This is a genomic window from Streptomyces sp. NPDC001406, assembly GCF_042895285.1.
Taxonomy (GTDB): Bacteria; Actinomycetota; Actinomycetes; order Streptomycetales; family Streptomycetaceae; genus Streptomyces.
In genome coordinates this window covers 151,445-208,878 of sequence record NZ_JBIAWG010000017.1, presented here as the reverse complement: position 1 = coordinate 208,878, position 57,434 = coordinate 151,445, and the positions used below count along the sequence as shown (strand labels likewise).

Annotated in this window: 49 protein-coding genes and 1 pseudogene (1 of these 50 cut by a window edge); 39 read left to right on the top strand and 11 right to left on the bottom strand. The window is 71.1% G+C overall.

The window, feature by feature from the left end; translation table 11 throughout:
* Nucleotides 1-631 carry the final stretch of a hypothetical protein gene (locus ACFY1J_RS35715; RefSeq protein ID WP_390732651.1) on the top strand. 821 nt of this gene lie to the left of the window's left edge, so only the last 631 of its 1,452 coding nucleotides appear in the window; its start codon lies beyond the left edge, outside the window; the stop codon is at nt 629-631.
* A 37-nt stretch (nt 632-668) separates the two neighbouring features.
* Here the strand turns inward: ACFY1J_RS35715 and ACFY1J_RS35710 are convergent, their stop codons facing one another.
* Both ACFY1J_RS35710 and ACFY1J_RS35705 read right to left on the bottom strand, forming a co-directional pair.
* Nucleotides 669-1,175, bottom strand: coding sequence for a hypothetical protein (locus ACFY1J_RS35710; RefSeq protein ID WP_390732650.1), 507 nt, complete (start codon nt 1,173-1,175; stop codon nt 669-671).
* Nucleotides 1,176-2,090: 915 nt separating this feature from the next.
* On the bottom strand, nt 2,091-3,182 hold the full coding sequence (locus ACFY1J_RS35705) for a hypothetical protein (RefSeq protein ID WP_390732649.1): 1,092 nt from the start codon (nt 3,180-3,182) through the stop codon (nt 2,091-2,093).
* Between the two features lie 748 nt (nt 3,183-3,930).
* On the opposite strand from ACFY1J_RS35705, the gene ACFY1J_RS35700 reads away from it, so the two are divergent.
* The 6 genes from ACFY1J_RS35700 (at nt 3,931) to ACFY1J_RS35675 (ending at nt 8,726) form a co-directional block, all read left to right on the top strand.
* Entirely contained in the window at nt 3,931-4,953 is a 1,023-nt protein-coding gene (locus ACFY1J_RS35700) for an IS110 family transposase (protein WP_390732648.1), read from the top strand.
* A gap of 44 nt (nt 4,954-4,997) precedes the next feature.
* Nucleotides 4,998-6,305, top strand: a complete 1,308-nt coding sequence (pcaC, locus tag ACFY1J_RS35695; protein ID WP_390732647.1) for a 4-carboxymuconolactone decarboxylase — start codon at nt 4,998-5,000, stop codon at nt 6,303-6,305.
* Between the two features lie 73 nt (nt 6,306-6,378).
* Nucleotides 6,379-7,014, top strand: coding sequence for an MBL fold metallo-hydrolase (locus ACFY1J_RS35690; protein WP_390732646.1), 636 nt, complete (start codon nt 6,379-6,381; stop codon nt 7,012-7,014).
* Between the two features lie 53 nt (nt 7,015-7,067).
* On the top strand, nt 7,068-7,847 hold the full coding sequence (locus ACFY1J_RS35685; RefSeq protein WP_390732645.1) for an exodeoxyribonuclease III: 780 nt from the start codon (nt 7,068-7,070) through the stop codon (nt 7,845-7,847).
* A gap of 60 nt (nt 7,848-7,907) precedes the next feature.
* Nucleotides 7,908-8,327: a DUF6278 family protein gene (locus tag ACFY1J_RS35680; RefSeq protein ID WP_390732644.1), complete on the top strand. Its 420-nt coding sequence runs from the start codon at nt 7,908-7,910 to the stop codon at nt 8,325-8,327.
* 198 nt (nt 8,328-8,525) lie between these two features.
* A complete protein-coding gene (locus tag ACFY1J_RS35675; protein WP_390732643.1) occupies nt 8,526-8,726 on the top strand; it encodes a hypothetical protein in 201 nt (66 codons plus the stop codon).
* Between the two features lie 229 nt (nt 8,727-8,955).
* On the opposite strand, the gene ACFY1J_RS35670 is transcribed toward ACFY1J_RS35675, so the two are convergent.
* Together ACFY1J_RS35670 and ACFY1J_RS35665 are read right to left on the bottom strand one after the other, a co-directional pair.
* Entirely contained in the window at nt 8,956-10,521 is a 1,566-nt protein-coding gene (locus ACFY1J_RS35670) for an alpha/beta fold hydrolase (RefSeq protein WP_390732642.1), read from the bottom strand.
* A gap of 117 nt (nt 10,522-10,638) precedes the next feature.
* Complete coding sequence (locus ACFY1J_RS35665) at nt 10,639-11,397, bottom strand: hypothetical protein (RefSeq protein ID WP_390707137.1); 759 nt, start codon at nt 11,395-11,397, stop codon at nt 10,639-10,641.
* Nucleotides 11,398-11,541: 144 nt separating this feature from the next.
* On the opposite strand from ACFY1J_RS35665, the gene ggt reads away from it, so the two are divergent.
* Entirely contained in the window at nt 11,542-13,341 is a 1,800-nt protein-coding gene (ggt, locus tag ACFY1J_RS35660; protein WP_390732641.1) for a gamma-glutamyltransferase, read from the top strand.
* A gap of 299 nt (nt 13,342-13,640) precedes the next feature.
* Here ggt and ACFY1J_RS35655 read toward each other — a convergent pair whose 3' ends face one another.
* Nucleotides 13,641-16,307 carry an ATP-dependent Clp protease ATP-binding subunit gene (locus tag ACFY1J_RS35655; protein ID WP_390732640.1) on the bottom strand — a complete coding sequence of 889 codons (2,667 nt, stop codon included), beginning with the start codon at nt 16,305-16,307 and terminating at the stop codon, nt 13,641-13,643.
* A 62-nt stretch (nt 16,308-16,369) separates the two neighbouring features.
* Complete coding sequence (gene map / locus ACFY1J_RS35650; protein ID WP_390707134.1) at nt 16,370-17,161, bottom strand: type I methionyl aminopeptidase; 792 nt, start codon at nt 17,159-17,161, stop codon at nt 16,370-16,372.
* Nucleotides 17,162-17,193: 32 nt separating this feature from the next.
* Here map and ACFY1J_RS35645 point away from each other — a divergent pair, with 32 nt between their 5' ends.
* The 9 genes from ACFY1J_RS35645 to ACFY1J_RS35605 all read left to right on the top strand — a co-directional run bounded on the left by ACFY1J_RS35645 (nt 17,194) and on the right by ACFY1J_RS35605 (nt 28,502).
* The gene (locus ACFY1J_RS35645; protein ID WP_390707133.1) at nt 17,194-17,445 is read left to right on the top strand and encodes a helix-turn-helix domain-containing protein; all 252 of its coding nucleotides are present in this window, start codon (nt 17,194-17,196) and stop codon (nt 17,443-17,445) included.
* Between the two features lie 387 nt (nt 17,446-17,832).
* Nucleotides 17,833-19,188 (top strand): hypothetical protein, encoded by a 1,356-nt coding sequence (locus tag ACFY1J_RS35640; RefSeq protein WP_390732639.1) that lies wholly within the window; start codon nt 17,833-17,835, stop codon nt 19,186-19,188.
* 158 nt (nt 19,189-19,346) lie between these two features.
* Nucleotides 19,347-20,189, top strand: coding sequence for a nitrilase-related carbon-nitrogen hydrolase (locus ACFY1J_RS35635; RefSeq protein ID WP_390707131.1), 843 nt, complete (start codon nt 19,347-19,349; stop codon nt 20,187-20,189).
* Nucleotides 20,186-21,469, top strand: a complete 1,284-nt coding sequence (locus ACFY1J_RS35630; RefSeq protein WP_390732638.1) for an aspartate aminotransferase family protein — start codon at nt 20,186-20,188, stop codon at nt 21,467-21,469. Before ACFY1J_RS35635 ends, ACFY1J_RS35630 begins: the two co-directional genes overlap by 4 nt.
* 174 nt (nt 21,470-21,643) lie before the next feature.
* A complete protein-coding gene (locus tag ACFY1J_RS35625; RefSeq protein WP_390732637.1) occupies nt 21,644-23,227 on the top strand; it encodes a PucR family transcriptional regulator in 1,584 nt (527 codons plus the stop codon).
* A 182-nt stretch (nt 23,228-23,409) separates the two neighbouring features.
* Nucleotides 23,410-24,252, top strand: coding sequence for a nitrilase-related carbon-nitrogen hydrolase (locus ACFY1J_RS35620; protein ID WP_390707128.1), 843 nt, complete (start codon nt 23,410-23,412; stop codon nt 24,250-24,252).
* A 139-nt stretch (nt 24,253-24,391) separates the two neighbouring features.
* The gene (gene hydA, locus ACFY1J_RS35615) at nt 24,392-25,795 is read left to right on the top strand and encodes a dihydropyrimidinase (protein ID WP_390732636.1); all 1,404 of its coding nucleotides are present in this window, start codon (nt 24,392-24,394) and stop codon (nt 25,793-25,795) included.
* Between the two features lie 11 nt (nt 25,796-25,806).
* Complete coding sequence (locus tag ACFY1J_RS35610) at nt 25,807-26,826, top strand: TIGR03842 family LLM class F420-dependent oxidoreductase (RefSeq protein ID WP_390732635.1); 1,020 nt, start codon at nt 25,807-25,809, stop codon at nt 26,824-26,826.
* A 143-nt stretch (nt 26,827-26,969) separates the two neighbouring features.
* Nucleotides 26,970-28,502 (top strand): NCS1 family nucleobase:cation symporter-1, encoded by a 1,533-nt coding sequence (locus ACFY1J_RS35605; RefSeq protein ID WP_390707125.1) that lies wholly within the window; start codon nt 26,970-26,972, stop codon nt 28,500-28,502.
* A gap of 27 nt (nt 28,503-28,529) precedes the next feature.
* On the opposite strand, the gene ACFY1J_RS35600 is transcribed toward ACFY1J_RS35605, so the two are convergent.
* Both ACFY1J_RS35600 and ACFY1J_RS35595 read right to left on the bottom strand, forming a co-directional pair.
* Entirely contained in the window at nt 28,530-29,198 is a 669-nt protein-coding gene (locus tag ACFY1J_RS35600) for a hypothetical protein (protein WP_390707124.1), read from the bottom strand.
* A gap of 160 nt (nt 29,199-29,358) precedes the next feature.
* Complete coding sequence (locus ACFY1J_RS35595; RefSeq protein WP_390732634.1) at nt 29,359-30,351, bottom strand: carboxymuconolactone decarboxylase family protein; 993 nt, start codon at nt 30,349-30,351, stop codon at nt 29,359-29,361.
* Nucleotides 30,352-30,518: 167 nt separating this feature from the next.
* On the opposite strand from ACFY1J_RS35595, the gene ACFY1J_RS35590 reads away from it, so the two are divergent.
* The 3 genes from ACFY1J_RS35590 (at nt 30,519) to ACFY1J_RS35580 (ending at nt 33,193) form a co-directional block, all read left to right on the top strand.
* Nucleotides 30,519-31,625 (top strand): sensor histidine kinase, encoded by a 1,107-nt coding sequence (locus ACFY1J_RS35590; protein WP_390732633.1) that lies wholly within the window; start codon nt 30,519-30,521, stop codon nt 31,623-31,625.
* The gene (locus ACFY1J_RS35585) at nt 31,622-32,296 is read left to right on the top strand and encodes a response regulator (RefSeq protein WP_390732632.1); all 675 of its coding nucleotides are present in this window, start codon (nt 31,622-31,624) and stop codon (nt 32,294-32,296) included. The genes ACFY1J_RS35590 and ACFY1J_RS35585 overlap by 4 nt, the downstream gene beginning before the upstream one ends.
* Nucleotides 32,297-32,386: 90 nt before the next feature.
* Complete coding sequence (locus tag ACFY1J_RS35580) at nt 32,387-33,193, top strand: SDR family NAD(P)-dependent oxidoreductase (RefSeq protein ID WP_390707120.1); 807 nt, start codon at nt 32,387-32,389, stop codon at nt 33,191-33,193.
* A gap of 203 nt (nt 33,194-33,396) precedes the next feature.
* On the opposite strand, the gene ACFY1J_RS35575 is transcribed toward ACFY1J_RS35580, so the two are convergent.
* The 3 genes from ACFY1J_RS35575 to ACFY1J_RS35565 form a co-directional block, all read right to left on the bottom strand.
* Nucleotides 33,397-34,539 (bottom strand): MAB_1171c family putative transporter, encoded by a 1,143-nt coding sequence (locus ACFY1J_RS35575; protein WP_390732631.1) that lies wholly within the window; start codon nt 34,537-34,539, stop codon nt 33,397-33,399.
* Entirely contained in the window at nt 34,526-34,981 is a 456-nt protein-coding gene (locus tag ACFY1J_RS35570; RefSeq protein ID WP_390707118.1) for a regulator component, read from the bottom strand. Before ACFY1J_RS35570 ends, ACFY1J_RS35575 begins: the two co-directional genes overlap by 14 nt.
* Nucleotides 34,982-35,097: 116 nt before the next feature.
* The gene (locus tag ACFY1J_RS35565; protein WP_363294644.1) at nt 35,098-35,550 is read right to left on the bottom strand and encodes a hypothetical protein; all 453 of its coding nucleotides are present in this window, start codon (nt 35,548-35,550) and stop codon (nt 35,098-35,100) included.
* 278 nt (nt 35,551-35,828) lie between these two features.
* Between ACFY1J_RS35565 and ACFY1J_RS35560 the strand changes: the two genes are divergently transcribed.
* The 19 genes and pseudogenes from ACFY1J_RS35560 to ACFY1J_RS35470 form a co-directional block, all read left to right on the top strand.
* Nucleotides 35,829-36,320: a GntR family transcriptional regulator gene (locus ACFY1J_RS35560; RefSeq protein WP_390732630.1), complete on the top strand. Its 492-nt coding sequence runs from the start codon at nt 35,829-35,831 to the stop codon at nt 36,318-36,320.
* A 297-nt stretch (nt 36,321-36,617) separates the two neighbouring features.
* On the top strand, nt 36,618-36,737 hold the full coding sequence (locus ACFY1J_RS35555) for a keywimysin-related RiPP (RefSeq protein WP_363294646.1): 120 nt from the start codon (nt 36,618-36,620) through the stop codon (nt 36,735-36,737).
* 90 nt (nt 36,738-36,827) lie between these two features.
* Nucleotides 36,828-38,558: an asparagine synthase-related protein gene (locus tag ACFY1J_RS35550; RefSeq protein WP_390732629.1), complete on the top strand. Its 1,731-nt coding sequence runs from the start codon at nt 36,828-36,830 to the stop codon at nt 38,556-38,558.
* A gap of 31 nt (nt 38,559-38,589) precedes the next feature.
* Nucleotides 38,590-38,841 (top strand): lasso peptide biosynthesis PqqD family chaperone, encoded by a 252-nt coding sequence (locus ACFY1J_RS35545; RefSeq protein ID WP_390707115.1) that lies wholly within the window; start codon nt 38,590-38,592, stop codon nt 38,839-38,841.
* Nucleotides 38,838-39,296: a lasso peptide biosynthesis B2 protein gene (locus ACFY1J_RS35540; RefSeq protein WP_390732628.1), complete on the top strand. Its 459-nt coding sequence runs from the start codon at nt 38,838-38,840 to the stop codon at nt 39,294-39,296. The genes ACFY1J_RS35545 and ACFY1J_RS35540 overlap by 4 nt, the downstream gene beginning before the upstream one ends.
* Nucleotides 39,274-41,061, top strand: a complete 1,788-nt coding sequence (locus ACFY1J_RS35535) for an ABC transporter ATP-binding protein (RefSeq protein ID WP_390707113.1) — start codon at nt 39,274-39,276, stop codon at nt 41,059-41,061. Before ACFY1J_RS35540 ends, ACFY1J_RS35535 begins: the two co-directional genes overlap by 23 nt.
* Nucleotides 41,058-41,366, top strand: coding sequence for a response regulator transcription factor (locus tag ACFY1J_RS35530; RefSeq protein WP_390707112.1), 309 nt, complete (start codon nt 41,058-41,060; stop codon nt 41,364-41,366). Before ACFY1J_RS35535 ends, ACFY1J_RS35530 begins: the two co-directional genes overlap by 4 nt.
* Before the next feature lie 69 nt (nt 41,367-41,435).
* Nucleotides 41,436-41,621 carry an FDLD family class I lanthipeptide gene (locus tag ACFY1J_RS35525; RefSeq protein ID WP_363294652.1) on the top strand — a complete coding sequence of 62 codons (186 nt, stop codon included), beginning with the start codon at nt 41,436-41,438 and terminating at the stop codon, nt 41,619-41,621.
* Nucleotides 41,622-41,756: 135 nt separating this feature from the next.
* Nucleotides 41,757-43,094, top strand: coding sequence for a lanthionine synthetase C family protein (locus ACFY1J_RS35520; RefSeq protein ID WP_390732627.1), 1,338 nt, complete (start codon nt 41,757-41,759; stop codon nt 43,092-43,094).
* A 5-nt stretch (nt 43,095-43,099) separates the two neighbouring features.
* Nucleotides 43,100-46,156, top strand: coding sequence for a lantibiotic dehydratase (locus ACFY1J_RS35515; protein WP_390732626.1), 3,057 nt, complete (start codon nt 43,100-43,102; stop codon nt 46,154-46,156).
* A complete protein-coding gene (locus ACFY1J_RS35510; protein ID WP_390732625.1) occupies nt 46,153-47,937 on the top strand; it encodes an ABC transporter ATP-binding protein in 1,785 nt (594 codons plus the stop codon). The genes ACFY1J_RS35515 and ACFY1J_RS35510 overlap by 4 nt, the downstream gene beginning before the upstream one ends.
* Before the next feature lie 37 nt (nt 47,938-47,974).
* Entirely contained in the window at nt 47,975-48,943 is a 969-nt protein-coding gene (locus ACFY1J_RS35505; RefSeq protein WP_390707108.1) for an LLM class flavin-dependent oxidoreductase, read from the top strand.
* Nucleotides 48,944-48,988: 45 nt separating this feature from the next.
* Complete coding sequence (locus ACFY1J_RS35500) at nt 48,989-50,239, top strand: erythromycin esterase family protein (protein ID WP_390732624.1); 1,251 nt, start codon at nt 48,989-48,991, stop codon at nt 50,237-50,239.
* 62 nt (nt 50,240-50,301) lie between these two features.
* On the top strand, nt 50,302-52,116 hold the full coding sequence (locus ACFY1J_RS35495) for a gamma-glutamyltransferase family protein (protein ID WP_390707106.1): 1,815 nt from the start codon (nt 50,302-50,304) through the stop codon (nt 52,114-52,116).
* Between the two features lie 87 nt (nt 52,117-52,203).
* Nucleotides 52,204-53,076, top strand: coding sequence for an inositol monophosphatase family protein (locus tag ACFY1J_RS35490; RefSeq protein WP_390707105.1), 873 nt, complete (start codon nt 52,204-52,206; stop codon nt 53,074-53,076).
* A 244-nt stretch (nt 53,077-53,320) separates the two neighbouring features.
* The gene (locus ACFY1J_RS35485) at nt 53,321-54,733 is read left to right on the top strand and encodes a phytoene desaturase family protein (RefSeq protein WP_390707104.1); all 1,413 of its coding nucleotides are present in this window, start codon (nt 53,321-53,323) and stop codon (nt 54,731-54,733) included.
* Nucleotides 54,734-54,798: 65 nt separating this feature from the next.
* Nucleotides 54,799-55,308: an O-acetyl-ADP-ribose deacetylase gene (locus ACFY1J_RS35480; RefSeq protein WP_390707103.1), complete on the top strand. Its 510-nt coding sequence runs from the start codon at nt 54,799-54,801 to the stop codon at nt 55,306-55,308.
* Between the two features lie 144 nt (nt 55,309-55,452).
* Entirely contained in the window at nt 55,453-56,322 is an 870-nt protein-coding gene (locus ACFY1J_RS35475; RefSeq protein ID WP_390732623.1) for a methylenetetrahydrofolate reductase, read from the top strand.
* Between the two features lie 244 nt (nt 56,323-56,566).
* A pseudogene (locus ACFY1J_RS35470) lies at nt 56,567-57,434 on the top strand (hypothetical protein); the annotation flags it as partial.

Genomic DNA, 57,434 nt, shown 5'->3' with positions numbered 1-57,434 from the left:
TCTCCAGCACCTCATGCGCGCCGCGCTGAGCACATGGAACGCCCGGGTATGCGGCGTAGCCCCCTCCTCCGTCGCCGCTCGCCGTGGCGCAGCCCCCCTGCACTGGACTACGGGCGAGGGAGTCCTGAGCTTCGACGCGCCCGGCTTCGTTCTCACGCTCGCACAGAAGGTCGACCACCTGACATCGTCGGCGGCACGAGCGGCGTACGAACTGCCGGCCCTCGACGAGGTCGGCAATCGTCTGCCGCTCCTAGGGTTGAGCCTCAAGGCCATCACACTGGTCAACGGTGGCGGAAAGGTGGCGTACGAAGGAGAGGTGGGCGCTTTGCATGGGGACCGGCTCCGCCACCTCAGCGAATCCCTCGGACCAGGAACCCTGGTCAAGAATCTCGAAGCCCTACCGCCAAGTGGCGTACCGGTGAGGTACAACTTCTCCGCCCGGACCGCCTCGGTGAAGCCGCCTCGCGGCAGTGTCCCACTGCTGGAGCTCGTGAACACGTCCATCCGACTCTTCACGGATCTATCCCGCGCGGAGGAGGAACGCCTCGTCGAGGTGATCCCATCGGGCGGCCGCACCCTGCATGCCGGAATCGAGCACGACATGCCGGAGGCAGAGTCACCCGCCGACTGACCCGCGGTGGGTCCACTCCAGAGGACCAGCCTCAGTCCTACTGGGATTCCTCGGAACCGTCTTCGCTCGCTCCAGCGATCTTGCCGCCGACGAATACCACGCCCAGCCCGAGGGCGGCTGCACCGGCGGCTGCCACCACCTTCATCCCCGCCCCCAGAAACTGCTTGCTCTCGCTGTCCTTCTCGCCTACCCGCTGTACGTTTTGGTCGAGGCGGTCGTGAAGGGCCTCCCGTTGCGCCCAGCTGAGGTCGTCCCGACCGAGGTCGGCCTGCAGAGCGTCCCGCTGGTCCTGCGAAGCCTTGTAGAAGTGGTTCTGACTGTTCTCGTTGGCTGCGAGAGTGGACTTGTGTGCCTCTGTGACCGCATCGATGTCGGCCTTGCCCAAGTCCTTGAAGCCGGGGAACTGCTCGATGAGCTTGAGCCGCACCTCGGTGGCCATCTCGGGCATCGCTGCCGCGAACTTGAGCACCTTGGCCTTGGACAGGCTCCGCCAGTTCGGGATACCCAACTTCCGCTTGAGCGCTGCTTCGTTCACGTAGCCCATTCCCTGACTCCGTCCGTCGTCCCGTGAGGCATCCTGGATAGTAGCGGTGCCCACCGACAAGCCCCTCTTCGACGTCCTCGGCCTGTTCGCCATGTCTCTGTGAGCCGTATTCGGGGGGCAGGTGCACCCACTGCGTCAGTCAACGGCACGACCTGACCGACGGTCGCATGGTCGGGACGGCACGACCGCAGGAATCAGCTCATCTCCGATGGCCGGTCAAGGTCGAGCACCGGGGCCGGCCCCAGGTCGAATCCGCAGATCTTCATCCCGGCGAACGAGGCATGATCCCCGTCCAAATGAAGCCACACGCGAGGCTCCTCGTCGTCGAGAATGACCTAGGCGGCGCCCGTTGCGCGGCCAGCTCCTCCATGACCGTCCACGGGACGGCGACGCCTTGCGCCCCGTTGCCTGGATGGTCTTGAGCAGGTCGACGCTGGCGTTGTCAGGGGAGACACCCCACAGCATGTTCGTGTCCAGGATGATCAAAATAGGCGGCTCCGTCCCCGGGCGGCGTGCAACAGGCGGGACAAGCCTCCCCGGTCCGGAGCGGCCCCGTCAGCGAATTTCGATCACACACTGCCCCTTCGACGGCGGGCCTCTCGTACGCACTGGGCGCGCCGACGCGACTCTAACGGCGTGAGGCTCCGTACCGGTGGAGTCGCTGCGTACTACGGGAAGCCGTGATGTGCCAGAGTTCCGGTACCGAACCGACGTAGGGCCGTGACGCTCATTTGACGCTCCGGGCGCCCGGCGGCCCTCATCCGGGACCCAAAATCATCTCTGACCTGCTGCTTTCCTGCCTGCGTCCAGGCCGACATCTTTCCGATGACCCACCAGGTCGGTGTGCCGCGATTGAACCGGTCGCGAAGAGCCCCTGAACTGCGGTTGTGGGCGCACAATGTGCGGTGCGGGCGTTCAGTAGGTGGGACCGTAAGGGCTCCAGTGCCCGAGGAAGGGTTTCAGGTCGTCGGCTTGTGGCTTGGGAATGTCGGGCAGCCGGGGCGGTGTGTTCAATGGGTCGAGGCGTTCAACGGTGGCCGCTGCCCAGCTGATCCATTCCTCGGCTTCGGTTCTGGCCTGGCCCGGAGGCATGTCCTCGACTCGCGTGCGTACGGTGCTCACGTATTGGGTCAGTCGGGTGGCGTGTCGCCATGCCGCTTCCTGGGCTTCGAGGTGCCGGACGCGGTACGCCTCTGCGTACCGGATGCGGGCTTGTTCCATGGCGGCTTCCCAGCGGATGCGCTTCTGGCGTGCCGCTTCGGCCTCGTCCTGACGTCTGCGTTCGGCGGCTTGGCCGCGCAGCGTGACCTCCTCCTGTGCGATCTCGGCGAGCTGCTGTTCGAGGGCGCGGCCGGGAGCGTCGGCCCATTCGCTCGCTCGGTGTGGCTGGCCGCCGCTGAGGATGATGCGGAGGCGTTCGGATGGGGTGTAGTCGAAGCGGGGGATTCTGACCCAGGAGTGCTTCTTGGCGTCGGCGAGTTCCTTCTCGGTGGCGACGTGCTCGGCCCGGTCCTGCTCCTGGAGGACGACAAACCCCACTGTCTGGCCCTGTGCGGTGATGGTGAAGTGGGGATTTGCCCTGCGGCGGCGATGAGGTGGGGGTGCGAAGCCGGTCTGCCCGGCCGAGCAGGTGTGTCCGTCGGCCTCGGCGGCGGTGATCAGTGCCTGGATGAGCCGGAGAGCGCGTCCTTGGACGGGCTTGGTCAGGCCCAGCGGCTGGCGTTCGTTCTGCATGGCCCGCACCACGGTGTGCGGCCGAGTGAGCCGCGAGGGCACGGGGACGGGGTCGAGGACGGCAAGGCGCCAGGCGGGGATGTCGACGAGCTTGATCTCGTACCCGTCGCGGCACCAGTTTCCGTACAGCTCCTTCGTCTCCGGAACCCTTCCGGACCTGCGTGCGGCGGCGACGCGGGACGGCCACTTCTCCAAGCCGGGACCGCTGCCGCTCTTGACGATCTTGCCGCCGGCCTCCGCGAGCTCCTGTAACAGCTGCTCCGTGAGCGTCACACGAGGATGTGAGGGAGGGCTTGGCTTCCGCTCGGTGGCCGGAGTTTCCTGCGCTCTGGTGGACTTAGGTCGTGGACCGGCGGCCTGGGTCTTCCGCGGGCGTGATCCGCGGGGAGGGTACGTGCCGTGCGCCAGGTAGTGCCGACCGGCGCTTGTCAGGGCGACGCTCCACTGCCCGGCCTTCTGGGAGACCGTCACCAGGCCACGGTTGTGGAGTGCCTGGCAGGTGGTCTTGTAGGAGCTTGTGTTCCATACGCCTGCAGGGCACCCGGCTCCCACCCACTGCAACACCGACAGCTGCCGCTCATTGACCCGCCGTTCCAATGGTCCGCCTTCGACTCGAGGTGCCGCACGACGGCGGCATGGTGCCAGTTCCGGTGGTAGGCGACCGGTGCTTCGAGTCAATTCGCTCGAACGAGCGGGCTGACGTGGCTGGAAGCCGGTTGGCCGAGAACCGTAGGTGGGTGCCTGTCCTACGGCGAGGTTTGACTCCTGAGATCTCTGACCGAGGTGTCCTGATCACACTGTGTCGACCGCCGGCCAGGGGACTGCGCACTGTTGGTCTCGGGCTGATGGACGTGTCTCGATAGGGGCTTGCCGGAAAGGCGTCATCACGATTCTGACCGTCCGCACGGCCCGCTACCGGCTACGCGATAAGCCGTCGGCCTGAAAGGGAACGAGCATGACCGGCACGTCCACCGCTTCGCGTCCTCGTCGGCGTCGGCCGGCGAGGGAGGTGGTCCTGGGAGTGGACACGCACCGGGATGCCCATGTGGCCGCCGTGCTCTCCCTGGTGGGGGAAGTGATCGGCACCCAGGAGTTCCCGGCCAGCGCGGCCGGCTACCGCAACCTGCTGGGGTGGGCCAGGGCGTCGGGTACGGTGCGGCGGGCCGGAGTGGAAGGGACCGGTTCCTTCGGGGCGGCCCTGTCCCGCTACCTGCTGGCCCAGGGCGTGGACGTCTTCGATGTGAACCGGTTCGACCGGGCCGACCGACGACGGCGAGGCAAGTCCGACCCACTCGATGCTGAGAACGCGGCCCGGGCGGTGCTGAGCGGGCGGGCGCGCGCCCAGGCCAAGACGGGCGACGGGCCGGTGGAGATCGCCCGGATGTACAAGCTGGCCAAGGACTCGGCGGTCAAGGCCCGCACCCAGGCGATCAACCAGCTCAAAGCCGTCCTCATCCGTGCCGATCCCCAGCTGAGAGAGCAACTGGCCGGGCTGGGCAATGCAGAGCTTTTCCGCACGTGCGCAGGGCTCGTCGACGACAGCCTGAACCATGAGGCCGGCGAGGGATCGGTGCTCCACGCCACCCACGTGACCCTGGGACTTCTGGCCCGGCGCATCGGGCAGCTCAGCGAAGATGTCCGGGAACTGGAAGGCCGCCTGACCCGGCTGGTGGAGCGCCACGCTCCGCAGCTGCTCGAGGTGGTGGGCATCGGTCCGGACACAGCCGTCACTTTGCTGATCACGGTGGGGGACAACCCGGAACGCCTGGGCAGTGAGGCGTCCTTCGCGGGGCTGTGCGGGGTCAGCCCGGTCGAGCGTTCTTCGGGCAGCCGGCAGTACCGTCGCCTCAACCGCGGCGGCGACCGGCAAGCGAACGCGGCCCTGCACCGGATCGTGCATACCCGCCTGCGCGTCGACCCACGTACCCAGGAGTACTACGAACGTCGCAGCAAGGAGGGCAAGACGCGGCGCGAGATAGTCCGAACCCTCAAGCGCTACGCGGCCCGGGAGGTCTTCCACCTGGTCAGACCTGTGCAGTCCTAACCCTCGTTATAGGGGCAGTCGTGATACGTGAGAGGGTCTGAGGCGTGAGTGAGACACCGTCGAACACCCTGCAATACCGCTTTGACGGGCCAGAAGAGGCTCCCGTCCTGATCTTGGGTCCCTCCCTGGGTACCACATGGCACATGTGGGACCGGCAGATCCCGGAACTGACCAAGCAGTGGCGGGTCTTCCGGTTCGATCTGCCGGGGCACGGCGGCGCCCTCGCGTACCCGGCCGGCTCGGTGACCGAGCTGGCCGCCAGGCTGCTCGTCACGCTCGACGGGCTCGGTGTACAGCGGTTCGGCTACGCGGGCTGTGCGTTCGGCGGAGCGCTCGGCATCGAGCTGGCCCTGCGCCGCCCCGAGCGGGTCGCCTCGCTCGCGCTGGTCGCCACCTCCCCGCGGTTCGGGACCGCGGACGAGTTCCGGCAGCGCGGGGTGATCGTGCGCACGAACGGGCTCGACCCGATCGCCCGGACCGCGCCGGACCGCTGGTTCACCGACGGATTCGCGTCCGCGCAGCCCGCGATCACCGAGTGGGCCGTGCAGATGGTGCGCACCACCGACCCCGGCTGCTACATCGCCGCCTGTGAGGCGCTGGCCGGGTTCGACGTACGGGGCGAGCTGGCTCGCGTGGGTGTGCCGACCCTCGTGCTGGTCGGCTCGGAGGACCAGGTCACCGGCCCGGCCGAGGCCCGCACCCTGGTCGCCGGCATCCCGGACGCCCGGCTCGCGGTCGTGCCCGGTGCCTCCCACCTCGTGCCGGTCGAGCAGCCCGCCGCCGTCACCGAGCTGCTGGTCCGGCACTTCTCCACCGCCTGGCAGCCCGGCTTCGACTCGTCCACCGGCCAGATGGCCATCGTGGCGGCACCGGCGAAGCCGGTCCTGGCCGCGGCGCCGCTCGTCGCTCCGCAGGCCGCGCCCATCGCCGAGATCGCCCCCGCCGTCGTACCGCCGCAGCCCCCGGGGTGGCCGGACCAGTACGACGCCGGGCTCAAGATCCGCCGGGAGGTGCTCGGCGACGCGCACGTCGACCGGGCGCTCACCGAGGCCGACGACTTCTCCGGGGAGTTCCAGGAGTTCATCACGCGGTACGCGTGGGGCGAGATCTGGAGCCGGCCGGGCCTCGACCGGCGCTCGCGCAGCTGTGTCACCCTCACCGCGCTGGTCGCGGGCGGCCACCTGGAGGAGCTCGCCTTCCACACCCGGGCCGCGCTGCGCAATGGGCTGACCCCGGACGAGATCAAGGAAGTGCTGCTCCAGGCGGCCGTGTACTGCGGGATGCCCGCGGCGAACAGCGCGTTCCGGGTGGCTCAGCAGGTCATCCGCGAGGAGACCACGCTCGCGGAGTGAGCGACGGAGAGCGGCGAAAGCGACCGAGTGCGGCGAAGAGCGACCGAGTGCGGCGGGGGAGAGGATGGGAGCCATGAAGCTCACGAAGAAGTCGCATGCCTGTGTCCGGCTGGAGAAGGACGGGCGGACGCTCGTCCTCGACCCCGGAGGGTTCAGTGAGCAGGACGCCGCGGTCGGCGCGAACGCGATCCTGGTCACCCACGAGCACCCGGACCACTTCGACGAGGGGCGGCTGCGGGCGGCTCTGGAGGCCGATCCGGCCGCCGAGATCTGGACGCTGAAGTCGGTTGCCGAGCAGCTCACGGCCGCCTTCCCGGGCCGCGTGCACACCGTCGGCCATGGCGACACCTTCACCGCGGCGGGCTTCGACGTCCAGGTCCACGGCGAACTGCACGCGGTCATCCACCCGGACATCCCGCGCATCACCAACGTCGGCTATCTGATCGACGGCGGCCGCGTCTTCCACCCGGGCGACGCCCTCACCGTCCCTGACCAGCCGGTCGAGACGCTGATGCTCCCGGTGATGGCCCCCTGGAACAAGATCGCCGAGGTCATCGACTACGTCCGCGAGGTCAAGCCGCAGCGCGCCTACGACATCCACGACGCCCTCCTCACCGACCTCGCCCGCCCGATCTACGACCGCCAGATCGGCGCTCTGGGCGGCTCGGAGCACCTGCGGCTGGCGCCGGGGGACTCCGCCGACGTCTGAGGCCGGAACCGGGCGGGGCGGCGTTGTCGGTCCCGCCCGGTAGGTTGTGAGGCATGCGCATCGCGACCTGGAACGTGAACTCGATCACCGCCCGCCTGCCGAGGCTGCTCGCCTGGCTGGAGAGCAGCGGCACGGACGTGCTGTGCCTGCAGGAGGCCAAGCTCGCCGAGGAGCAGTTCCCGTTCGACCAGCTGCGCGAGCTGGGCTACGAGGCGGCGGTGAACGCCACGGGCCGGTGGAACGGCGTGGCGGTGCTCTCCCGCGTCGGCCTGGCGGATGTCGTCAAGGGCCTGCCCGGCGGCCCCGGCTACGAGGGCCTGGAGGAGCCCCGCGCGATCTCCGCGACCTGCGGCCCGGTCCGCGTCTGGTCGGTGTACGTGCCGAACGGGCGCGAGGTGGACCACCCGCACTACGCCTACAAGCTCCAGTGGTTCGAGGCCCTGAAGGCCGCCGTCGCCGGCGACGCGACCGGCTCCCGCCCCTTCGCGGTCCTGGGCGACTACAACGTGGCACCGACGGACGACGACGTCTACGACGTGGCCGTCTTCGAGGGCCTCACCCATGTCACCCCCGCCGAGCGCGCGGCCCTCGCCTCCCTGCGCGAGGCGGGCCTGTCCGACGTCGTCCCGCGCCCGCTGAAGTACGACCACCCCTTCACGTACTGGGACTACCGCCAGCTCTGCTTCCCGAAGAACCGCGGCATGCGCATCGACCTGGTGTACGGCAACGAGCCGTTCGCCAAGGCGGTCAAGGATGCCTATGTCGACCGCGAGGAGCGCAAGGGCAAGGGCGCCTCGGACCACGCGCCGGTGGTCGTCGATCTGGACGTGTAGGGCGCGACACCCGTGCCCGGGCTGTGGTGCGCACGGTGGTGCGAATGTCACGCTGGGCGTATGAACATCCCGTTCCTGGGCAGTCGGCACAAGAAACGCGATGAGGCGGTGCTCGCCCTCGACCCCGAGGGCGTCGCGGAGCTCCTCTCCGAGTGTGAGCTGTTGCGCGCGCAGGCGTCCCAGGAGGGCGTCCTGCTCGACGACTCCGCGGCCTCGCTGGAGGCGCTCGACCAGCTGCTGCCGCGCTGGCGCGACGACGAGGAGAGCCTGTCCTGGCTGGGCAACGACGCGGGGCTGTACCTGGGCACGGTCATCGTGCGCACCGTGCAGGGCGCGCGCTGGGACCTCAGACCCGGCGGGCAGGCCGTCGTACGGCTGGCGTCGGGCCGTGAGTTCGACGTCGTCGAGACGGGCCAGGAGTGGGCCGCGAGCGGTGTGCCCGAGTTGTCGCAGCTCTATGCCGAGGTCGCCGAGACCTAAAGGCGGTGTAAATACGGCTTATGCCCGATAAGTGCGTGTCGTGTGTCGAGTCACCTGCCGTCTGGATAGTTTGCGGCAACCATGACACAGCAGAGAGTGAGTAGGGCTGCGGATGGCCGTCGATCCTTTGATCGAACTGCGTGACGTCGACAAGTGCGGCCGCGTCATCGAGACCGCTTACTGAGCGGGGGCGCGACCATGATCCGTACCACACGTGTGTCCATCGCCCCGGCGGCGCTCGCCATCGCGCTCGTCGCGGCCGCCTGCGGCAGACACGGCGGCCCGCCCGCCGAGGGCCCGGCGCCCGACGGACTTCCCAACCACCGGGTGGCACAGGGCATCCGGCCGCCGGCCTCCCCGAATTCCCTTGAGGCGACGCTCGGCCGGGCCGGCTCATGAACGTCGACTACGATGGGCCGTTCATCCCGCATCGGGATGAGTGCGCTGCTTTCGTGGTTCACCGGCCGGGTGTCCCACCGTGAGCAACGCAGTCCCGAGACCCGGGCCGTGGCGGTCGCCGCGGCCGAACCAGGGGCGCTGCTGCCGGGTGGGAACCCCCCTCACGGCCCCGAGACCATAAGGGGGGCGGCAGTTCACAGGGCCAGGCCCGGCCGGCGGCAGCCGGAGATCACTGCTCGCGCAGCGGAACGGACACGTATGACGGGTCGTCCGCCGGCGAGGAGAAGGTCAGCTGCGCGCCGGACGGGTTGTGCTCGATGTAGAGCGGGTCGACCGTGTCGACGACCAGGGCGAGCCGGTGTCCGGCCGGGACGTCGTAGGCCGTCGAGAAGAGGTCCAGGTCGACGTCGAACGGCCGGCCGGGCGTGCGGTCGTACCAGGTGTACGGCGCGTTCGTGACCAGCTTGCCGAAGCCGAGCGGGCCCACGTCGTAGAGGTAGGCGACGAGCGTGCCGCTCTCCCTGGTCGGGGTGAGGGTGGTGTGCAACTTCGCGGTGCCGCGCACCTGCTGGGCGGTGCCGTACTTCTCCGACTGCCAGACCGCGGCCCAGCGGCGGGGCAGCAGCGGGATCGAGGCGATCGGCGGGATCCGGGCGACCTGGTCGAGGATGCTGGAGAGGAAGACGATCCCGCCGTCGGCGCCCGAGTCCACGTTCGCGTGGATCGTGGTGGCGTCGGCGAGGGCGAGCTTCCTGCGGGTGGCGCCGACCGACTTCCAGTCCGGGTAGGCCTCGTAGCCGTCGGAGCTACGGGACTTGAGCTGTACGGGCTGCTCGTGGTCGATGCCGTTGTCCGCGCCCTTGAGGTAGTGGTCGAACCAGCGCTCGGTGTCGGTCCACACGTCGTTGGGCAGCCCGAACAGGCCGGTCAGTTCGGCGGTCCCGTGGTCGCCGGGGCGGAACTCCAGCCGCTTCGGGACGCTGAGCTTCTCGTAGAAGTCGGCGTACTGGTTGGCGGGGAAGATCGTGTCGCCCCAGGCGTTGGCCATCATCACGGCCGGGGCGTTCTTGTTGAGCTGGTCGACATAGGTCGCGACCGAACGTTTCTTCCCCCAGTCGATCATCTCCTGTTCCTTGGTGAGGTTGGAGGCGTAGAAGTCGTCGAAGATCTGCCGTACTTCGGGGCTCTCGCGGCCCGTGACGACGCCCGCGCCGTCCAGCAGGGCGGCCGCCTGGACGTGCTGGGTGCGGCCGGAATAGATGGAGCTGATCAGGTCCGCCCAGCCGCTGAGCGCGGCGACCGCCTTGATCCGCTTGTCGTGGGCGGCGGCGAGCAGGCTGATCCCGGCGCCGTAGGAGACGCCCGCCATGCCGATGTGCCGGGGGTCGGCGGGGGTGTTGGCGAGGGCCCAGTCGATCACTTTGGAGGCGTCCGCTATATCGGGCGGACCGGCCACTTCTATCTGTCCGCCGGACTGCCAGAAGCCGCGCACGTTGTAAGTGAGCACGATGTACCCGGAGTTCGCGAGCTTCTGGGCCTGGGCCAGATACTCGGCCTGGGGCAGGCCCCAGCTCGTGGGCAGCACGATGAGCGGGTAGCTGTGCGAGGCGTCGGCGTCCGCCGGGGCGACGACGTTCGCCTTGAGCGTCGTGCCGCCGTCGCCGGTGATGTCGACGAAGCGGATGGCGGCGGCGGCCTGCGCGGCCGGGGCCAGGCCCACGACGCTGCCGGCGATCAGCGCCGCGCAGACGGCTCCGACGGCGGAGGTGCGCAAGGTATTGCGACCGTGTCCCATGGGGTCACTCCTCACTCGTGTCAGTGCAAAGTGACCCGACGGTAACCGTGACGCCTTACCGTAAGTAACCCGTCGGTAAGTTACGTGCGGGTAAAGTTATTTGGAGTGTGCTGTTCCCTAGGAGGCCCGGTGTGAGGCGCGTGGAGCCTCCAGCTTCGGCAGCGGCGCCTGCGCGGTCCGCGTCACGTCCGCGACGACCTCGACCACGTCGGGGCCGTACGCCTGCGAATTGACCACCTTCAGCAGGAGGACGAAGGTGTTGTCACCGTGCTTGCGGGCCAGCCGCTCGTGGTTGCGGGCGAGATAGCGGGTCGCGGCCTGGTTGGTGATGGCGCGCTGGCCGCAGAAGAGGAACACCGGGCGCGCGTCGCGTCCCTGGCCCGCGGTGAGCCGGGCGAGCAGCACGTACTCGCTCTTGCCGGGCTCCAGCCGGTAGCGCTCGCTGCCGATCTGGAAGGCGCCGCGGTCCGGGCCGGGCTCCGCGTCCACGTTGACGCGCACGCCGGGCAGCAAGGAGGCGAGGTGTGCGGTCATACGGCGGTTGGAGGCGGGTCCGCCCACACAGAACTCGGTGCGCTCGCCGAAGCCCTGCTGTGCCGCGTCGTGGGCGACGACCTGCGCGTTGGCATTGCAGTCCTTGATGAGGGCGGCGAGCTCCAGGAGCGCGAACACGTCGTGCCGCATCACCGTCAGCTCGGGCCCGCCCGCCTCGCGGTTCACCACGAGCAGCGACTCGGAGTTGTCGGGCAGGCCGAAGAATGCCTGCTTCCGCCGAAGCTTCCGCTTCCACAGGTAGGTGCGGGCCAGCCAGCCGAGACCGGCGCTGACACCGGCGGCTATCAGGCCCAGGACGATGTTGCGGACGTCGTCATTCATGGGCGCGCATGGTAGCGGTCCCGGGTAGCCGGAGCGTACCCGTGTTCGATGTGTGATGTTCGCGTGACAATTGCCTTGAATGAGCCTGTCGAGGCGGGGTCCATGTGGCTACGCTGCGCGGACTGTCCTGGACTGGAGGTACGGATGCGTCGCTCTGCCGCGCGGAAACTGACGGTTCTGGCGGTTTCGGCCGCCGTGGTGTCGGTGGGGGCGGCGGCGCCACCGGCCCCGGCGGCCGGGACGGCGGCGAAGGTTCCGGTGGCCGTCGGCTACGGCGGCGCGGTCGCCAGCGTCGACGCGGACGCCTCCGCCGCGGGCATCGAGGTCCTGAAGAAGGGCGGCAACGCCGTGGACGCGGCCGTCGCCACGGCCGCCGCGCTCGGCGTCACCGAGCCCTACTCCTCCGGCATCGGCGGAGGCGGCTACTTCGTCTACTACGACGCCAAGTCCCGCACGGTCCACACCATCGACGGCCGGGAGACCGCGCCGCTGACCGCCGGCTCCGACCTCTTCCTGGAGAACGGCAAGCCCCTCGCCTTCGCCGACGCCGTCAGCAGCGGCCTGAGCGTCGGCACCCCGGGCACGCCCGCCACCTGGCAGACGGCCCTGGACGAATGGGGCAGCAGACAACTCGGTACGGTCCTCAAGCCCGCCGAGCGCATCGCCCGCGACGGCTTCACCGTGGACGACACCTTCCGCAGTCAGACCGCGTCCAACGAGACCCGCTTCCGCTACTTTCCGGCCACCGCGCAGCTGTTCCTGCCCGGCGGCCGGCTCCCCGTCGTCGGCTCGACCTTCAAGAACCCCGATCTCGCCCGCACCTACGAGGAGCTGGCCAGAAAGGGAGTCGGCGCGATCTACGACGGCGCGCTCGGCGAGGACATCGTCCACACCGTGAACAACCCCCCGGTGGACCCGGGTTCCGGCTGGAACGCCCGCCCCGGCAAGCTCTCCGCCACGGACCTGGCCGCCTACCGCGCCAGGTCGCAGGCGCCCACGAAGACGTCGTACCGCGGACTGAAGGTCTACTCGATCGCGCCCTCCTCCTCGGGCGGCACCACGGTCGGCGAAGCCCTCAACATCCTTGAGAAGACCGACCTTTCGAAGGCCTCCGAGACGCAGTACCTGCACCACTTCATCGAGGCGAGCCGGATCGCCTTCGCGGACCGCGGGCGCTGGGTCGGCGACCCGGCCTTCGAGGACGTACCGACGAAGGAACTGCTCTCGCAGAAGTACGCCGACTCGCGCGCCTGCCTGATCAAGGACGATGCCGTCCTCACCAGCCCGCTCGCGCCCGGCGACCCGCGCGACCCGGCGGCCTGCTCCACCGCGGGCACGGCGTCGCCGACGACCTACGAGGGCGAGAACACCACCCATCTCACGGTCGCCGACAAGTGGGGCAACGTCGTCTCCTACACGCTCACCATCGAGCAGACCGGCGGCAGCGCGATCACCGTCCCCGGCCGTGGCTTCCTGCTCAACAACGAGCTGACGGACTTCTCCTTCGCCCCGGCCAACCCGGCCGTGCACGACCCGAACCTGCCCGGTCCCGGCAAGCGGCCGCGCTCCTCGATCTCCCCGACGATCGTGCTCGACCGGCACGACCGGCCCGTCGTGGCCCTGGGCTCACCGGGTGGCGCGACCATCATCACCACCGTGCTGCAGACCCTCACGGAGTTCCTCGACCGCCGGCTGCCGCTGGTCGACGCGATCGCCGCGCCGCGCGCCAGCCAGCGCAACGCCGCCCAGACCGAACTCGAACCCGCCCTCTACGACAGTGACCTGAGGACCCGGTTGGAGGCCATCGGCCACAGCTTCAAGCCGAACCCCGAAATCGGCGCGGCCACCGGCGTCCAGCGCCTCCCGGACGGCAGGTGGCTGGCCGCGGCGGAGAAGGTACGCCGGGGCGGCGGCTCGGCGATGGTGGTACGACCGGCGGGGTAGGGGCCGGGGCCCGGGAAGTACGGGCGGCTCCGGGGTACGTTCCGCCTGCGCGTCCGCCGCGGACACCCCGGCTCACGCGTCGGGTGCATATGTCCTGGCTCGCGCCGGGCGCAAGCCGCTTGGGGGGTACCCGGCGCCCGCGGCTCGGCTGGGGGTCCGGCGTGTGCGGCACGGCTTGCGTGCCTGGCGTCTCCCCGGCCGGCCCTGCCACCCGGAGGCCGGGGCCGGCTCGGGTGTGCGATGGCCCCGGGCGGCTCACGAGTCCGGTGCTTCCCCCGGGGCGCCTGCGCCCTGCGCGGTCACCGGCCGTCCTGGTCCCCAGGCGTAGGTGAGTCGGCCTCCGTGTCTGCCGCCGCGGGTCCGGTCGGCGCTTCGGGTGATTCCCGGGTTGTCTGCACATCCGGGGCTGCCCCGCCCGGCTCCGCGGCCGGTGTCGGTGGTGGCTGTTCGGTCGGCCGGGCGTGGAACGTCAGGCGGCTGTCCGCCACGTCCACCGTCACCCGGCTGCCCTCGGTGATCGTGCCGTCGAGCAGGAGGCGGGAGAGCTGGTTGTCGACCTCGCGCTGGATGGTGCGGCGCAGCGGCCGGGCGCCGTACTCCGGCTGGTGGCCGCGCTCCGCGAGCCAGCCGACGGACGCGTCGGTGAACGCGACCGTGATGCCCTGGGCGTGCAGCAGCCGACGGGTGCGCTCCAGGAGCAGGTCGGTGATCTGCCGCAGCTGCTCGGCGGTGAGCTGGTGGAAGACGACGATCTCGTCGATGCGGTTGAGGAACTCCGGCCGGAAGTGCTCGCGCAGCGGCCGCAGGATCCGTTCGCGCCGCGCCTCCTCGTCGGCCTGCTCCCCGGTGCTCCCGAACCCGATGCCGGCACCCCGCCCGGTGATCGCCTCGGAGCCGAGATTGCTGGTCATCACGATGACCGTGTTGGTGAAGTCCACCGTGCGGCCCTGGGAGTCGGTGAGCCGGCCGTCGTCCAGGACCTGCAGCAGGATGTTGAAGACGTCGGGGTGCGCCTTCTCCACCTCGTCGAGCAGCAGCAGCGAGTACGGGTGCCTGCGCACCACCTCGGTGAGCTGGCCGGCCTCCTCGTGCCCGACGTACCCGGGCGGGGCGCCCACCAGCCGGGAGACCGTGTGCCGCTCCTGGTACTCGCTCATGTCGAGGCGCACCATGCGGTCCTCGCTGCCGAACAGCGCCTCGGCCAGCGCGCGGGCCAGCTCGGTCTTGCCGACGCCGGTCGGACCGAGGAACAGGAAGCTGCCGATCGGCCGGTCCGGACTGGCCAGCCCGGCCCGGGAGCGCAGGACCGCCTCGGACACCGCGGCGACCGCCTCGTCCTGCCCGATCACCCGCTGGTGCAGATGCTGCTCGAGGCCGAGCAGCCGCTCCTTCTCCTCCTGGGTGAGACGGCTGACCGGGATGTGGGTCAGCCGGGACACCACTTCGGCGATGGCCTCGGCCGTCACCTCCAGGTTCTGCCCCTCGTCGGCCTCCTCGTCGCCGCTGGACTCGGAGATCCGCTCCTTCAGCCCGGCGATGCGGTCGCGCAGCTGGGTGGCCTGCTCGTACTGCTCGTCGGCGACCGCCTGGTCCTTGTCCCGGACGAGCTGCTCGACCTCGCGCTCCATCGCGCGCACATCCGTGCCCTTGGTCCGGGCACCCAGGCGCACCCGCGCCCCCGCCTGGTCGATCAGGTCGATGGCCTTGTCCGGCAGACGGCGGTCGGTGAGATACCGGTCGGACAGCTCCACGGCGGCCACCAGGGCCTCGTCGGTGTAGCGGACCTGGTGATGGGCCTCGTAGCGGTCGCGCAGCCCGCGCAGGATCTCGATCGTGTCCTCGACCGTCGGCTCGGGCACCAGGATCGGCTGGAAGCGGCGGGCCAGCGCCGCGTCCTTCTCGATCCGGCGGAACTCCTCCAGCGTGGTCGCGCCCACGACGTGCAGTTCGCCGCGGGCCAGGGCGGGCTTGAGGATGTTGCCCGCGTCCATCGCCCCGCTCTCGCCGCCCGTCCCGGCGCCGACCACGGTGTGCAGCTCGTCGATGAAGACGATCAGCTGGCCGGAGTGGGCGCGGATCTCGCCCACGATGTTGTTCAGCCGCTCCTCGAAGTCCCCGCGGAACCGGGTCCCGGCGACCACACCGGTCAGGTCCAGGGAGACCACACGGCGGCCGATGAGTATGTCGGGCACGTCCCCGTCGGCGATCCGCTGGGCGAGCCCCTCCACGATCGCGGTCTTGCCGACGCCCGCGTCGCCGATCAGCACCGGGTTGTTCTTGCCGCGCCGGGAGAGCACCTCGATGGTCTGCTCGATCTCCTCGCCCCGCCCGATGACCGGGTCGATGCGGTCCTGCGCGGCCAGCTCGGTCAGGTCGCGGCCGTACTTGTCGAGGGTCGGCGTCGACGCGGGCCGCTGCCGGTCGGTTCCGGTGCGTGTCCGGTCGGTCTCGGGCGCGTCGGCCGGCATGCCCGTGGACGCGAAGCGGGCGCTGCCCAGGATGTGCCCGGCGGCCGAGTCCGGGTTCGCGGCGAGCGCGCTGAGCACGTGCTCCGGGCCGATGTACCCGGCACCGCTCGCCCGCGCCAGGTCGTGGGCGTCGAGCAGGGCGCGTTTGACGGCCGGGGTGAGCGAGAGCGAGGTGGGCGGCGGGACCTCGCCCGGTGGGTGCTGCACCGGGCCGGAGCGCTGGTCGATCTCCGTCGCGAGGCCGTCCGGGTCCGCGCCCGCGCGGCTCAGCAGACTCCGGGTGGGCTCGGTGGAGAGGGCCGCGCGCAGCAGGTGCTGGGTGTCCAGGTCCCGGCTGCCGTGCTCGGCGGCATACAGGGCCGCGCCACGCACGAGTTCCCTGGCCGGCTGGCTCAGCAGCCGGCCTATGTCGATGTGGCGGGGGCCCTGGGGGCCGCCTCCGCCGAAGAACCGGGACAGGAACTCACCGAAGGGGTCGGGAGGGTAGCCGTCGGTCATGACGTTCCGTTCCTTTGGTGCTCGTTCATAACACCTTGGCACGAATGGGGACGGAGGGCACCTTACGGGCGGGCCCTTCCGCCGGCCCGCCGCTCGGTGAGAATCCGGGGGCCTGTCCGGGTGATCGCCACCGTGTGTTCCACGTGTGCCGCGCGCGAGCCGTCGTTCGTGCGCAGCGTCCAGCCGTCCGATGCCTCGAAGTAGGCGTCCCGGCCGCTCGCGATCAGCATGGGCTCGATCGCCAGGACCATGCCGTGCCGCAGCGGCAGGCCCCGGCCGGGCCGGCCCTCGTTCGGCACCTCGGGGTCCTCGTGCATACGGCGGCCCACGCCGTGGCCCCCGAAGCCCTGCGGCACGCCGTATCCCGCCGCCCGGCACACCGAGCCGACGGCATGGGCGATGTCGCCGATGCGGTTGCCGACGACGGCCGCCGCGATACCCGCGGCCAGCGCCCGCTCGGCGGTGTCGATCAGTCGTACGTCCGCCGGGCGCGGCCTGCCCACGACGAAGCTGATCGCCGAGTCGCCGGCCCAGCCGTCCAGTTCCGCGCCGCAGTCGATGGAGACGAGGTCGCCGTCGCGCAGCCGGTAGCGGCCCGGGATGCCGTGGACGATCGCGTCGTTGACGGAGGCGCAGATCACGGCGGGGAAGGGGGTGGGGGCGAAGGAGGGACGGTAGCCGAGGAACGGCGAGGAGGCACCGGCCTCGCGCAGCACCTCGTGCGCCACGTCGTCCAGCTCCTTCAGTGAGACGCCGACGGCCGCGGCCGCCCGTACGGCTGTCAGGGCCCGCCCGACGACCTGGCCCGCCTCGTGCATTGCGTTGATCGACGTGTCCGTCTTCAGCTCCACCATGCCAATTACTATACCGGTATTAGAATGACGGCATGGTGCGCACCCCTCTCACCCCCGAAGAACGCGAACGCGGCGAGCGGTTCGGACGGCTGCTGCGCGAGGCCCGCGGCGACCGGAGCATGACGGACGTCGCGGCCGAGGCGGGCATCTCGGCGGAGACCCTCCGCAAGATCGAGACGGGTCGGGCTCCGACCCCGGCGTTCTTCACCATCGCCGCCCTCGCCCGCGCGCTCGGCCTGTCCATGGACGAGCTGGCGGACCAGTGCGTGCCACTGGAGGTGTGAGCCGACCCGCCCACCTCGTCGGCCGTCGGCACCGACACTCGGGCCGGTCCGCCCGTGGCCGGCGTCGTCCGGCTCCGCCCCTTTCGCAGACCGTCCGGAACCGGTCGGGCAAGCCCCGGGCCGACGAGACCGCGCAGGCAGGTGGCCGTACCCCTCCCGCCGCACGGCCGGTGTCACGATCGGGGGATCGCCTGCCGTGGGTCAAGGTTGGGGAAAGGCGCCTGACAAGCACCCTGCGCGGCCGTCGCGGCGCCTGTCGTCATCACCGAAGTGTCGCCGGGGAGAGAGATCGGTGCACTCGCACGGAAAACTCCCTGTAGCCGTCCCGTAACACGGCTCGTGTTTTCTACGGAGTCGGAGTGGCTCCGGTCTGGCGGGAGTTGGGCGATGGATGTGGATCAACTCCCCCGGCGGGTAGGGGAGTTCGTGAACTACCTGGACGGCCTGCTGGCGCGCCTGGATCAGCGTGACGGCTGGTGCGGGGTGTTCTGGCAGCGTGATCCGGACGGCATGCAGGCCTGTCTCGAAGGGCGCGAGGTGCCCCCGTGGGACGTGGTGGACGCGCTGCTGCGGGACCTCGCGGCGGCATACGGCAGCGGGGCGGCCGAAGTGGAGGCGGAGCGGGCCCGGGCGTTGCACAGGGCCGCGCTCACCGCGTACGACGCCCGGCCGGGCGGCCGTGACGCCCTCGGGGACCGGCTCGACGTCATGCTCCGCGAGCAGCGGTACGCGGCCGAACGGCAGGCGGAACTGGGCCGGTTGCTGGCGTCCGTGACCACCCCGGAGGAGGCCGAAGCCATCCGGGTCGACCTGGCCTGGGCCCGCGACGACCATGAACGGGCGACTGCCCGGTGCGCCGAACTCCGGTCCCGCATGGCCGAGTCGGACCGGCGTGGAGCCGACGGGGGCCCGGCCCCGTACGGCGACGCGGCCCCCGCACCCACCCCGCCCCCGGAGACCGTGCCGACGCCCCTCCCCACTCCCGCCTCCGCTCCCGCTCCCGCCCCCGCCAAGCAGCGCAAACGCCGCCGCGGCAGTGCCCGCTTCGCCGGGATGGCCGAGGACGAGGCGGCGCCCGTCGTCGTACCGCAGGCCCCCGTGCCGTCGCCGCCCGCACCGGACGCCGCCGGGGGCCGGACCCCGCGAGGTGCCCGGTTCGCCGGGGCCGCCGAGCCGGTGGACCGGAGGCGGCCGAAGGTGGAGCCGCCGGACGCGGAGGCAATGCGGGCCGTCGCCGGGGTCGTGGCGACGATCGAGCGGCTGCGCGGCGAGGGCCGTACGGGCGAGGCGCACGCCCTGCTGGCCGATATCGCCCACTGGCCCGCGCCCCGCCTCCCCCTGCTCGCCGCGGAACTGCAGCGCACCGGGCTCGGCGCCGACTGGGCGACCCTGCTCTGGGAGGCCGCCTCGCTGCCCGCCGGCCGACTGGTCGCGGCCGCCGACGCACTGGTCGCGGCCGGCCGCGTCGAAGACGGACAGCAGATCCTGCGCCAGGGCGTCGTACGGCCCGCCACGGAGATAGGCGAGGCCGTGCTGGCGCTGGCCGCCGAGGGGCGCACCCGCGAGGTGCGTGCCCTGCTCGACGCGTACGTCCGTATGCGCACCCCGGAGGAGGCGGTCCGCAGCGTCGCCCCCGACCCGCAGCGGCTCGTACCGCTCCTGCTGGAGGCCGCCCGGGGCGTCTCCGACGAGCGCCACTGGGACCTGGTCCACGCCCTCCGTGTGGCCGGTCGGTCCGCCTGAACGGGCCCGCGACTCACCCACTGGAGTGTGAAACGTGATCGACTCCGCGGGTTAACGGCGATGGTCTTGGCAAGGCTCTCCCCGAGGCTTACGTTCGTCCCTCTACGGCCTGCGTCTACGGGCGTAGAGGCTCTGACGACCCGCCGAAGGAGCAGCGCATGGCCAACGTCGTACGTGCCGCCCTGGTCCAGGCCACCTGGACCGGCGACACCGAGTCCATGGTGGCGAAACACGAGGAGCACGCCCGCGAGGCGGCCCGCCGGGGTGCGAAGATCATCGGATTCCAGGAAGTCTTCAACGCCCCCTACTTCTGCCAGGTCCAGGAGCCGGAGCACTACCGCTGGGCCGAGCCGGTGCCCGACGGCCCGACCGTGCGTCGTATGCAGGAGCTCGCCCGCGAGACCGGCATGGTGATCGTGGTCCCCGTCTTCGAGGTCGAGCAGTCCGGCTTCTACTACAACACCGCGGCCGTGATCGACGCCGACGGAACCTTCCTCGGCAAGTACCGCAAGCACCACATCCCGCAGGTCAAGGGCTTCTGGGAGAAGTACTACTTCAAGCCGGGCAACGCCGGCTGGCCCGTCTTCGACACCGCCGTGGGCAAGGTCGGCGTCTATATCTGCTATGACCGGCACTTCCCGGAGGGCTGGCGGCAACTCGGCCTGAACGGCGCACAGTTGGTCTACAACCCGTCCGCCACCTCCCGCGGTCTGTCCGCCTATCTGTGGCAGCTGGAGCAGCCCGCGGCCGCCGTCGCCAACGAGTACTTCGTCGCCGCCATCAACCGGGTCGGACGGGAGGAGTACGGGGACAACGACTTCTACGGCACGAGCTACTTCGTCGACCCGCGCGGGCAGTTCGTGGGCGAGACCGCCAGCGACAAGGCGGAGGAACTCGTCGTCCGCGACCTCGACTTCGACCTGATCGAGGAAGTCCGGCAGCAGTGGGCGTTCTACCGCGACCGGCGCCCCGACGCGTACGAAGGGCTGGTGCGGCCATGAGCGACCTCTACGACCGCCATCGCAACGTCCTCCCCGACTGGCTGGCCCTCTACTACGAGGACCCGCTCGAACTCACCCACGGCGAGGGCCGGTACGTCTGGGACGCCGACGGCAACCGGTACCTCGACTTCTTCGGCGGCATCCTCACCACGATGACCGCGCACGCGCTGCCCGAAGTGACCAAGGCGGTGAGCGAGCAGGCCGGGCGGATCCTGCACTCCTCGACCCTCTACCTCAACCGGTCGATGGTCGAACTCGCCGAGCGCATCGCCCAGTTGAGCGGAATCCCGAACCCCCGCGTCTTCTTCACCACCTCCGGCACCGAGGCCAACGACACCGCCCTGCTGCTCGCCACCACCTACCGGCGGAGCAACACGATCCTGGCGATGCGCAACAGCTACCACGGCCGCTCCTTCAGCGCGGTCGGCATCACCGGCAACCGCAGCTGGTCCCCGACCTCGCTGTCCCCGCTCCAGACGCTGTACGTCCACGGAGGCGTGCGCACGCGCGGCCCGTTCGCCGAGCTGAGCGACCCCGAGTTCATCGCGGCCTGTGTGGCGGACCTCAGGGACCTGCTCGGCCACGCCCGTCCGCCGGCGGCGCTGATCGCCGAGCCCATCCAGGGCGTCGGCGGCTTCACCTCACCGCCCGACGGGCTGTACGCGGCCTTCCGGCAGGTGCTCCAGGAGCAGGGCATCCTGTGGATCGCCGACGAGGTGCAGACCGGCTGGGGGCGCACCGGCGAGCACTTCTGGGGCTGGCAGGCGCACGGCCAGAGCGGGCCGCCGGACATGCTCACCTTCGCCAAGGGCATCGGCAACGGCGCGTCCGTCGGCGGGGTCGTCGCCCGCGCCGAGATCATGAACTGCCTCGACGCCAACAGCATTTCCACCTTCGGCGGCACCCAGATCACCATGGCCGCGGGGCTCGCCAACCTCAACTACCTCCTGGAACACGACCTCCAGGGCAACGCCCGGCGCGTCGGCGGACTGCTCATCGAGCGGCTGCGGGGCGTTGCCGCGCAGCTCCCCGGCGTACGGGAGGTGCGCGGACGAGGACTGATGATCGGCGTCGAGCTGGTGCGGCCGGGTACCGACGAGGCCGACCCGCGAGCCGCCTCCGCGGTCCTGGAGGCGGCCCGCGAGGGCGGGCTGCTCATCGGCAAGGGCGGCGGCCACAACACCAGCGCGCTGCGCATCGCACCGCCGCTGTCGCTGACCGTCGCGGAGGCCGAGGAGGGCGCCACGATCCTCGAACGCGCTCTGAGGAGCACCTTCTAGGGGGTGTCGTTTGGATCAGGCCGGCCGTGACGAACAGTGCGGACTCGCCGACCCGAGCGGGGTCATGGGGGTCCCCCTGCTCGAAGAGCTTGGGGCAGTGCGCGCCAGGGCCCGCGACGCCGGGATGATCCGAACGAGACCCCCTGGCCCCGACCTGGACAAGGGAAGACCGGCATGACCACCACCTTGGAGCCCTGGGGAATCGCAGAGGAACCCGAACCCGCCCTGTCGGTCCGTCAGGTCCTCGGCCTGGAACGGGTACTGGCCGGAGAGCCCGAGGTGGTGGCCGGCGCCGGTCAGCTGGACCGGCTTGTGCGCTGGGTGCACGTGGCCGAGGCCGCCGACGTCGGCGTGATGCTCACCGGTGGCGAGATGGTGCTCACCACCGGGGTGCTGCTCGCCGGTGACGAGGCCAAGCAGGCCGAGTACATCCAGTCGCTGCACCGCGCGGAGGCCGCGGCCGTGGTGCTCGGCCTCGGCCGGGCGTTTCCGGCCCCGCCGGACGTGATGCGCCGGGCCGCCGAACGGTGCGGGCTGCCCATGATCGTCCTGCACCGGCCCTTCCCGTTCGCCGAGCTGACGGAGGAGGTCCAGTCCCGGCTGGTCCGCCGGAAGTTCGCGGCCGTCAGTCTCTCGGAGTCCGTACGGACGGCCCTGACCGGGCTCATCACCGCGGGCGCCCCGCTGCAGCACCTGCTCGACGAGGTGGCCCAGCACAGCGGCTGTCCCGTCGTCGCCACCAACCTCGCCCATCGCGTCCTGGCCACCGCGGGCGAGCGCTCCGCGGTGGACGACGTGCTGCGCGACTGGGAGCGCATCGCCCGGCAGGCGGGCGGCAGCGAGGGCGACGGCTGGATCCGCGCCGAGCTGGGCGGACGCGGGGAACGCTGGGGATGGATCGTGCTGTGCGGGTACCGGGGCGACACGGCCACCGGGCGGCTGCTCGCCGACCGGGCCGCCGAGGCGCTCGTCCTGCACCGCATGCTCGGCGACGGCTCCGCCCACACCTGGGAGGAGCAGTCGGCGCAGAGCCTGCTGACCGACCTGGTCTCCGGTGTCGTACCGGCCCGGCAACTGCTGCCCCGGGCCCGGGCCGCCGGACTGCCGGTCAACCGGCGGGCCTTCGTACCCCTGGTCGTACGGGACTGTGAACCCGCCCAACTCGACCGCGTGCTGCGGATGCTGGGCCTCCCGGGGCTCGTCGCCGAACTCGCCGACGGTGCCACCGCCGTGCTGCTCAGCCTCGCCCGGGACCAGGACGCCGAGGCCCTCGCGGCGCACTTCGCGGCGCGGCTGCGCACCGAGTCCGATCAGGCCCGTACGGTCGTCGCCGCGGCCGGCCCGCGCACCGTCTGGGACGACGTCCCGGCCGGACTGCGCGAGGCCCAGCATGTCGCCGACGCTGTCGCCGACTCCTCGGACGCCCTGGACCTCCCGGCCGTCGTACGCCTCAAGGACGTCCATCTGCGCGGTCTGATCCGGCTGCTGCGCGACGACCCGCATGTGCAGTCCTTCGCGGAGCGGGAGCTGGACGGGCTGCTGTGCGATCCCGGCCAGAATCTGCTCGACGTGCTGCGGACCTACCTCGCCACGGGCCGCAACAAGTCCCGCACCGCCCAGCTCCACCATGTCTCCCGGCCCGCGCTCTACCGCCGTCTGGAGGCGATACAGACGCGGCTGGGCGTCGACCTCGACGACTTCGAGCAGGCGGCGTCGGTGCACATCGCGCTGCTCGCGCATGACGCGCAACAGGGCTGAAACAAACCATGACCTGGGAAAACGGCGGTGAAACATGGGTCGACGAAGTCGTGACACCGTGACACGCCGAACGCCCGCAGACGTGACACGCTGCAACTCAAAGCCTGCTTTCGGACTTTCTAGGCTCCTGGGGCGGGCGCCGGAGGCGCCCGCCCCAGCACACCGAGCGACCGGAGGTCCCGATGAGCAGAGTGATCCGTGCCGCCCTCTTCCAGACCGCCTGGACCGGCGACAAGGAATCGATGATCCAGGTACACGAGCAGGCGGCCCGCGACGCGGCGGCGCAGGGTGCTCAGGTCCTGTGCTTCCAGGAGCTGTTCTACGGACCGTACTTCTGCCAGGTGCAGGACAAGGCCTTCTACGAGTACGCCGAGGGGATCCCCGACGGGCCGATCGTCAAGCGCTTCCAGGCGCTGGCCAGGGAACTGGGCATCGTCCTCGTGCTGCCCATGTACGAGGAGGAGCAGCCGGGCGTCCTCTACAACACCGCGGCCGTGATCGACGCGGACGGCTCGTACCTCGGCAAGTACCGCAAGCACCACATCCCGCAGGTCCCCGGCTTCTGGGAGAAGTTCTACTTCCGTCCCGGCAACAGCGGCTGGCCCGTCTTCGACACCGCCGTCGGCCGGATCGGCGTCTACATCTGCTACGACCGCCACTTCCCGGAGGGCTGGCGCGCCCTGGGCCTCGCGGGCGCCGAGATCGTCTTCAACCCGTCGGCCACCTCGCGCGGACTCTCCCGCTATCTGTGGCAGCTGGAGCAGCCGGCGGCGGCCGTGGCCAACGAGTATTTCGTCGGCGCGATCAACCGGGTCGGTGTGGAGGACCTGGGCGACAACGACTTCTACGGCACGACCTACTTCGTCGACCCGGAGGCCCAGTTCGTCGGCGAGGTGGCGAGCGACAAGGAGACCGAACTCGTCGTCCGCGACCTGGATCTGGCCAAACTCCGCGAGGTCCGCGACCGCTGGCAGTTCTACCGGGACCGCCGTCCGGAAGCATATGGCCCGCTGACAGCACCGTGACCGATGCAGTTCCCCGCGCCCTGAAGGGGCGCGGGGCTGCATTCAACATGCGGCTACCGCCGCGTGGGCGCGACCAGCCACAGATGACCCGCACCATTTCCACCGTCCCCCAGCGGAGCGTCAAGGCAGGAGAGGGAGTATGAGCAGGCCTACCGTCATCCGAGGCGGTCTCGTCATCACCGCGTCCGACGAGATCCACGCCGACGTCCTGATCGAGGACGGCCGTATCGCCGCCCTCGCCGCCTCCGGCACCCCGGCCGCCGAGGCGTTCAGCGCCGAGCGGGTCATCGACGCCACCGGGAAGTACGTGATCCCGGGCGGGGTCGACGCCCACACCCATATGGAGCTGCCGTTCGGCGGCACCTTCGCCTCCGACACCTTCGAGACCGGCACCCGGGCCGCCGCCTGGGGCGGTACGACCACGATCGTCGACTTCGCCGTGCAGAGCGTCGGCCACACCCTGCGCGAGGGCCTCGACACCTGGCACGCCAAGGCCGAGGGCAACTGCGCGATCGACTACGGCTTCCACATGATCGTCTCCGATGTGAACCAGGAGACGCTCAAGGAGATGGACCTCCTCGTCGAGGAGGGCGTGACCAGCTTCAAGCAGTTCATGGCCTACCCGGGCGTCTTCTACTCCGACGACGGCCAGATCCTGCGCGCCATGCAGCGCTCCGCCGAGAACGGCGGACTGATCATGATGCACGCCGAGAACGGCATCGCGATCGACGTCCTGGTCGAACAGGCCCTGGCCCGGGGCGAGACCGACCCGCGCTACCACGGAGAGGTGCGCAAGGCGCTGCTGGAGGCGGAGGCCACCCACCGTGCCATCCGGCTCGCGCAGGTCGCCGGCGCGCCCCTGTACGTCGTCCACGTCTCGGCGACGGAGGCGGTCGCCGAGCTGGCCCGGGCGCGCGACGAGGGGCTGAACGTCTTCGGCGAGACCTGCCCGCAGTATCTGTTCCTGTCCACGGACAACCTGGCCGAGCCCGACTTCGAGGGCGCCAAGTACGTGTGCAGCACCCCGCTGCGGCCCAAGGAGCACCAGGCCCAGCTCTGGAAGGGCCTGCGCACCAACGATCTGCAGGTGGTCTCCACCGACCACTGCCCCTTCTGCTTCGTGGGCCAGAAGGAGCTGGGCCGCGGCGACTTCTCCAAGATCCCCAACGGTCTTCCGGGCGTGGAGAACCGTATGGACCTGCTCCACCAGGCCGTCGTCGACGGGCACATCTCGCGCCGCCGCTGGATCGAGATCGCCTGTGCCACCCCGGCCCGGATGTTCGGCATGTATCCGAAGAAGGGCACCATCACGCCGGGCGCCGACGCCGACGTCGTCATCTACGACCCGCACGCCGAGCAGATCGTGTCCGCCGAGACGCACCACATGAACGTCGACTACTCGGCCTACGAGGGCAGGCGCCTCACCGGCCGTGTGGAGAGCGTGCTCTCGCGCGGCGAACTCGTCATCACCGAGCGGGAGTACACCGGACACGCCGGTCACGGCGTCTACACCCCGCGCTCCACCTGTCAGTACCTCAACTAGGAGTGGCGCCCATGGACTTCGGACTCGTCCTGCAGACCGACCCGCCGGCCTCCCGTGTCATCAGCCTGATGCAGCGGGCCGAGCGCAACGGCTTCACCTACGGCTGGACCTTCGACTCCGCCGTGCTGTGGCAGGAGCCGTTCGTGATCTACAGCCAGATCCTCTCCAACACCTCGAAGCTGACGGTCGGCCCGATGGTCACCAACCCGGGCACCCGCACCTGGGAGGTCACCGCCTCCACCTTCGCCACGCTCAACGACATGTTCGGCAACCGCACGGTCTGCGGCATCGGCCGCGGCGACTCGGCGATGCGGGTCGCGGGCCGCAAGCCCAACACCCTGGCCCGGATCAGCGAGGCCATGAAGGTCATCCGCGCGCTGGGCCGCGGCGACGAGGCCGACCTCGGCGGCGCGGTGGTGAGGTTCCCGTGGATCAAGCCGGGCGCCGAAGTCCCCGTGTGGATGGCCGCGTACGGCCCCAAGGCGCTGAAGATGACCGGTGAGGAGGCCGACGGGTTCATCCTGCAGCTGGCGGACCTCTATCTGACCGAGTACATGGTCAAGGCCGTGAAGGACGCGGCGGTGGCCGCCGGACGCGACCCGTCCGAGGTGAGGATCTGCGTCGCCGCCCCCGCGTACGTCACCGAGGACGACTCGCCCGAGGCGCTCGCCCACGCCCGCGACCAGTGCCGCTGGTTCGGCGGAATGGTCGGCAACCACGTGGCCGACCTGGTCTCCAAGTACGGCGAGCACTCCGCCCAGGTGCCCGACGAACTCACCGACTACATCAAGTCACGCGAGGGGTACGACTACGCGCACCACGGGCGCAGCGGCAACCCCGACACGGAGTTCGTGCCCGACGAGATCGTCGACCGGTTCTGCCTCATCGGGCCGGCCGCGAAGCACATCGAGAAGCTCCAGGCACTGCGCGAGCTGGGCGTCGACCAGTTCGCGGTGTACGACATGCACGACGCACAGGAAACCACCATCGACGCCTACGGCGCGCAGGTGATCCCGGCCCTCAACGGCTGACCGTCCCCCTTCCCCGCGATCTCCCCCTTCCCGCTCTCCAGGGAAGGGGGCCCAGGGCGCTCCCTGCTCCTGCGTCATCGGGCGCGCACCCCCCTCGGACCCGCACGGCCTCTCCCGTCCCACCTTCTCCGATTGGCCTGCCCATGACCGACACCGCTCCCACAGCGATACCGTTGACCGCTCAAGTCACCCTCGCCGACGGCCGGGTGGAGATCGCCCCCGGTGCGCCGCAGCCCAGCGGCCCGTACGCCAACGAGGACCTGCTCCCGGTCCCCGTCTCGCGGCGCACCTGGACCACGTACAACTTCTCCGCGCTGTGGGTCGGCATGGCCCACAACACGGCCTCCTGGACCCTGGCCTCCGGGCTCATCGCGGTGGGCATGGACTGGAAGCAGGCCGTGTTCACCATCGCGCTTGCCAATGTGATCGTGCTGGTCCCGATGCTGCTGACCGGGCACGCGGGACCGAAGTACGGCATCCCCTTCCCGGTCTTCGCCCGCGCCGGCTTCGGCGTCCGCGGCGCCAACCTCCCCGCCGTCGTACGGGCGTTGGTGGCGTGCGGCTGGTTCGGCATCCAGACCTGGATCGGCGGCGAGGCCATCTACTTCCTGGCCGGGAAGCTGATCGGCGACAGCTGGACGGGCGCCTCGACGATCGGCGGCTACGCCTGGACCATGTGGCTGTCGTTCGCGATCTTCTGGGTGATCCAGGTCGCGATCATCTACCGGGGCATGGAGACGATCCGCCGCTTCGAGAACTGGGCGGCGCCCTTCGTGCTGGTCGGCGCGTTCGTGATGCTGGTCTGGATGAGCAACAAGGCGGGCGGCGTCGGACCCCTCTTCGACCAGCCCTCCCAGCTCGGCTGGGGCGGGGACTTCTGGAAGCTGTTCTGGCCGTCCCTGATGGGCATGATCGGCTTCTGGTCCACTCTGTCCCTGAACATCCCGGACTTCACCCGTTACGGCAAGAGCCAGAAGGCGCAGACGTGGGGTCAGGCCCTCGGTCTGCCGACGACGATGACCCTGTTCGCCTTCCTCTCCGTGCTGGTCACGTCCGGTTCGCAGGCCGTGTACGGCAAGCCGGTGTGGGACCCGGTCCAGCTGGCCGCCAAGACCGACAACGTGGTGGGTCTGCTCTACGCCCTGGTCACCGTCCTGGTGGCGACACTGTCCGTGAACATCGCGGCCAACCTGGTCTCGCCCGCGTTCGACTTCTCCAACGTCGCGCCCCGGAGGATCAGTTTCCGCACCGGTGCCCTCGCCACCTGTGTCCTCGGTGTGCTGATCTTCCCCTGGAAGCTGTACTCCGACCCGCAGGGCTACATCTTCACCTGGCTCGGACTGGTCGGCGGTCTGCTCGGCACGGTCGCGGGCATCCTCATCGCGGACTACTGGATCCTGCGCCGCACCCGCCTCGACCTCACCGACCTGTACCGCTCCGGTGGGCGCTACTGGTACGCGGGCGGCTGGAACTGGCGGGCGGTCGTGGCCTTCCTGGCCGGCGGTGTGCTGGCCGTCGGCGGCGCCAGCTTCAAGCCGCTGATCGACGGCAGACCGATCCCGGCGCTCTCCTCCCTGGCCGACTACGGCTGGGCGGTCGGTCTTGGCACGTCACTCGTGCTGTATCTGACGCTGATGCTGCTGACCGGCGGCCGGAAGGAGGAGGCCGCCGTCTGACGGCGAACGCTCCGGCGCAAAGGGCGGTCAGTTCTTCTGGCCGCCCTCCAGTGCCGCGACCGCGTCCTTGGCGGCCTTGATGGCGCCCTTGTTGATCACGTCCGAGTCGGGTGCCTTCTTCGTCTCGAAGTCACTGCCGTTGTACGTGACGACGACGAGCGCGTTGGAGACACGGGCGATCACCACGCCCTCGCGCGTCTGCTGCTTGTCCTCCGTGGTCACGTTCACCACGGAGTAGGCGGAGTCGCCCAGGCCCGGAACATCCCCTCCGCCGCTTTTCTCCCCGATGCGATTCTTGTACTGCTTCTGTGCTATTTCGTCGGAGTCGGCTATCTCGTAGGAGACATCGAGCCAGCGGTAGTCGTACCCCTTGAGCGCGTTCCAGGAGCAGGTGCGGCGCAGCTTCGTGTCCGTCGACGGGATCTCCTTGCCGGCCGTCTTGGCCCCCGGCACCAGGGAGGTGATGGTCTTGACCGCCACGCTGGTGCAGGGCGCGGGCGCCCCGGCGAAGCTCTTCGACACCGCCTTCGACGACGGGGCGGTGGGCGACTGGGTGGCCGTCTTCTGGTCCGACCGGTGCTCGGCCGCCGGTGTCGCGGCGAACGGACCGGACGCCAGCGCCCAACCTGCCGTGGCGAGCACGGCGACCGGCGACAGACGTGCGGTCAGAGCGAGCGGCAGAGGAAGATCACGCACGGGCGCACTTCTCGTGGGGGAGGGGGTGCGGAGGGAGTCCACACTGCGGACGGGACGCCAGTGTCACACGACTCTCTGTGAGGCGGTAGTGAAAACTCGCTCCGTGCCTGCGTGGTGACGCTGGAGTGCTGACGGGCCGTGCGCCCGAGCGTCGGCGAGTTCATGGGCGGTGTTCGAGAGCAAGGGCGCTCTCGATGCGGTCGACGGCGGCGAACGCGCCGTATGCGACGAGATGCACCAGACAGTGGTCGGTGTGCTCCGGACGGCGCCAGGCCGCCACGTCCTCGCCCGTGACCCGGTACGGCGCCAGCGCGGCAAGCAGCGCCAGGCGCGCGGCCGGACGCTCGGCACGGTCCGGCAGGGCGGGCCAGGCGATCGGTGGGTGCGAGCCGTCCCAGGCGCGCACGGTGTCATGTACGAGGGCCCGGTCCTCGGCGTCGAGGAGGCCCGCGCCCGCGGCGGCGGCCGTGCGCAGGGCGGAGTAGGCGGGGCCCACGGCCGTCCCCGCCGCCCAGTCCGGACCGGGGCCGGGGTCGTCGAGCAGCGGGAGCGCGGCACCGGGACGGGCGGTGCGGCGCACGGTCCTGGCCATCGTGCGGCCCGCCAGGCTCCGTACCGGGCGCAGCCGTTGGGCGCCGGCCGGGAGCAGATTCTCGGTCAGCAGGGCCGACACGATGCGATTGATGAAGTGGAACGCCAGCGCCGTGCCCAGATACGCGGGGGCGTGCTCGCGCGGGAACGGGAACGGCTCCAGGCCGGCGCCCGGGACACGGGTGCGCTGCCCCCAGTCCAGCACGCGCGCGTGCTCCTCGTTCTCCGGTGCCCGCCCGCGCGCCAGTTGCTCGGCGAGCGCGTGGTCGCCGGTGGCGTGCAGCAGCACGGTGTGTGCGTCCACGCAGAAGGGGCACCGGTTGGCGAGCGACACCCCGAGGGCGGCCAGCTCCTTGCCGGTACGGCTGCCGGGACCGGCGATGAGCGACTCGCGCAACAGCGCCCAGGCCGGGGCGAGGAGTTCGGGTGCGGAGGACAGGACGACGAAGGTGACCGGTTTGTTGATGCCGAAGTCCAGGGCGAGTTGCGCGTATACCTCGGCGACGCGGCCGGTGGCGGACCTGGGTGGTGGCGGCTGGGTGAAACGGAAGGCTGTGGACATGGGCAGCAGAGTGCAACGCGGGGGCGGCTTTGGTCGTCGTACGCCCGAAGACAGCCTGCGCTGCGCCGAAGAGGCCCGGTGGCGCGGTGGACTACTGCCGGGGGAGTAGTCCGGGTTCCGTCCACAGGGCCGACGCGGCTGTCGGCGCGGACGTCTAGGGTGCGGACATGGGCGGGCCACTGGTCACACGCAGGCGTCTCGCCGACGCGGCCCTCGCGGTCGTGGTCGGCGTACTCGTCGTGACCACGGCCGCCTTCGACACGGGCACGACGGCCGTCGACTACGCGCTGCTCGCGGTGGGTTGCGCGGCTCTGGCCTGCTATCGCGCCGCACCGCGCGCGGTGCTGGCCGTGACGACGGCGACCGGCACGGCGTACGTCCTGCACGCCCACCCGGGGCCGCTCGCGGCCCTGCCCGTCCTGGGCGCCGTGCACACGGCCGCGCGGGCCGGGCACCGGGGCCTCGCGGGCGCGGCCGGCGCGGTGTTCCTCGCCGGGTACGTGGCGACGGAGCCCGGGACCCGGGCCGTCGTCGAGCGGACCGCGCTGCTCACCGGCTGGTTCCTGTGCGCGGTGGTGACGGGCCTGGCCGACCGCAACTGGCAGGCCTATCTGCGCCAGACGGAACAGCGCGCCCAGGAGGCCGAGCGCACCAGGGAGGAAGCGGCGCTGCGCCGGGCAGGGGAGGAACGCCTGCGCATCGCCCGGGAGTTGCACGACTCGCTCACCCACAGCATCTCCATCGTCAAGCTCCAGGCAGGCGTCGCCGTGCACCTGGCACGCAAGCGCGGCGAGGAGGTGCCGCCCGCGCTGCTCGCCATCCAGGAGGCCAGCGGTGAGGCCATGCGCGAGCTGCGCGCCACGCTGGAGGTGCTGCGCACCGACGAGCCGACCGGCACACCCGCGCTGCTCGTGGAGCGCGCCCGGGCGGCCGGCCTCGCCGTCGACCTGACGGTGACCGGCGACGAACGCCCGCTGCCGACGGCCGTCGACCGGGCCGTGTACCGGATCGTCCAGGAGGCCCTCACCAACGCGGCACGGCACGCCGGGCCGGCCCGGATCCGGGTCGGACTCGACCACGGCGAGCGGGAGTTGACGGTGCGCGTGGACGACGACGGCACGAACTGCGACCCGGCCGGCCCACCGCCACCGGGCACCGGTCTCACGGGCATGCGGGAACGCGTCACGGCCCTCGGCGGCACCCTGCACGCCGCCCCGCGCGCGGAGGGCGGCTTCTCGGTGTGCGCGCGGCTGCCGCTGGGGGAGCCGGGATGAACCCGCTGATCAGAGTGGCCCTGGTGGACGACCAGGCACTGATGCGCGCCGGATTCCAGGCCCTCCTGGACGCCGAGGAGGGCATCGAGGTGGTGGGTGAGGCGGCCGACGGACACCAGGGCCTGGAGCTGATCCGGGCACAGGTGCCCGACGTCGCCCTGATCGACGTCCAGATGCCGGTGATGACGGGCATCGAGGCGACCCGGCACATCGCCGCCGACCCGGCCCTGTCCGCCGTCCGAGTGATCATCCTCACCAACTACGGCCTGGACGAGTACGTCTTCGAGGCCCTGCGCGCGGGCGCCGGGGGCTTCCTCCTCAAGGACACCGAACCGGCGGACCTGCTCCAGGCCATCGAGGTGGTCGCCCGCGGCGAGGCCCTGCTCTCCCCGTCGATCACCCGCACCCTGATCGGCGAGTTCGTCTCCCGTCCGCCGGACCGCGCCAGTGCCCCCGGCCTGGAACACCTCACCCGCCGGGAACGCGAGGTCACCGCGCTGGCCGCCCGCGGCCTCAGCAACGAGGAGATCGCCGCCCACATGGTCATCAGCCCCTTCACGGCGAAGACCCACATCAGCCGCGCGATGACAAAGCTGGGCGCCCGGGACCGGGCCCAACTGGTGGTGTTCGCCTACGAGTCGGGCCTGGTGACGGCACGCGGCCGGACTTGACCCCGCGCTGTCTCAAAGTCGTCAGGGACGGATCACCGGGATCTAGGCTCGGACGTGCTTTGTGATCCCGGAGGAGGGCGCTGAACAGCAGTGACGGACAAGCGAGTTGTCATCGTGACCGGCGGAGGTTCGGGCATCGGGGAGGCGACGGCCCGGCTGCTGAGCGAGGGCGGCCACCACGTGGTCGTCTCCGGTCGGCGCAGTGAGCCCCTGCGACGCCTCGAAGCCGAGACCGGAGTACTGGCCCATCCGTCCGACGTGGGGGACCCCGAGGCGGCCGACGGTCTCGTCCAGGCAGCCCTGGCCGCCCATGGACGACTCGACGGACTGGTGCTCAACGCGGGCATCGGGCGCGGCGGAGCCGTGGGCGACCTGTCGTTGGAGGACTGGGACGAGGTGATGCGCACCAACCTCACCGGCCCGCTGATGCTCCTGCGCGCGGCGCTCCCGCACCTGCTGGAGGCGGGCGGGGCCGTGGTCGCCGTCGCTTCGGTGTCCGCGCTGCGCAACGGCACGAGCAACGCCCCGTACGCCACCTCCAAGGCGGCGCTGCTCCAGCTCTGCCGCTCCGTCGCCGTCGACTACGGACGTCAGGGCGTGCGGGCCAACATCGTGTGCCCCGGCTGGGTACGCACCGAGATGGCCGACCGGCGCATGACGCGTTTCGCGGAGGAAGCGGGCCTTGAGGGTGGTGTGGATGCCGCCTACGACGAGGCGACCGCGCTCCTGCCCATGGGCCGGCCGGGCGAACCGCGTGAAGTCGCCGAGGCGATCGACTGGTTGCTGTCCCCGGCGGCGTCGTACGTCAACGGCTCGGTGCTCACCGTCGACGGCGGCGCGACGGCCCTCGACCCGGGGACCCTCGGCTTCGATTTCCGGATCACCCGGCGCGGCTAGGGGGTGTCGTCTGGATCAGGCCGGCTGTGACGAACGGTGCGGTCTGGCCGACCCCGAGCGGGGTCATGGGGGTGCCCCCTGGTCGAGCGAAGCCGAGAGCTTGGGGGGAGTGACGACAACGCGGCTGGGGGTCCCCCTGTTCGAAGAGCCTGGGGGAGTGCGTGCCAGGGCCCGCGACGCCGGGATGATCCAAACGACGCCCCCTAGGCTCGGTCCGACCCCGCGAGCGCTTCCGTCGTTCTCGGCCACATCCGGGCGATCCCCAGCAGTGTCGCCGGGCTGCCATGGACCACACCGGGCAGCGGGCAGGGGTCGGCAGGCGGTGCGCCCGCCAGTTTGGCGCGTCGGGCCTGGTCCAGTGCGCCGGCGAGTGCGGCCGACGTGAGGCGGTCCTCCCGCACCCCCGACTGCCGGGCGTGCCGGTGCGCCTTCTCGTAGGTGTCCGGCCTGACCCATCGCTGCAGGTCCAGGAGCGCGTCGTAGGTCTCGATGGTCTGCCGGTGTGCCTGGAGCGCCAGCGGGGAGCGCGGCCGCAGCACCTCCCGCAGTCTGGTGCGCTGCGGTCTGGCGAGGGCGACGTGGGGCACCGCCGTCATCAGGTCGCGCCACAGCGGCCACAACCGCCAGGTGGTCCGCAGGGCGTTCGCCGACCGGACGAGGGCGGTCGCGGTGGGGACCAGCAGTGATGCCGCCCGGAAGAAGCCGTGGACCCCGATGATCACCGACAGGTAGGGGAGCATGCGCGGTGTGCGGCCGTAGAGGTGCCAGAGATAGCCGAACCAGAAGACGACGGCGAGGACGCTTCCCACCGCGAACAGCCGCAGCGACCACACGAGATCGCGGTCTGCTGTGCGCATGCTGTACAGCCAGCAGACCACGAGCGCGACGGCGTCACCGACGAGGTGGGCGCCGATGAGGATCAGCCAGTAGGCGGACGCCGGATCGGCAGGCCCCTGCACGGACGCCGTTCCCGCACGCGGTTCGAGCTGCAACACGTCCAGGACGAGCAACGCGGCCAGGGCCGCAGGCAGCCCCACCGTCACGGACAGCCGCAGGCGGCGAGTCCGGGTGGGGTCGACCATGAAGAGCAGGACCAGCCCGGCGCTGAGGACGCCGATCAGATTGCGGGCCAGGGAAACCGTGTGGAGTTCGACGCCCGCGTCGGTGAGCCATGCGACGACCCTGGGCTGGAAGAGAGTGATGGCGAGGGTCGCGGCCAGGACCGTGAGCCACAGCCCCCGCTGGTGCGGCTGGAGCAGCGCGGGCCGGGCCCGCCAGAGCAGGGCGAACCACAGGGTGAGGACGCTCCACAGTCCGACCAGGGCCGCCAGCTCACTCACCGACATCGACCGTCACTCCCAGGAACGCGCCGAGCCGGCCCAGCCGGCCGCCCGCCCGGCCGGCCGTCCCGGCGCTCTGTATCAGGCTGGCGATCATCTCGGCCTCCTGCTCCTCGGCGGTCGTGTAACTGGTCCGGGCCATCAGCCGTTTGACGAGATGCGGCTGCAGACCGCTGAGGAGCCCGGCGATCGGCTCGTCGCCCTCGGCCGTGGCGCCACGGTGGTGGTCGCACAGCACATGGCCGATCTCGTGGAGGATGATGTGCTCCCGGTGCAGGGGCGCGGTCCGGGCCTCGTAGAAGACGTAGTCGGCGTCGTCCGTACCCAGCCAGAGACCGCAGGCACCGGCGATCGCCGCCTGCTCCGGCAGCTCCTTCAGAACGAGTGGGCGGCCTCTGAGTGCTTCCACCCGCTCGCAGACCGCGTCGAAGGAAAGCGACCGGGGCACTGCGAGATCGCGCAGAATCCCCGTACATCGCCGCTGTAACTCGGCATACTCGCCCGTTCGCCGCACGTGCTGTGTCACTCTCACTGGTCGTTGCCCGCTCGGCTTCCGCGGTGTTCCTATCGGCCGGAACGGTGGGGACGTCCCCCCGGGTCGGACTCCGGGGACATCGCGTTCACCACGGCGAGCAGGGCGTCCAGCCCCGCTTCCGACAGTCCGTCGGCACGGAAGGCCAGCGTGCGCACCTTGCTGTTCCCCAGAGCAACGGCGAACTCCATCTGGCGTCTCACCCGCTCGGAGACCTCCTCGTCGGTGAAGTAGTCCGGGGTGACCCCGAAATGCTCTGCCAGGACCCGGAGATGGTCGCGCGTCACGTTCCGCTTCCGGCCCGTCGCCAGTTCCCAGAGGTAGGTGGCCGAGAACGTACGCCCCGTGCTCTCGCGGATCTCCTCCGCGATCTTGCTGTACGGAGGCCGGTTGCCGCGGTAGTACGCGTTGACGATGTCCTCCAGCCGTCGGGCCAGGGACGACGGGCCTGTCGTGCCGCTGTCGGCGCTGCCGCTGCTCGTCAAGTCTCCAACTCCCGGGCGAGAGAACGCTTCCTGCCCCCAGCGGACAGGGTGTGGTTTCAACCTAAGCCGCCGACCGCCACCTTGAACACGTCCGGGGCAATGTATTCAGGCCAAAGGACGGCAGCGGCGGGCGCCAGCGGATCAGTTGACACGCTTTCATCCGCTCAGTACGGTCCCGATTGCTTGCGCAATCGCACGGTAGTCCGAACGTCATGCCGGCTGACCTCCGGCGGACGTGGCGCTGCGGTGAAGGAAAAGCACAAGGGGGAATCGCAGGAATGACATCCGCACGGCAGCCGGGCGAATCCGACGCCGACCCGGCCTGTGGAGACAGCGGTGCCGGACCGGCACTCTACGCCCGGATAAGGCGGAAACTGAAGCAGGAGATACTGGCAGGCGTCTACGCCGAGGGGGAGTATCTGCCCTCGGCGGGCGAACTCGGAAAAAGATACGGCGCCAACAAGAACACGGTCCTGCGGGCGCTGCGTATGTTACGCGCGGAAGGACTGATCGACTTCGGCCGGGGCCGCGGCACGGTCGTGATGCACTCCGCCGGAAAAGCGGACCTCGCCGAGATAGCGGAGCAACTCCGGCATGTCGTCAACCGTGCCGATGCCTCGGGAATCTCACGGGCGGCCGTCGTGGCTGCCGTACAACGGATTCCCCCGGTGCCTGGCACACGTACCCCGATGGGTGGACCCGCCGCGCCGATTCGACGGGGAACCGCGGCCTACGGCTCGTACGGGCCGCGCGGCCGCGGCGCCGCGTGATGCGCGATCGCGTCGACTGCGGTGGCGATAAGGCTAATACGCAGGGTCAGGATGGAGCCATGGAAGCCAGGTGTTCCCGCCCCGCCCCCGGCTCGCTCCGACTCGGCCGCGCGTGGTCGAAAGACCAGGTCGCCACGGGGCCCGAAGTCCGGGGAAGGCAGATTTTCCCGGCGGCCACGCAGCGTATCGGGAGTGTTCCTTCATTGATCGTCGTAATCGCCTCCGCCTAGATTCTCCGGTGAGCGGACGACCGATCGAGTCACCGCTTCCACTCCTTACGGAAAGGAGGTGACAAGCATGGGTCGGAAGATCTATGAGGCGCCGGCGATGTTCATTGCCGGTGATTTCCGATTGGACACCGGATTCCTGCGGCGCGGTCCGCATGAGCCCAGGGTCCGTCTGCCGCTTGCAGCCTAGGGAATCTCTGGGAGAACGATGTCGAGCCACGGCGAAAGCTGGTTTGTGGTACTGCCTGATTGCGAAGCCGGCCTCGCCGTGGCCTCGCATGTGGAAACACGACTGAAGAGCACGGCGGAAAAGCGGGTGCTCCATGCCTCCGGTCGCCCCTTCCTGATCGGCTCCTGGGGCCCCGCGTTCGTCACCACCACCCGGCACGGTCTGCGGATCGCGCTCATCGGGTGCGGTTCCGCCGACGAGCACGAGGTCGCGCAACGCCTGGCCGAGCAGCGCGACATCGAGTCCGCCGCCCGCGTCGCACGCTCGCTGCGCGGCGAGTTCCATCTCGTCGTCGCGGCGGGCGGGCGGTTGCGGGTCCGGGGCACCGCGTCGGGGATGAGGCGCGTCTTCCACGGCGCCACCGAGGGCACCACGGTGGCGAGCAACCGCGCGGACGTCGTCGCCCGGCTGCTCGACGCGCCCCTCGACGAGGAACTCCTCGCCGTCCGCCTGCTGGACTCCGTCCCCCACCCGCTCGGGGACATGCCGATGTGGCGGGGCGTGCACGCCGTCCCCCAGGGCTTCCAGCTGGAGGCGGGCCCGGACGGGGCCTCCTGCACACGCTGGTGGAGTCCGCCCGAGCCCCGGCTGGGTCTGGAGGAGGGCGCGGCACTGCTGCGGACGGAACTCGACGCGGCGGTCCGGGTACGAACGCGGGCCGCGGCCACCGTCAGTTCCGACCTCTCCGGAGGACTCGACTCCACCGCCGTCTGCGCCCTCGCCGCCGCCGCGGGGGCCGCCCCGGTCGCCCTCACCATGTCCAGCCGCGATCCGGGGGACGACGACCTCCACTGGGCGAAGCTGGCCGCGGCCGACCTCGACCACGCGGAGCACGTCGTGCTTCCCGTCGACCGCATCCCGCTGTTCTACAGCGGCCTGCTGGAGGTCACCGGGCCGGTCGACGAACCGGCGCCGACCATCCTCGACCAGCCCCGGCAACTCGCCGGCCACGACGAGATGCTGGCCCGCGGCTCCGCGCTGCATCTCACCGGGATGGGCGGCGACCACGTCCTGTGGGGCCACCCGGCGCATGTACTCGAACGGCTGGCCACCGACCCGCTCGGTGCCCTGCGCCACCTCCGCGGCTACCGGGCGCACAACAGATGGTCGTTGCGGGACGCCCTGTCGGTGATCGCCGACCGCAGGCCCTACGGGCAGTGGCTGGCCGACAGCGCCGACCGGCTCACCGCCGCGCGGGCCGCGCCGCACAGCGCGGACGTCCTCGCCTGGGACGTCCCGCCCCGGATGCCCGGCTGGGCGACACCGGACGCCGTCGCCGCGGTGCGCGACAGGATGCGGCGGGCGGCGCAGTCGGCCGTTCCCCTGGGCAGGACCCGCGCCCGGCACAACGAGCTGAACGTACTGCGCCACGGAACGCGGGTGACGCGCATCCTGCACCAGGTGGCCGAGCACGGCGGGCTGCCCATGGCCAGCCCGTTCTTCGACGACCGCGTCATCGAGGCGTGCTGGTCGGTGCGGGCGGAGGAGCGGTCGTCGCCCTGGCGGTACAAGCCACTGCTCAAGGCCGCGCTGCGCGGCGTCGTACCGGGTGCCGTACTCGCACGCGAGACCAAAGGAGAGGCGTCCACCGACGCGGCCAACGGACTGCGCGAGAACCGCGCCCGGATCGCCGAGCTGTGGCACGACTCCCGTCTCGCCCGGCTGGGGCTGGTCGACGCGGACCGGCTCGTCAGAACCACACTGCAGCCTTCCTCGCCCGAACTCCGGTACGCGGGCCTCGACTCGACGCTCGCCTGCGAGATCTGGCTGCGCACCGCCTGAGCGCCATGAGCGCCATCCGAAGGGGGAACCCATGCGGCTGAGAGCCGACGTGTCACTGGTGGAGACCGACTACGGAAAGATCCTGCTGGACGGGCGCAGCGGAAAGTACTGGGAGCTCAACCCCACGGGCAGCCTGGTGCTGGACGAACTGATGTCGGGCGGCGACCTCGACGCGGTGATCACCCGGCTCACCGCCGAGTTTGAGGTCGGCGCGGAAAGGGCGCGGTCCGACGCCGAGGCGCTCGTCGCGGCGCTGGTCGAGGCGAGGCTGGTCGACCGGTGAGCTTCCAGACCGTACTGCGCGCCCGGTCCGAGGTCCCCCGGCGGGCGCGGCTCGCCGCGCGCCTGGCCGTGGCGGTCGCCAAGCCGCTCACCCGTCTCCCGCCGGACCGCATCCGTCGGCTGCTGACCGCGCTCGCCCGTGGCGCCCGGCCGGCCGGGTTCGAGCGGGCGGCGGCCGCGCGGGACGCGGTGACCACCGTCAGCCTGGTGTGCGCCGGACGCGAGGGATGCCTGCAGCGGTCGATCGCGACCGCGCTGTTGTGCCGCGCCCGGGGCAGCTGGCCGACCTGGTGCGTCGGGGTCCGTACCGCCCCGCCGTTCGCCGCGCACGCCTGGGTGGAGGCCGACGGACGCATGGTGGGCGAGGGCGCCCCCGAGGGCTATTTCCGGGTGCTGATCAGCGTGGCACCGCACCACACGAGGGAGGCAACCGATGGCCGGCACGGCCGAGGATGAACGCGTCGGCATCCGCGACCTGTTCGCGCTGCTCCTGCAGCGGCGGACGACCGTCGTCTGGGCGCTCACGCTGACGGTCGTCGGCACCGCGCTCGGGCTGCTGCAGCCGCTGATGACGATGCGGCTGATCGACCGGGTGGGGACCGGGCAGTCGCTGCTCGGCCCGGCCCTGCTGCTCGCGGGGCTGTTCGCCGCCCAGGCCTGCATCGAGGGCGTGGGCCAGTTCCTGCTCGACGTGGTCGGCGAGGGCGTCGTACTGCGGCTGCGCAAGAACCTGACGAACCGGCTGCTGCTCGTCCGTATCGACGCCTTCGACCGCCACCGGGTCGGCGATCTGCTCTCCCGCGTGGGCACGGACACGACCGTGCTGCGCGACATGGTGGCGGGCAGCTTCGTCCAGCTCGTCACCGTGGCGCTCACCGCCGTCGGAACGGCGGGACTGATGCTGTGGCTCGACCCCGTCATGTTCGCCGTCGTCATCGCCACGATCGTCGCCGCGGCGATCGTCGTCGCCGGTGTCATGACCGGCATCCGCGGGGCCACCGAGCAGTCCCTCACGGACGTCGGCACCATGACGGCCGATCTCGAACAGGCGCTGGGCAACATCCGGACCGTGCGCGCCTGCGGAGCCGAACTCCGTGAGGCCGAACGCATCGGGGCGGACGCGGAGGCCGCGTGCGCGAGCGGGGTGCGCTCCGCGCGCCTCGGCTCCCTCGTGTCGCCGATGATGGAGGTCGCGGTCAACGGCTCGTTCCTGCTCGTCCTGCTCATCGGCGCCGTACGGGTCTCGAACGGCGACATGACGATCAGCGAGCTGGTCGCCTTCCTGCTCTACGCGACCTATCTGGTCATGCCGTTGGCCGGCCTCTTCAGCGCGATCAGCCTCATCCAGCGCGGCCTCGGATCCCTGAAACGCATTCAGGAAACCCTGAAGCTGCCCGTGGAAACCACCCCGGACCCCTGCGAGGTCCCCGCCCCGGGCTCCGGCCCGCTGCTCCAACTGCGGGACGTCTCCTTCGCTTACGGGGACCGCCAGGTCCTGAGCGGGGTGTCCCTGCAGATCCCGGAGCGCGGCTACCTCGCCATGGTGGGCAGATCCGGCGCGGGCAAGACCACCGTGACCTCCCTCATCGAGCGCTTCCACGACCCGGACGAGGGAGCGGTGCTCTTCCGTGGCACCGACCTCGGACGACTGGAACACCGGGCCTACCGGCGGCACGTGGCGCTGGTGGAACAGCACACGCCACTGCTCTACGGATCACTGCGCCACAACCTCACCTATGCCGCGCCGGACGCGTCCGAGGACGCCGTCCGCGACGTGCTCGACACCGTCGACCTCGGCCCGCTCGTACGGCGCCTGCCGGACGGGCTCGACACCGAGGTGGGGGAGCGGGGGCTGCGGCTGTCGGGCGGCGAGCGTCAGCGCGTGGCCATCGCCCGTGCCCTGCTCGCCGAGCCCGATCTGCTGGTGCTCGACGAGCCCACCTCGCACCTCGACACCATCAGCGAGGCCGAACTCGCCGAAGCCCTGCTGAAGGTGTCCGAACGCTGTGCCCTGCTGGTCATCGCCCACCGGCTGTCGACGGTCCGTGCCGCGCCGCGGATCGCCGTCATGGACGGCGGCCGGGTCAGCTCCGTGGGCACCCATGAAGAACTCCTCGTTCGTGACCGTATGTACGGGCAGTTGGTCGAAAGCCATCTGATCCAGTCGGAGAAGTCCGCGCAGGAGTCGGCGCAGAACTCCGCGCAGGAGCCGGCGCTGTGACCTCACCCGCCCGCGACCTACAGGAAGCCCGTCGAAACGAACCCCAGTGGACGGCCGCCCTGCAGAGACTGGACCGGCTGACTCCGCGGGAGTCGGAGGTCTTCGTCATGATGGCGGAAGGGCTGTCCAACGAGGACATGGCGAACCGGCTCCATTTGACCGAACGGACCGTGCGCGCCCATCTGTCGGCCATTACCGAAAAGCTGGAACTGCATTCACGTCTGAGTCTCTGTCTGGCGTCCTACGTCTTTCGGAATACTGTCGCCGACGACAATATGTGCCGGTGCGGCCGGCGAGGAGAATAGGAATCACGCAGAGGCCGTTTCTGCGTCATTCCGCCCTCGGGCGGAATTCATCACCGGAAAGGAAATGACATGGCCGGCAACGAATTCGATCTGGACGTCCGGGTCACCTCGCCGTCCGCGGCCGGTGTGGACCGCGCACCGGCGTCCATCTCGTCGCTTCTCACGCGCTCGGTCTGCACGCGCGTGACCTGCCGAGGCACCTGCACCTGCGTCTGCACCAGCATCTGCACCTCGGGCTGCGTGAAGAAGCCCTGACGTGACGAAGCCCTGAACGGGCCGGGCCCGACGCCCTGAACGGGCCCACGTTCGACAACGGGTGTTGCCGTGGGCTCAGCACGGCAACACCCGTTTCCACTGCGACGCCGAACGGCCGCGACACGAGGGATGGACATGCTGGAGAACCGGGAGACGGCCGGCGGGCCGGTTCGGGGCGACGACGACTCACTCACCGACCGCGCACACCGCGCGGTCCGTCTCGTCGCCGAACGGACCTCGACCACCGACCAGGTGGCCGAACTGGCCCTGACCGCCGCGGAACAGGCGGTGCACCCCGTGGGCTGGTACCCGCCGAGCCTCAGTCACGGTCAGGCCGGAACCGCGCTGCTGCACCTGTACGCCGCCCGCGCCGGGCTCGGCGACCGGGAGACCGCCTTCGCACACATCCGGGAGGCCGTGCTCAGCACCCGGGTCGTACCGCTGGAGAGTCCCGGGATCTTCGGCGGAACCAGTGGACTTGCCCTGGCCCTGGCCGACTGCGCCGCCGACGAACCGCGCTTCCTGCCGAGCCTGCACCGCATGCACGAGCAGCTCGCCGCCCAGGTCCTCGACACCGACTACCCGGCCGTCGAACGCGTCCTGAGCGACGCCGACTACGACTGGATAGGCGGCGCGGCCGGCGTACTCGCGTACCTCGTCACGGTCGAGGACCCGAGCCCCGGAGTCCGCGAGGCCGTGCGCCGGCTCCTCGGCTTTCTGGTGTGGCTGAGCGAACCGGCGCAGACCGAGCGCACCCCGCGCCGCTGGCTGCTCGTCCCCGACGTCTACCCACCCGTCGGGGACTACCACGCCAAATATCCCCACGGGTACCTCAACCTGGGCTTCTCGCACGGCGTTCCCGCAGTCGCCGCGGCGCTCGCGGCGGCCGCCGCCTCGGGCCACCGGCACCCGGGACTCGAATCGGCCGTGACCACCCTCACCTCCTGGATCCTGAGGCACCGGGCCGCCGACGAGTTCGGCCCGCTGTGGCACGACGGCGTGGCGGTCGACGAACACGGCGAGGAACAGCCCCGGACCCACGGCCACGATCAGATCGCCTGGTGCTACGGCACCGCAGGTGTCGCCTCGGCCCTGCTCGACATCGCCCGCGCCACCGGTGACAGCGACCTGCTGACCACCGCGGTCACCGCGTTCGAGGCCGTCCTGCGCAGGGCAGAGCAGGCCGGGCCGCTGTCGCCCACCCTGTGTCACGGACAGGCCGGACTGCTGATGATGTGCCGCGCGTTCGCACCCTGGAGCCGCCTGGCGCGCGACCGGACACCGGTCCTGCTCGACCGGCTGCTCGACCACGCCGACGAGACACGTCCGGCGGTGTTCGCCGATCACGAGCTGCCCGGACACCTGGTGGACGACCCGGGCCTGCTGACCGGAGCCGCCGGCGTGGCCCTCGCGATCCTCGCGGCCCTGAACGACGACCGTCCGGCCTGGTTCCGGGCCTTCTTCGCAAGGTGATGCGCATGTCCCGGTACGTACCCGCCGACTTCTACCTGCTGCGCTCTCCCGCGCTGCCCGTGCAGACCTATCTCGACTTCATGAGCGACCCGGAGCAGACCTCCGACGCCCTGTTACGGCTGGCCCACGACCCGGAGGTCCGGCGGGCGGTCTTCGTCGCCAGCGAGGGCCTGGCGGAAGGGCTCGCCCACCTGGAGCGGATGTCCCCCAAGAGCGTGGCGCGCCTGCACTCGCGGCTGTGGCGCTATCTCACCAGGATGTCCACCCGGCCCACCCCCTTCGGGGCGTTCTCGGGCGTGGCCGCCGGGACCTTCTCCGGGCGCACCACCGCGCGGCTGGAGAGCCCGGCCATCGGGGGTGCCCGGGTGCGCGCGGACATGGCGTGGATCCTCGCCTGCATCGAGCGGTTCGAGAGCGACCAGGAGATCTGGCGCGGGCTCGGGATCGTCCGCAACGCCACGGCCCATGTCTCCGGCGACCGCATGGTCCTGCCGCACGCCGACGTCTACGGCAGGAGCGACCGCACGTCGGTGCGTGTGCGGGCGACCCCCGCCGTCCACACCGTCCTGGACACCGCCGCGACCCCCGTGACGTACCAGGAGATCATCGACGCGCTGTCGGCCGCCTTCCCCGAGGCGTCCGCCGCGGCCAAGGAGAGCCTGGTGCGGCGGCTGTGGGACCTGAACTTCCTCACCAGTGACCTGCGTCCGCCCCAGACGTCGGCCAGGCCCGAGGAGTACCTGCTCGACCGGCTGGCCGAAGTCCCGCAGGCGGCCGACGCGGTCGAGCGGCTGCGGGAGGTCGTCGAGCTGGTCCGGCACGCGGACGACCCGGCCTCGTTCGCGCAGTTGCGCGCCGCCCAGGAAAAGCTCGTACCGGGCTACACGGGCCAGACCTACCAGCTCGACTCCACCATCGACCTGCGGTCGGACGAGCTGAATCGCTCCGTCGCCGACGCGGCGGCCGACACGGTGGACGTCCTGATGCGTCTGAGCGCGGCCACCGGCCCCGGCAACTCCCATCTGACGCGGTACCGGGAGGACTTCCTCGAACGGTACGGCCAGGGCGTACGCGTCCCCGTCCTGGAACTGCTCAGCCCGGACCAGGGCCTGGACGCGCCCGAGTCCTACACCGAGCCGCCCCGCACGGCCGGGCCGACCGGCGGCATCGAGCCCGAGAACACCTCCAACTACGACCGTGCCGTCGTCGAGTTCGTGCAGCGGGCCTGGCGCGACCGGTCCCTCGAAGCGGAACTCACCGACTCCTGGCTCGACCGCCTCGCCCCCGAGGCGTCTCCGGGACCGCTGCTGCCCACGATGGACCTCTACCTGCAACTGGAGGCCGCCGACCGGCAGGCCGTCGACCGGGGCGAGTGGCGGGCCGTCGTCCGCGCCGACGGCCTCGCCCACGGCGGGCGCACCTTCGGCCGCTTCTTCGACCTGCTCGGCGACCGCCTCGTGGACCGGCTGCGCGACCTGGCCCGGCGGGAGGAGGAGCTCCAGCCGCACGTGGTCCACGCGGAACTGGCCTACCTCCCCACCTACGGCCGGGCCGGCAACGTCGCCGCACACCCGGGCCTGCGCGGATACGAGATACCCGTCAACACCGGGCCGTCGGTGCCCGCCGACCGCGTACTGCCCCTGGACGACATCCTGGTGGGCGCCGACGACCGGCGGTTCCACCTGTGGTCGCGGCGGCTCGACCGCGAGGTCGTCGTGACACAGCACCACATGCTCAGCCCGCTGGCCGCCCCGAACGTCGCCCGCTTCCTGCTGGAGGCCTCGCAGGACGGGTGTGTGATGCCCGGCGGATTCCACTGGGGCCCCGTGTCCCACGCGGCGTTCCTGCCCCGGGTGACCCGCGGCAAGGTGGTGCTCCGGCCCGCCGAGTGGCGGCTGGACGGCCGCGGCCTCGCGGACCTCACGGCATGGCGCGAGCGGTGGCACGTACCGCGCCATGTGTACCTCGTGGAGCACGACAACCGGCTGCTGCTCGACCTCGACCACCCACGCTGCGTCGCCGAACTGCGCGAGGAGGTCCGCCGCAAGGGCGGTGCGGCCGTGCTGCTCCACGAGATGCTGCCGGACTTCACGCACCACTGGCTGAGTGACGACACCGGGCGGCGGTACACGGAGGAGATCGTCGTCCCCGTCGTGGCCGCCGGCCCCGAGACCGTCCGGCGCGACGGGGCCGGACTCCAGGTGGAGATCCCGGCACGGCGATACGTACCGGGCAGCGAATGGTCGTACATCAAGCTGTACGCCGCCTTCGAACGCCACGACGAGATCATCGCCGGTCCACTGCGCGAACTCGTCGCGGAGCTGCGCGCCCAGGACGCCATGGACCGGTGGTTCTACATCCGGTACGCCGATCCGCGCCCGCACCTGCGCATCCGGGTGCGCAGCGACAGGCCGGAGACGCTCGGGCGGCTCGGCGCCTGGGGCAAGAGCGTGGTGGACAGCGGACTCGCCCAGGACCTCGCCATGGACAGCTACTGTCCCGAGACCCTGCGCTACGGCGGCCCCGACACCTTCGACGCGATGGAGCGGCTCTTCGGGGCGAACAGCGACGCCACCGCCCAACTGATCGCGGAACGCCTGGAGTTGCCGGAGCTGACGGACGAGCACCTGGCCATGGCCGCGGTGGACACCCTCTTCCACCAGTGGGGCGTCCCGCTCGCCGACCGCCTGGACCTCCTCCCCGGCCACGTAGACGACGGCGCCACCCGCGACGACTTCCGCAAGCGACGTGACTACCTCTGCGAACTGCTGCTGCCCTGGGACCGGTTCACCCATGACAGGGGCCGGGACCACCGCCTGCGGGTCGCGGCGGCCCTCGCGCCCCAGGAGCCGGCCGTCCGCGCCGCGGCCGCGGCGGTCGGCGAGGCCGCCGGACGCGAGCGTCTCGCGATGCCGTTCCCCCATGTCCTCGGCAGCCTCGCCCATATGCAGGTCAACCGCCTCCTGCCGATCGACCGGACCCGGGAGGAGCGCTGCTACGGGCTGCTGCGGCACACCCTGCGCGCCCTGCGCGGCCGGCTGGCCGCCGAGGAGGCCAAGTGATCTGGCTCCGCGTGCTGCGGCTGTTCTGGAAGCTGAGCGCCCGGAAGGTCACCGCGTTCGCCGTCGTCTCGGTCCTGTCGGCCGCGATCCCGGGCGTGCAGGTCGCCCTGACGGCGAGCGCGGTGCAGTCCGTCGCGCACGCCGCGGGCGGCAGCGACGGCGCACAGGGCCAGGCCCTGCGGGCCGGCGTCGCCCTGCTGCTGATCGCCGTCGCCGGACACGCGCTGGACGTGTGGGGACAGTACCTGGACTCGCTGCTCCGCCTGGAACTCACCACCAGGATCGGCGAGCAGGTGATGGTCAAGGGCACCCGGCTCGACCTGGAGCAGTACGAGAACGCCGAGTCGTACGACAACCTCCAGCGCGCCTTCCAGGAGAGCAGCGGAGGCCGTATCTACCAGCTGTTCTCGGAGCTGCTCACGGTCAGCCGCGAGCTGGTCACCGCGGTCTCGGTGAGCATCGTGCTGTTCGCCTGGTCGCCCTGGGTGGCCGTGTTCATCCTGCTGTCACCGGTCCCGTCGGTGGTCGCCCACATGATCTACACGCACAAGGCGTACGCCGTCGAGTACGGACGCGCGGCCGATCGCCGGCGGATGTACTACTACCAGTACCTCACCACGACGGATCACTCTTTCAAGGAAGTACGCCTGTTCCAGCTCGGACCGCACTTCGTCGAGCGGTACCAGAGGCTGGCCCGGGAGTTCTTCCGGGTCGACCGGCGGCTGGCGCGCAGCCAGTCGGCCATCGTCGGCGCGCTGGGCGCGCTGAGCGTCCTCGCCTCCTCCGGCGCGCTGCTGTGGGCCATCGCCTCGGCCGCGGACGACGGACAGGTGGGCCGGCTGGCCGGCTATCTGCAGTCCATGGGAGCCATCCAGGCGTCGGCACACGGCATGCTCCTGGGCATCGCCTCGCTCTACAAGGACACCTTGTTCCTCGGCAACCTCTTCGCGTTCCTGGACCTTCCGGAGCGCCGGATCATCGGCGGAACCCGGCCGTTCCCGGCGAAGCTGCGCAAGGGCATCGAGTTCCGCGACGTCAGCTTCGTCTACCCCGGCACCGACCGGCTCGTCCTGGACGGCGTCGACTTCCTGCTGCCCGCGGGGGAGTGCGTGGCGCTCGTCGGCCAGAACGGAGCGGGCAAGACGAGCGTCGTCAAACTGCTGACCCGGCTCTACGAGCCGACGGGCGGCCGGATCCTGATCGACGATGTACCGATCGAGGAATACGACCTCGACGACCTGCAGCGCCATATCGGCGTCATCTTCCAGGACTTCATCCGCTACGAGATGTCCGTCCGCGACAACATCGGCTTCGGCCGGGTCGAGGCGATGGACGACGACGAGCGCATGCAGGCCGCCGCGACGGCCGGCGGAGCCGACACCATCGTGGCGGACCTCCCCGACCGTTACGACACCATGCTCGGCAGGCACTTCGAGGAGGGCCGGCAGCTGTCGGGCGGTCAGTGGCAGAAGGTGGCCCTGAGCCGGGCCTTCATGAGGAAGGCTCCCGTGGTCGTGCTCGACGAACCCACGTCGGCGATCGACGCCGAGGCCGAGGCCGAGATCTTCGGCCGGCTGCGCGACATCGCGGGCGAGGCCACCTCCCTGATCATCGCCCACCGCTTCTCCACGGTACGCATCGCCGACCGGATCGTGGTCCTGGACCGGGGCAGGGTCATCGAGGAGGGCACCCACGACGACCTGCTCGGCGCCGACGGCGTCTACGCCCATCTGTTCAATCTGCAGGCAGCGGGATATCTCGGCGAACCCGCCTCTCAGTGAAGGCCAGTTCATGGAAACGTCGGTCATCTTCCCCGTCATGCCCAAGGACCCCACGGACGCGGTTCCGTTCGCGGAACTCGTCGCGGGAGGGGACCTGGCACGGCTGTGGCAGGGCCAGTCCCTCACCATCGAATCCCATCAGTTGTTCGCCTACCTCGCGGGCATGGGATTCCGGTTCCCGGTCGGTACGTCCGTGACCCTGATGCCACTGCGCCATCCGATGGAGGCGGCGGCACACGCCCGCTCCCTCGCCCGTCTGACCGGCAGACGGATGACGCTCGGGGTCGGCCCCGGATCACCCGACTTCGTGGCGAGTCTGCGCGGTGAGCCCTACGAGAGCCCGAGAGCCGCGTGCGCCGGCTATCTCCGCCAACTGCGCGGATTTCTCGGTGAGCGGCCGGAGGAGGGTGAGCCGGGGGAGGAAGCATCCGGGGGCGGCTACGCGCAATCCGGACTGCCCGATCTCGGTCATCCCGGTGTGGAGATCGGCCTGGGAGTCCTGCGCCCGGCGCTCGCCCGGGTGGCCGGTGAGCTGGCCGACGCGGCGATCAGCTGGATGACACCGCCCGCGTACCTCGCGCGTGACCTCGTGCCCGCCCTGCACCGCGGCGCCCGAGCGGCGGGCCGCCCCGTGCCGCGCCTGGTCACCGTCGTGCACGTCGCCGTCGCCCGCAGTGGGCGCGATCCCCGCCAACTCGCCTTCACGGCCGCCCGTGCGCACCTCGGCGCACCGCACTACACCGACATGCTGAAACGCGCGGGGCTGCGGGTGCACCCGTCACAGCCCTATCTCAACGCGCGCGCCCTGGTCGACTCGGGAACATTCGTCTACGGAACTCCGCGGGAAGTGACGGCCGCATTGGGCGAATACGCCCGGGCCGGTGTGGACGAGGTGGTCCTCAACTCGGCGGGTGTGGGTCTTGCGCACGGCTGGAATGCCGCCGTCGAGGACCTCGCCGAAATCTCGGCCGAAATCCGCCTCGCACAGCCGGACTTGATCGTGTGAAGGCTAGGCTCACCTTGCCGAGAGGTGACGCGAAAGGAATGAACGATGACCGAGGAAGTGCAACGGTGGCTGAAGGAGAATGCTCTGCCGTTGCGGGACTTGCACGCCGAGGCATCGGAACCGGATCACGGCGAACTGGAGCCGCTGCGAAAAACCTTGAACGACGTACGAGTTCTGGGGATGGGGGAGGCGACGCACGGGACCGCGGAATTCTTCCGGCTCAAGCATCGATTACTGCGGTTCCTCGTCGAGGAAATGGGGTGCACCGCCCTGGCGATGGAGGCCAGCGCCTCGGCCGCGCGGGCCGTCGACGACCATGTGCTGCACGGCACCGGTGACGCCGCCGACGCACTCGCGGGCCTAGGCTTCTGGACCTGGCGGACCCGGGAGATGCTCGACGTCGTCGAGTGGATGCGGGAGCACAACCGGACCGTTCCGCGCGAGCGCGCCGTGCGTTTCGTCGGCATCGACCCCCAGCGCTGCGGTCCCGCCCTGACCGCCCTCGACGCCGCGCTGCGCACACTGGCGCCGGAACGGGCGGACCTCGGCGGCGGCATCCTCGGCACCCTGGCCGACGCCAAGCCGGGGTCCCTCACCGTCCAGAGGCAGCAGATCCTCGCCGAGGCGCGCGCCCTCGTGGGCTTCCTCGAAGAGGGCAGGGCCGGACTCGCAGCACGTGCCGGAGCCGAAACGGTCGACGACGCGCTCGGCCACGCACGCAGGATCGTGGCGGCGGCCGACGTGGCCTCACGGCCGCCGCGCGGCGACGGCGAGGAACCGGGCGCACTGGCGGTCCGGGACCGGTACATGGCACAGGAAGTGATCGCCCTGGAGGAGCGGTCGCCCGGCAAGGTGGCCGTATGGGCGCACAACGGCCATGTCATGACCGACTGTTACGCGGGAGACGTGCCCGCGATGGGACAGCATCTCCGAAGCCACTACGGGGAGCGCTACTACGCCCTCGGCCTGCTCTTCGGCGAGGGCGCCTTCCGCGCCCGCCCCGGGAACTCCGCGACGCGCACGCCCAAGAAGCACACCATCGCATCGGCGGGCCCGCGGTCGGTCGAGGGCCGGCTCGCCTCGGTCACACCGCAGGATCACCTCGTCGACCTGCGCGGCGGCCGGGCCCGGCCCGCCGTCGCCGAGTGGCTGGAGGACCGCCGGTTCGTACGGTCCTTCGGCGCCTCGGTGCCGCGCGTGACGTACCGCTTCCACCTGGCTCCGACGGTGCTCGCCCGGGAGTACGACGGGCTGGCGTACGTGGCCCGCTCGACGCCATCGACTCCGCTGCGCTGAGACGATGGGACCGACGCGCGGTCGCGAGCGGTGGCGCGCGTTCGCGACCAGTGAGGTGAGAGATGCGGTTCACCACCCGGCCCACCCTCCAGGGCACCTTCGGCATGGTGTCCTCCACCCACTGGCTGGCCTCGCAGTCGGCGATGGCCGTGCTGGAGGACGGCGGCAACGCCTATGACGCCGCGGTCGCGGGCGCGTTCGTGCTGCACGTCGTCGAGCCGCATCTCAACGGGCCCGCCGGCGAGGTGCCGATCCTGCTCGCCCCGGCCGGCGGTGAGGTGCGGGTGCTGTGCGGGCAGGGCGTGGCACCGGCGGGGGCGACGGTCGCGCACTACCGGGGACTCGGTCTGGACCTCGTCCCCGGCACGGGCCCGCTGGCCGCGGCCGTGCCGGGCGCGTTCGACGCCTGGCTGCTCCTGCTGCGCGACCACGGCACCAAGTCCCTCGCCGACGTCCTGAAGTACGCCATCGGGTACGCCGAGCACGGGCACGCGCCCGTGGAGAACGTCGGCGCGACCGTCGAGAGCGTGCGGGGCCTCTTCGAGACGGAGTGGACCTCGTCGGCCCAGGTGTACCTGCCCGGCGGAACCGCACCCCGGCCCGGCGAGCTGTTCCGCAACCCCGACCTCGCCGCCACCTGGAAGCGGCTGCTCGCCGAGACCGAGGGGGCGGGCGACCGGGAGGCGCGGATCGACGCCGCGCGGGAGGTGTGGCGCTGCGGCTTCATCGCCGAGGCACTGGTACGGCAGGCCGCGCGGCCCACCCTGGACACCAGCGGCGAGCGGCACGCCGGCACGCTCACCGCCACTGATCTCGCCGGCTGGTCCGCGGCCTACGAGAGCCCCGCGACGTACGACTGGAACGGCTGGACCCTCTGCAAGGCCGGCCCCTGGAGCCAGGGCCCGGCCCTTCTCCAGCAGCTCGCGCTGCTCCCTCCCGAGCTGCCCCCGTACGGCTCGGCCGAGTATCTGCACCTGCTCATCGAGGGCTGCAAGCTCGCCATGGCCGACCGGGAGGCCTGGTACGGGGACGCGGCCGAGGTACCGCTCGGGGAGCTGCTGTCGGACGCCTACAACGCCGGGCGGCGGGCGCTGATCGGCGACAAGGCCTCGTACGAGCTGCGCCCCGGCAGCCCCGGCGGGCGCGCGCCCCGGCTGAGCGAGCACGCGCGCGTGGCGGCCGCCGACAGGCCCGGCTTCGACCCGATGGGCGTCGGGGAGCCGACCCTCGCGAGCAGGCCGGCCGAGCCCGAGGTGGCCGCCGACGGCGGCACCCGCGGCGACACCTGCCACCTCGACGTCGTCGACCGCTGGGGGAACATGATCGCCGCCACCCCCAGCGGCGGCTGGTTGCAGTCCAACCCGGTCGTGCCCGAACTCGGCTTCCCGCTCGGCACCCGGCTCCAGATGACCTGGCTGGAGGAGGGCCTGCCCAACTCCCTCACCCCAGGCCGCCGTCCCCGCACCACCCTCACCCCGTCGATCGCGCTGCGCGACGGGATCCCGGTGCTGGCGTTCGGCACGCCCGGCGGTGACCAGCAGGACCAGTGGCAACTGCACTTCTTCCTGGCCGTCGCCCTGCGCGCCCCCGTCCGCGGCGGCCTCGACCTCCAGGGCGCGATCGACGCCCCGAACTGGCACAACGACAGCTTCCCCGGCTCCTTCTACCCGCGCGGACGGCAGCCGGGGAGCGTGACCGTCGAGTCCCGCACGGCCCCGGAGGTCGTCGACGAACTCAGGCGGCGCGGCCACGACGTCACGGTCGCCGACGGCTGGTCCGAGGGCCGGCTGTGCGCGGTGGCCCGTGCCCCGGAGACCGGCATCCTCTCGGCGGCCGCCAATCCGCGGGGCATGCAGGGATACGCGGTGGGCCGCTGACCATCGGCCCCCGCTGTTCGTCCGGATTCCATCTCACGTTCACTGGGCGGGTGGGGATTGTCAGAGGCGCGTGCTCTCATGGAGGGCATGATCGGAGACACCGAAACCTGGGGGTCCCCCCTGGACGAAGCCCTTGTGGGAGAGTTCCTCGCCCGCCACTGCGCCGATGTCGAAGAGGCGGTGCGCAAGGCCGCCGCGACCGAGATCCTGCCCCGCTTCCGCCGGCTCGCTGAGCACGAGATCGACCAGAAGAGCGGACCGCACGACCTGGTGACGGACGCCGACCGGCTCGCCGAGGAGTACCTCACCGCGGCGCTCGGCGCCCTCCTGCCCGGCTCCGTCGTGGTCGGCGAGGAGGCCGTGCACGCCAACCCGGCGACGTACGAGGCGATACGGGGCGACGCGCCGGTCTGGATCGTCGACCCGGTCGACGGCACCCGGCAGTTCGTGCACGGCGACCCCGGCTTCTGCACGCTGGTCGCGCTCGCCCACCGGGGCGTCCTGCTCGCCTCCTGGACCTACGCGCCGGCCCGCGACCAGCTGGCCACGGCCGTCCGGGGCCACGGCGCCTTCCTCGACGGGGAGCGGCTCTTCGCGGGCGCGCCCACACCGGGCCGGGACCTGGAGATAGCCACCTCCCACCCGGACTACACGACGGACGAGCAGAAGCGCGCCCTGCTCGGCCTGTGGGCCGAGGGCGTCGCGCCGCGCGCCTGCGGTTCCGCCGGGCTGGAGTATCTCGCCGTCGCCAAGGGCGAGTTGGACGCCACCGGCTTCAGCTGGGAGGCCGCGTGGGACCATGCGGCGGGCCTGCTCCTCGTCGAGGAGGCCGGCGGCACCCACCTCACCCGCACCGGAGAGCCGTTCCGCATCACCGGCGGCAACGCCCTCCCGTTCACGGCGGCCCGGGACGCGGCCACGGCCCACCGGGTGGTGGGACTGCTGCGCGGCGCCGGCTGAGCCACGGCTCCCCGCGGCGTGAGGGCGCCCGTACCGCCGGGTTCCGCTTCGCGCGCCCGCCCCGGCCGTCCCGCACGCTGCCCGGTCCACCCCGCGTACGCCTCGATTCCGCTTCCGGGGCCCGCCAGGATGCGCCCCCGGGGCGCCCCGCCGAGCCCACCCGCGCCCCCTGGGCTGTCGGTCCCCCGGCATATCCTGATCCCGAGTGGCCGTCGGCTGACGAAGGAGTCCGAAGGTGCCGTCGATGTTCGATGCGGTCGTGGTGGGAGCGGGGCCGAACGGACTGACGGCTGCCGTCGAGCTCGCCCGCCGCGGATTCTCCGTCGCCCTGTTCGAGGCCCGCGACACCGTAGGCGGCGGCTCCCGCACCGAAGAGCTCACCCTCCCCGGCTTCCGCCACGACCCCTGCTCCGCCGCCCACCCCCTCGGCATCAACTCGCCCGCGTTCCGCGCGATGCCCCTGGACCGGTACGGCCTGGAGTGGCTGCATGCCGAGCTGCCCATGGCACACCCGTTCCCGGACGGCACGGCCGCGGTGCTCGCCCGCTCCGTGGCACGGACGGCCGCCTCCTTCGGACCACGCGACGCGGGGGCGTACCGCAGACTGGTCGCGCCGTTCCTCACCAAGTGGGACACCCTGGTCCAGGACTTCATGTCGCTGCCGCTCACCGCGCTCCCGCGCGACCCGGTCACCCTCGCCCGCTTCGGCCTGACCGGCCTGCCGCCCTCCACCTGGCTGATGCGCCGCTTCCACGACGAGCGGGCCAGGACCCTGTTCGCCGGGCTGGTCGCGCATGTCATGGCTCCGCTCAGCGGCTTCGCCACCGGCGCCATCGGCCTGGTCTTCGCACTGGCCGCGCATGCCCGCGGCTGGCCCGTGGCCCGCGGCGGCTCCCAGTCGATCTCCGACGCCCTCGCCGCCTACCTCAAGGACCTCGGCGGCAGCGTGCACACCGACTACGAGGTCAAACGGCTGGACGACCTGCCGCCCGCCCGCGCCTACGTCTTCGACACCTCGCCCACCGCGCTGGCCCGCATCGCCGGCTTCGGCAACCACTACGAGGGCTACCGCTACGGCCCCGGCGTCTTCAAGGTCGACTACGCCCTGGACGGCCCGGTGCCCTGGACCGCCCCGGAGGCACGGGTCGCCACGACGGTGCAGATCGGCGCCGACAGCGCGGAGATCGGCACCGCCCTGCGCGCCGTGTCCCGCCAGGGCCGCGCACCCGAGCGGCCGTTCATGATCACCGTGCAGCCGGGGGTCGTCGACCCCACCCGCGCCCCGGAGGGCAAGCACGTCTTCTGGGCGTACGGCCATGTGCCCAGCGCCTGGACCGGCGACCTCACGGACGCCATGGAGCGCCAACTGGAGCGCTTCGCACCCGGCTTCCGCGACCGCGTCCTCGCGCGGGCCACCGCCGGTCCGCCCGAACTGGCCGCCCGCAACGCCAACTACGTCGGCGGCGACATCGGCTCCGGCGCGGTCTCGGGCCTCCAGATCCTGCTGCGCCCCAAGCTGTCCCTGTTCCCCTACAACACCCCGCACCCGGCGGTCTTCATCTGTTCCTCGGCCACCCCGCCGGGCCCCGGAGTGCACGGTATGTCCGGCCACAACGCGGCGAAGGCCGTCTGGCGGCGGCTGCGCCAGGAGCCGTGACCCGGCCGCCGTGGCCCGGTGCTGCGCGAGCGCCCCACGGAGCCCCGGCTGGTATAGAGGCAGCCATGACCACCATCACGCTCGCCCAGGGCGACATCACCCGGCAGACCGCCGACGCGATCGTCAACGCGGCCAACTCCTCGCTCCTCGGCGGCGGAGGCGTGGACGGCGCGATCCACCGGCGCGGGGGACCGGCGATCCTTGCGGAGTGCCGGGCCCTGCGGGCCTCCCGTTACGGCAAGGGCCTGCCCACGGGCCAGGCCGTCGCCACGACCGCGGGGGAGCTGGACGCGCGGTGGGTGATCCACACGGTCGGCCCGGTCTGGTCGTCCTCCGAGGACCGCTCGGAGCTGCTGGCCTCCTGCTACCGGGAGTCGCTCCGCCTAGCCGACGAGCTGGGTGCCCGGACGGTCGCGTTCCCGGCGATCTCCACCGGCGTGTACCGGTGGCCGATGGACGATGCGGCTCGCATCGCGGTGGAAACGGTGCGGGACACATCGACAGACGTCGAGGAGGCGCGGTTCGTCCTCTTCGACGACCGTGCGTACGAGGTGTTCGCGGCCCGACTCGGCTGACCACGGCGGACGGCGGGCAGCGGAAGCACCCTCCCCCGTGCCGTCGGCGACGCGCGTGACATCATCGGCGGGGCCACAGGACCCCGGATTCGTGCTCGACCGTACCGGCACGACGCCCGGGACGGCCCGAGACGAAGGAGCACGATGAACCCGGGTCCCACGGCCCCGCCGGTGGCGCCGATCACCGCGCTGCTGCAGGACTTCTCCCTGGAGATGACCGGCAAGGACATCCCCGCACTGGAGGAGGCCGGCGCCACCATCCCCCGCGGCACCCGCATCAACGTCACCTTCCTCGGCAACGAGAACCTCGGGATGCGCCTCGACGCCGCCCGCGCGGTCAAACGCCTCGGCTTCGTCCCCGTCCCGCACATATCCGCCCGCCGCCTCGGCTCGCGGGCGGACCTGGAACAGTTCCTCGCCGGGCTCCGGGCCGACGGCGCCGCCGACAACGTGTTCGTCGTCGGCGGCGACCCCGCCCGCCCCGAGGGACCGTACGAGGACGCCCTCACCGTCATCCGCACCGGACTCCTCCAGCGTCACGGCGTGCGGCACGTCGGCGTCAGCGGCTACCCGGAGGGCCACCCCGCCATCACCGACCACGCGCTGTGGTCGGCGCTGACCGACAAGAGCGCGGTCCTCGGGTCCCAGCGGCTCGCGGGCGACGTCATCACCCAGTTCGGCTTCGACGTGGACCGAGTGCTCACCTGGGTGGAGCGGGCGCGTGAGCGCGGCGTCGAGCTGCCGATCCGCATCGGCGTCCCCGGACCCGCCGGAGTGCGCCGTCTCATGGGCTACGCCACCCGCTTCGGCGTCGGTACCAGCGCCTCCATCGCGCGGAAGTACGGCTTCTCGCTGACCAACCTCGTGGGTACGACGGGCCCCGACCGCTTCCTGCGCACGCTGGCCCGGGAGTACGACGTACGGCGCCACGGCGATCTGAAGGTGCACTTCTACACGTTCGGCGGGCTGCGGGCGACGTCGGAGTGGATCGCCCGGTTCCGGCAGGAAGCCTGACGCGAGGCCCGCTCGGGTGCTGGCTGTATCCGATCGGTGACCCACGGGCGCGGCGGCTCCTTCCAGAGGCATATGCACCCGGTGTGCCCTGCTCTTGGCCTTGCGCGGTTCATGTCATGCCCCTTATAACCGTCCCTGCAGGCATCGGTGGGGATGGCCGGAAATGGCAGTTGCCGCCGACCAGGGGGGATCCTCAGCTCCGCCGGGATCGGCAGCAGCATCCAGATCTACGGAGACCGAGGACATGACCGACAACGCCTTTCGCGACGCCATGACCCGCCTGGCCGTCGACCCGGCCTTCAGAGCCGAACTCGACGGCGACACCGACGAGGTGGCCCGAAGACTCGGCCTGACACCCGCCCAGGTCATGGAGCTCCGCTCGCTCCGTGTCGAGTCCGGCACCGACGGGGGACCGGCCGCACTCGACCAGCGGCTGTCCAAGTCGTCCCTGTTCTTCGGCAGCGCGGCGCATGCGCTGGCCCACCATGACGTTCCGGATGTTCCGGATGTTCCGGTCGACCACGGCCAGGAGACCGCAGGCGGCTTCGACGCGTCGGCCACCGGCGCGCAGAGCCTGCTCGACGGGGGGCTGGTCCACGGGTCGCCGACCGAAGTGGGCGGTGGATTCGGCGAGTTCGGGCAGGCCGGTGACTTCGGCGGGTTCGGGAACGCGGACGGCTCGGATCTCGGCGGGCTCGGCGGGCTCGGTGGACATGCCGGCGGTGCCGAGGGTGGCTTCGGCGGAGGTGATGCCGGGGGGCCGGGTGGCTTCGGCGGGTTCGGTGAAGGTGGTGCCGACGGCGGGCTCGGCGGGTTCGGCGACGGCGGGTTCGGTGACGGTGGCTTCGGTGACGGTGGCGCAGGACCCGGAGGGTTTGGCGACGGCGGCTTCGGTGACGGCGGAGTCGGCCCCGGTGGGTTCGGTGACGGAGGGTTCGGCTCCGGAGGCGACCTCGGCGGATTCGGAGACCTCGGCGGTCACGGCGGCGGCTTCGGCGGTGAGGGCGGCGGCGATGCCGGTCACTTCGGCCACGGCGGCATCTTCGACCGTGACGAGGGTGACGGCCACGGTGACGGCGGCGCAGGTGGTGGGGGTGAGGGCGGTGGCAGCG

Bases quoted from the DNA above. Each gene is read 5' to 3' on its own strand.
- ACFY1J_RS35520 (WP_390732627.1), top strand. From the start codon at position 41,757: ATGCTGGAGAACCGGGAGACGGCCGGCGGGCCGGTTCGGGGCGACGAC.
- ACFY1J_RS35595 (WP_390732634.1), bottom strand. From the start codon at position 30,351: ATGTCCACAGCCTTCCGTTTCACCCAGCCGCCACCACCCAGGTCCGCC.
- ACFY1J_RS35500 (WP_390732624.1), top strand. From the start codon at position 48,989: ATGACCGAGGAAGTGCAACGGTGGCTGAAGGAGAATGCTCTGCCGTTG.
- ACFY1J_RS35525 (WP_363294652.1), top strand. From the start codon at position 41,436: ATGGCCGGCAACGAATTCGATCTGGACGTCCGGGTCACCTCGCCGTCC.
- ACFY1J_RS35635 (WP_390707131.1), top strand. From the start codon at position 19,347: ATGGCCAACGTCGTACGTGCCGCCCTGGTCCAGGCCACCTGGACCGGC.
- ACFY1J_RS35685 (WP_390732645.1), top strand. From the start codon at position 7,068: ATGCGCATCGCGACCTGGAACGTGAACTCGATCACCGCCCGCCTGCCG.
- ACFY1J_RS35690 (WP_390732646.1), top strand. From the start codon at position 6,379: ATGAAGCTCACGAAGAAGTCGCATGCCTGTGTCCGGCTGGAGAAGGAC.
- ACFY1J_RS35485 (WP_390707104.1), top strand. From the start codon at position 53,321: ATGTTCGATGCGGTCGTGGTGGGAGCGGGGCCGAACGGACTGACGGCT.
- ACFY1J_RS35575 (WP_390732631.1), bottom strand. From the start codon at position 34,539: ATGTCGGTGAGTGAGCTGGCGGCCCTGGTCGGACTGTGGAGCGTCCTC.
- ggt (WP_390732641.1), top strand. From the start codon at position 11,542: ATGCGTCGCTCTGCCGCGCGGAAACTGACGGTTCTGGCGGTTTCGGCC.
- ACFY1J_RS35655 (WP_390732640.1), bottom strand. From the start codon at position 16,307: ATGACCGACGGCTACCCTCCCGACCCCTTCGGTGAGTTCCTGTCCCGG.
- ACFY1J_RS35645 (WP_390707133.1), top strand. From the start codon at position 17,194: ATGGTGCGCACCCCTCTCACCCCCGAAGAACGCGAACGCGGCGAGCGG.
- ACFY1J_RS35495 (WP_390707106.1), top strand. From the start codon at position 50,302: ATGCGGTTCACCACCCGGCCCACCCTCCAGGGCACCTTCGGCATGGTG.
- ACFY1J_RS35590 (WP_390732633.1), top strand. From the start codon at position 30,519: ATGGGCGGGCCACTGGTCACACGCAGGCGTCTCGCCGACGCGGCCCTC.
- ACFY1J_RS35490 (WP_390707105.1), top strand. From the start codon at position 52,204: ATGATCGGAGACACCGAAACCTGGGGGTCCCCCCTGGACGAAGCCCTT.
- ACFY1J_RS35670 (WP_390732642.1), bottom strand. From the start codon at position 10,521: ATGGGACACGGTCGCAATACCTTGCGCACCTCCGCCGTCGGAGCCGTC.
- ACFY1J_RS35680 (WP_390732644.1), top strand. From the start codon at position 7,908: ATGAACATCCCGTTCCTGGGCAGTCGGCACAAGAAACGCGATGAGGCG.
- ACFY1J_RS35610 (WP_390732635.1), top strand. From the start codon at position 25,807: ATGGACTTCGGACTCGTCCTGCAGACCGACCCGCCGGCCTCCCGTGTC.
- ACFY1J_RS35625 (WP_390732637.1), top strand. From the start codon at position 21,644: ATGACCACCACCTTGGAGCCCTGGGGAATCGCAGAGGAACCCGAACCC.
- ACFY1J_RS35585 (WP_390732632.1), top strand. From the start codon at position 31,622: ATGAACCCGCTGATCAGAGTGGCCCTGGTGGACGACCAGGCACTGATG.
- ACFY1J_RS35605 (WP_390707125.1), top strand. From the start codon at position 26,970: ATGACCGACACCGCTCCCACAGCGATACCGTTGACCGCTCAAGTCACC.
- ACFY1J_RS35665 (WP_390707137.1), bottom strand. From the start codon at position 11,397: ATGAATGACGACGTCCGCAACATCGTCCTGGGCCTGATAGCCGCCGGT.
- ACFY1J_RS35505 (WP_390707108.1), top strand. From the start codon at position 47,975: ATGCCCAAGGACCCCACGGACGCGGTTCCGTTCGCGGAACTCGTCGCG.
- ACFY1J_RS35535 (WP_390707113.1), top strand. From the start codon at position 39,274: ATGGCCGGCACGGCCGAGGATGAACGCGTCGGCATCCGCGACCTGTTC.
- ACFY1J_RS35630 (WP_390732638.1), top strand. From the start codon at position 20,186: ATGAGCGACCTCTACGACCGCCATCGCAACGTCCTCCCCGACTGGCTG.
- map (WP_390707134.1), bottom strand. From the start codon at position 17,161: ATGGTGGAGCTGAAGACGGACACGTCGATCAACGCAATGCACGAGGCG.
- ACFY1J_RS35475 (WP_390732623.1), top strand. From the start codon at position 55,453: ATGAACCCGGGTCCCACGGCCCCGCCGGTGGCGCCGATCACCGCGCTG.
- ACFY1J_RS35480 (WP_390707103.1), top strand. From the start codon at position 54,799: ATGACCACCATCACGCTCGCCCAGGGCGACATCACCCGGCAGACCGCC.
- ACFY1J_RS35620 (WP_390707128.1), top strand. From the start codon at position 23,410: ATGAGCAGAGTGATCCGTGCCGCCCTCTTCCAGACCGCCTGGACCGGC.
- ACFY1J_RS35545 (WP_390707115.1), top strand. From the start codon at position 38,590: ATGCGGCTGAGAGCCGACGTGTCACTGGTGGAGACCGACTACGGAAAG.
- ACFY1J_RS35555 (WP_363294646.1), top strand. From the start codon at position 36,618: ATGGGTCGGAAGATCTATGAGGCGCCGGCGATGTTCATTGCCGGTGAT.
- ACFY1J_RS35515 (WP_390732626.1), top strand. From the start codon at position 43,100: ATGTCCCGGTACGTACCCGCCGACTTCTACCTGCTGCGCTCTCCCGCG.
- hydA (WP_390732636.1), top strand. From the start codon at position 24,392: ATGAGCAGGCCTACCGTCATCCGAGGCGGTCTCGTCATCACCGCGTCC.
- ACFY1J_RS35675 (WP_390732643.1), top strand. From the start codon at position 8,526: ATGATCCGTACCACACGTGTGTCCATCGCCCCGGCGGCGCTCGCCATC.
- ACFY1J_RS35640 (WP_390732639.1), top strand. From the start codon at position 17,833: ATGGATGTGGATCAACTCCCCCGGCGGGTAGGGGAGTTCGTGAACTAC.
- ACFY1J_RS35560 (WP_390732630.1), top strand. From the start codon at position 35,829: ATGACATCCGCACGGCAGCCGGGCGAATCCGACGCCGACCCGGCCTGT.
- ACFY1J_RS35710 (WP_390732650.1), bottom strand. From the start codon at position 1,175: ATGGGCTACGTGAACGAAGCAGCGCTCAAGCGGAAGTTGGGTATCCCG.